Below are 56,907 nucleotides of genomic sequence, written 5' to 3'. Positions count from 1 at the left end.
GATGGCAGCCCATGACAACAGGCCTTTTCCTGACAATCATAGAAGCCATCCTGCCCATACTGGTCACGCTCGGGCTGGGGTATCTGGCAGCATGGCGGCGGGATTTTGATTCCCATCAGGCGGGTGTCCTCATCCGCCTGGTCATGCTTTATGCCCTGCCGCTGGCCCTCTTGGCCTCCATTCTCAGCACTCCACGGGAGCGGGTCCTCTCTGCGGGCCCGCTGGCTGGGCTGATCCTTGTTGCCATGCTGGGCGTGTATGTCGTCCTCTTTGCCATCCTGCGCTGGGGGCTGGGACGCCGACAGGGAGAAGCAGCCCTGATCACCATGACCGTGACAGGCCCTTCTGTTCCCTTCATCGGGATTCCTGTTCTTGGGCAGCTCTTTGGCCCAACCAGCGCCGTTCCCATTTCCGTCGCTTCGCTCATCATGAATCTCTGCCAGATTCCGCTGACACTGATCCTGATGAATCACGACCAGCAGCGCCAACAACGGCAGCAACAGGATGCCGAAACAAACCCCACATGGCAGACCACGCTACGAGAGCTGGGGGGCCATCTGCTCCATTCCTGCCGGGAACCCGTCGTCTGGGCGCCGATGCTGGCCTTCCTGATGGTTCTGGCCAATATTCACCTGCCCCTCCCCCTCAAAAGTTCACTCCAGCTGCTGGGACACGCCACGGGCGGCACGGCGCTGTTTGCCTCCGGGGTTGTCCTCTGCGCCCGGCAGGTCCGCTTCAGCCTGCCTGTAGGATTCATGGTGCTGGGCCGAAATGTCCTTATCCCTCTTGGTGTCTGCATGCTGGCTTTTGTCTGGCACCTTCCCTCTCTGACCTTGCAGGAAGGTGTCCTCGCCATGGCCATGCCCAGCGCTGCCATGAATGTCATTCTCGCCATGCGCTATCACATGATGGAGCGTGAAATCGCCTCGGTCCTTTTTTTCGGTACGATCAGCTCCATATTGACTCTGGCATTCTTCATATGGCTGACAAACGCATGACAGATTCATCCTCCTTTCCTTCATTTCTTTTTGTCTGCACCGGCAATATCTGCCGTTCTCCTCTGGCAGAGCTGGCCATGCGCCGGGAGGCGGAACAGCGCGGCCTGATGGTCGACATTGATTCCGCTGGCACGGGAAACTGGCATGAAGGCGACCGGCCTGACCCCCGTGCCCGTGCCACGGCACGGCGCCATGGTCTGGATGGCAACCAGCTCCGGGCCCGCCAGGTCAGGACCGTGGATTTTGACCGCTTCGACCATATCATCGCACTGGACCGGTCCCACCTTGCTGCCCTGAAAAAGCTTCAGCCTGCTGGTAGCAAGGCCCATGTCAGCCTTCTGCTGGACCATGTTTCCGGCCGGCGGGGGGATGATGTGGTCGACCCCTATTACGGTCCTGAAGAAGGCTTTGAAACTACGTGGCGGGATGTTGAAGCGGGCTGCAAGGCTCTGGCTGCCCGCTTTCTGGACAGACCTTCCACCTGCTAGGCAGCGGTCAGGTTGGACCTGATCCCCGCCTGCTCCCCACCTCTTGAAAGTGCGCATCATGACGGCAACACCAAAGACACAGCAGCATCTTCTCCTGCTGGAACCGCTCCCGGAACCCACACTGGCAACGCTGGGGGAACATTTCGTCATCCATCACTTCAGCACCATGGATGAGCTAGAAAAAATCGCACCGGAAATCCGGGCCATTGCCACGGGCGGGTCCTATGGTGTGGCACCGGAGGTCATGGCCGCCCTCCCCCATCTGGAGATCATCGCCGTCAATGGCGTCGGGCTGGACAGGATTGACCTTGCAGAAGCCAGGAGGCGGCATATCCGGGTTACCGTCACCACGGACATTTCCACCAATGACGTGGCCGACATGGCCATGCTCCTCCTGCTGGCCCTGAAGCGGAATCTCAGAAGCAATGAGCAGTTCCTGCTGAATGGCAGCTGGGCGGCTGGGAAACTGCCCCCTCTGGCTCATTCTCTCAATGGTCGGAAACTGGGAATCGCCGGTTTCGGTCGCATCGGTCAGGCCGTAGCCCGGCGGGCACAGGCCAGCAACATGGAGGTCGCCTACTTCAACCCCCACCCCCGTGAAGGCAGCCCTCTGACTTTTGAACCCAGCCTTGAAAAACTGGCCGCATGGGCGGATGTGCTCGTCATCACCCTTCCTGCCACTGCTGCCACAAAACATATCGTCAATGCCGACATACTGGCAGCACTTGGCAAGGATGGTGTGTTGATCAACACAGCCCGGGGCAGCGTGATTGATGAAGAAGCCCTGCTGGCCGCCCTGAAGGACAGGACGATCGCCGGGGCGGGGCTGGATGTCTTCCAGAATGAACCGACCATCAATCCGGCTTTTTCCACGCTGGACAATGTCGTGCTCCAGCCCCATCAGGCCTCCGCCACCATCGAAACACGGCTGGCCATGGGGCAGAACATCATCGACAACCTGCTGGCTCACTTCAGCGGGAAACCCCTGCTTACACCAGCCTGCTAACCCCTACGAAACATTACAGCCCGGGCCCCGTCAGACAGGTACCCGGGCTGCAAAATTCACCCTGCTGGAGCAGGCAGGCTCAGAACCATTCCTTGCGGTTCTGTACATAGATCCGATAAAAATCTTCATCAGATTTTGTCAGGTAAATCACTCCCTCGATGAAGGCGATCAACCCGATGATGACGGGAGGGAGCACCAGAATACACCCCAGAACCGACACCAGCAGCATGATCATACCTGCCCGGGTGTATCCCAGATAAAATTTGTGGATGCCCAGCCCACCCAGAAAGAGGGCCAGAATCCCGGCAGCCGTTTTGGACTTGCCACCCACCTCTTCAAAGAGATTTCCTGCTGGCGTCTGGCCAGACCCGGGCACGATGAAAATGGACAGGGCCTCATCACCCTGCACATCAAAATCGACAACTGCACCATTCTTCAGGAAGGCACCTTCAGAGCCGAAGCTGGCCCCCTTGAAAGAGTAACGTTTTTCATCGTTCCCGCTAATGATGCCCTCACCATTGCGTATATCGTAGTTCAGGATCGTCCCGCGCATCTCATGTCTCCATCTTTACTGATTGGCCAAAACATTAAAATGAATTCGATCAGACATAAAGGAACATTTCTGTCAGAATTCCTCCCCAGACAGAAAATTGCTCCACTGGTATTTAAAAAGTAATGATTTATTCAGCAAACTGTTCCGCAATGATCCGTTCGGACAGGCTGTGATCAGGATCGAAAAGAAGCGTCACCTTCTTTTCATCGTCCAGCCTGACGATGACCTCACTCACGTCACGGATCTCCTCAGGCCCGGCCACAGCCGAAGCGGGACGTTTGTCCGTGTCATAAAGCGTAAAACGGACTGTCACGCCTGCAGGCAGAAGAGCCCCCCGCCAGTGCCGGGGCTGGAACGGAGAAATGGGCGTGAGAGACAGCAGCTCCGCCCCCAGGGGAATGATGGGCCCATGGGCCGACCGGTTATACGCTGTTGAACCAGCCGGCGTAGCCAGAATGATGCCATCACAGATCAGACGGGACATCCGCACCCGGCCATCAATCTCAATGCCTATATGAACCGTCTGACGGGTCTCCCGATACAGAAACACGTCATTGAAACCAACACCTTCATGCAGCTCGCCAGACTTTGTCCGGGCCCACATGTGCAGGGGAGCAATCTCCGTATGCTGGGCATAAGCCAGCCGCTGGGGCAGGTGATCCTCCGCCGGGCTGTTCATGAGGAAACCGATTGTCCCATAATTCATGCCAAAGACAGGAATATCACTGCCACAGATATGCAGCAGCGTCTCCAGCATGAAGCCATCCCCCCCCAGACACACCAGCACCTCGGCCTGGTCCAGCGGGACATTGCCATAACGCTCAGTAAAACGCTCCAAGGCTTCCTGTGCAGCCTCGGTGGAAGCAGCAACAAAGGCAATGTTCATGGAACGGCTCAGGGAGACCCGCCACCCTGATGCTCGATCACATCATAGGCAGCTGAACCGGGGTAGGCCCCTTTGCGGACATCCAGGACCGAAGGACAGACCAGCCTGTCCTTGTCGTACAGGGCCAGTACCCAGATTTTCCGCCCATCGAGGCTGACCAGCCCGTGCACCTTCACCTCATTGGCCAGACGCACGAACGGCAACAGGGATTCCGGCATGACAACATCCCGCCCATCAGCGAACAGGACCCCATCACCCGTAATGCGACTGACCGTACCGGTGAAGACCGGAACGGGCTTCACGTCATACTGGCAGTCGGCTGCCTGAGCCACCACAGGAAGCCCGCCCAGCAGGCTCCCCATCAGGACGAAAAGAGCAGAAAATCGGGTGATCATCATGGAACCTCAATGTCTGAAGTGGCGCATCCCCGTGAAGACCATGGCAATCCCGGCAGCATCGGCTGCGTCAATCACTTCCTGGTCCCGGATGGACCCGCCGGGCTGGATGACAGCCGTGGCCCCTGCGGCAACCACACTCTCCAGCCCGTCCGCAAAGGGGAAGAACGCATCGGAAGCAGCAACGGACCCTTTTGTCAGAGCCTCGGACTCCCCGGCTGCATGCGCGGCATCCTCACTCTTGCGGGCGGCGATCCGGGCACTGTCCACACGGGACATCTGCCCGGCACCGATGCCCACCGTAGCCTGATTCTTCACATAGATCACGGCGTTGGATTTCACATGTTTGGCAACACGGAAGGAGAAGAGAAGATCCGCCATTTCCTGCGCTGTCGGCTTGCGTTTGGTCACGACCTTCAGCATGTCCTCCGTGACATGCCCGTTATCCCGGCTCTGGGCAAGGAACCCGCCAGAAACGGACCGGAAGGACAGGCCCGGAGCCTGTGCATCCGGCACACCACCGGTCAGCAGCAGGCGCAGGTTCTTCTTCTTCGCCAGAATGGTTTTCGCCCCCTCATCAGCATCAGGAGCCACGATCACCTCGGTAAAGATCGCACTGATCTGCTCCGCCGTAGCCTCATCCAGCGTGCGGTTCAGGGCCACGATTCCACCAAAGGCTGAAACCGGATCGCAGCGCAGCGCAGCCTTCCATGCCTCAACCAGCGTGGCGGCAGAAGCCACACCACACGGATTGGCATGTTTGACGATCACCACCGTCGGCTCGTCAAACTCGGCCACAGCCTCGAAGGCAGCATCCGTGTCATTCAGGTTGTTGTAGCTCAGAGCCTTGCCCTGAATCTGCTTTGCCGTGGCCAGACCGGGCCGAGCACTGCCATCCCGATAGAAGGCCGCTGCCTGATGGGGATTCTCACCATAGCGCAGCAGCTCGTCACGCTGGCCGGAGAGTGTCAGGACCGGCGGCAGGGCGACCTTGCCCTCTTCATCACCCTGGCGGGTAAACCAGGCGGAGATCATGCCATCATAGGCTGCCGTATGGGTGTAGGCCGCAGCGGCCCAGCCCCGGCGTTCGGCCAGCGTCGTGCCGCCCTGCTCCAGAGCCGCCAGAAAGCCCGCATACTGGGCCGGGCTTGTCAGGATGGCCACGGAGGCAAAATTCTTGGCGGCAGCCCGCACCATGGCCGGACCACCAATATCGATATTCTCCACGCACTGCTCTGCATCCGCACCGGATGCCACCGTGGCCGCAAAAGGATACAGATTAACGCAGACCAGATCGATCGGCGCAATGCCATGTTCCTGCATCTGCGCCTTATGCTCTTCCTTGTCCCGCCGCCCAAGGATACCGCCATGAATCCACGGTACCAGCGTCTTGACCCGGCCATCCAGAATCTCGGGGAAGCCCGTATGCTCGGAGACTTCCTTTACCGGCAGGCCAGCCTCACGCAGCGTGCGGGCCGATCCACCCGTGGAGAGGATTTCAACATTCCGGGCCACGAGGGCACGGGCCAGATCAACCAGCCCTGTCTTGTCGGAAACGGACAGAAGGGCACGACGGGGAGAAAAGCGTGTATCAGTCATGCTTGTGGCATATCCCTCACCTTCCGGCTGTGCAAGACAGATTCACATCACGACCTCGCAAAAAAGCCACGTTTCTGTCTCCCCAGCCCTACCGGACCGATCTTTCCCCGCTCCTTCCTCCAGCCTCTGCCGTCATGCGCTGCTCGGTGGCAGCCAGCACGGGCTGCCAGCCCCCACCCAGTGCCCGATAAAGACTGACAGCGGCCAGTGTCGTCTCCATCCGCAGATCCGCCAACGTCACCTGACTGGAGAGCAACATGGACTCCGCCCGGTCCACTTCCAGAAAAGGTACGGCCCCATCCTCATATTGCAGGCGGGCAGCCCGGTAAGCCTTCCGGTTCTGCGCCACAAGTTCCGTGACATGCTGATAGCGGAGCTGAATCTGGGCCAGCCTCGTGATGGCATCATCCACATCCCGCCACGCATTCAGGACCGTCTGCCGATACGCCAGAGCAGCTTCCTGCTGCTCGGCCTTCTTCAGGGACAGCGTGCCCCGCAGGCGCCCCCCCTCAAAGATCGGCACGTTCACGGTCGGGCCAAGCGTGAAATACTTGGCCGCAGGCATGAAGAAGTCCCCGGCCGAAAGGCTCTGCGTCCCCAGATTGCCCGCCAGATTGATATCCGGATAGAAGGCCGCCTTCGCTGCCCCGACCTCCGCCGTGGCCGCATGGAGGCGGGCATCCGCCACCATGATGTCCGGCCTGCGCTGCGCCAGACTGGAGGGCACATCCACCCCGACAGAAACGGGCACATCCAGCTGGGGCTGGACCGGCAGAAGGTCCTCCTCCAGCGCACGGGGCGGAAGGTCCAGCATGACCCCCATCGTGTTGATCAGGGCGGCCTGCATGTCCCGCAGGGGCGGCAGGGCACTGTCTGTCTGCTCCACCTGCCCACGGGCCTGCGCCACTTCCAGATCATTGGCCGCCCCCTCCTTCTGGCGGGCCAGCACGAGGGCCAGATCATGCCGCACGAGGGCCTGATGCCGTTCTGTCAGGCCTATCTGGGCCTGAACCGCCCGCAGGCGCAGATAGGCCTCCACGAAATCGGCCAGACGGGCCAGCGCAATGCCACGGGCATAGGCCTGCTGCTCGTCCACACGGGCCTTTCCCGCTTCCACAAGGCGACGGATGCGGCCAAACACATCCATGTCCCACGAGGCCGAGCCGATATTGGCATACTGCTCATATTGCAGGTTGGAGCCCGGAGCTGGCTGGGCGAGCGTCAGGAAGCCCTTCCGGCTCTGCTGTGTCCATGTATAGGACCCGGCCCAGTTCAGGCTGGGAACACCTTCCGCCGCCACGACCTTCAGCTGCCCCCGGGCCTGAAGCACACGGGTGGCGGCCTGCCGGATATCCAGATTCTCCCGGGAGAGCCGCTCCACAAGCCGGTTCAGGACCGGGTCATGCCATTGCTGCCACCAGCTGACATCCACCGTGGCCGGACTGGTGAAACCACGGCTCCGCCTCTCCCGCACATCCGCCGCCTTCTGCCAGGCCGCAGGCTGATCGTTCTCCTTCGGAGTATGATAGTCCGGCCCCATCCGCACACATCCACCCAGAGAGACCAGCCCCAGCATGGCCCATCTGGCCACTTTTCCCCGACCGCAGACAGACAGACCCTTCATGCTCATTTGTCCGTCACCGCCCGGTCCGTCCGGGTCTGCGCCCTGACCACGGAACTCAGCCCCGTATCCACGGTCGTCTCGACAGAGAAACCCATCCGCAGCAGGCGGGCCAGAGGCTGCCCCGGCACCAGCGTGATCTTGACGGGCAGACGCTGGACGATCTTGGTGAAGTTGCCGGTCGCATTCTCCGGGGCCAGAGGCGCAAAGGCCGCACCGGAGGCCGGAGGCACGCTGTCCACAACACCATCAAGGTCGATGTCGTACGCATCCACATGGATGTGGGCCTTCTGGCCGGGACGCATGTGCTGGAGGGCCAGCTCCCGATAGTTCGCCTCGATCCAGAGCTGGTCCATCGGCACGACCACCATCAGGGCTGCGCCATCAGGCACATAGTTGCCGCTCTGCACCGTGCGCTCCCCGACCATGCCATCAAAGGGCGCACGGATGGCCGTATAGGACAGGTTCAGCTCGGCCTGATGCACCCGTGCCCGGTCCACGTCCACCTGACGGCGGCTGGAATCCTGCCGGGCCTCCAGCACACGGAGCTGCGCCTCGGCGGCATCCCTCTGGGCCTCCGCTGCCTGAAGGGACGCCGTCAGATCATCCAGACTGGCCCGGGTCCGCTCACCCTCTTCCCGGCTGCCCGCACCATTGAGGGCCAGATGGGCATAGCGGCTGGCATTCTGCCGTGCGAACAGGAGCTGGGCGGAAAGCTGGGCCACCCGTGCCTTTGCCTCGGCAATGATGGCGGGCTGGCGGGCCACGCTGGCAGCGGCATCCATCACGAGGGCACGGTCATGGGCTTCCACCGCCCGGGCCTGATCTAGGGCCGTCTGATAGTCCCGTGGGTCCAGCTGCACCAGAATGTCCCCGGCATGGACGGTCTGGTTGTCATCCACCGGGACGGACACGACCTGCCCCGGCACACGGGGAGCAATGACGCTGTAATGGGCCGTCACGTAGGCATCATTCGTCCAGACATGCGCTGCGGGCACAAAAACAATGACCAGCACGCTGATGATGAAGGCAAGGATGATCCCCCCGGCCAGCAGGAACGGCCAGCGTCGCCGTCTTTCCCGTGCCAGAGCAGCCCCGTCACTCGGAACCGTTCTGGTGACACTGGCCTGCGGGCGGGCATCTCCGGCCTGTTTGTCTGATTTCTGCGTCATCCCCATCTCCCCCGCCTTGTCATGCCCATCATCCCGTGTCTCTGCTCTTCCCTCATGCCCTGATTGTCTCCTTGTGATGAGCTGCCGGATGGTCAGGGGATTTCCTTGCTCCACGGGGAGCGAACACGACCCATGGCGGATAGGTCCGCACGGGGACAAGCAGGATGAAAACCATCAATACCCCCAGCAGGGCGGCCAGAACGCAGAACAGGTCCGACAGGGTCAGAACGGCTGTCTGATGATGGAACTGCTCCTTGAGGTACCCCATGCTTCCCCGATAGCGGGGCCGTCCGTCCGGCAGGAGCGGTGTCGGACTCTGGATGAGCGGGCTGCTGCCCTGCACCAGCGCATAACGATACTGCCCCAGATGATCCGCCAGCCTGTCCGAATGAAGCCCGCCCCGCCAGCGGCCCACAAGCTCCATCAGCCATGTACCACCAACCATCATGAAGGCCCGTGGCATGTTCACCAGAGCCACGGCAAAGGGCGATTCTTCCGCCACCACAGCATTGGTGGACATCAGCAGAAGGGAGGACAGCACCATCACACCGCCAATCCCCTGAAGAAACTGCCAGAGATAGAATTCCGGCCTCTGCCACACGGAAGTGACCAGTGAATCTCCACAACAGGCGATGAACATGCAGACCATGCCGAAGAAGCCGACAATCCGGCAATCCACATCCCGCCGATTGAGCAGGTAACCCACCAGCGGGGCTATGGCGATCTCCACGGCGGCGACTTCCAGCGTCACGAGATAGCTCTGCTCGGGCCGGTACCCCACAACCTTCGTCAGGAACTGCAAGGGCACGGCGGAGGCCGAAAGGGACACCACCACGAACAGGCTGATCCCCCCGACCCCGTAAATGTAATTGTTCCGGCTGAGCAGCTGAAAACGGAAAAACGGCAGAGGATGCTTCCATTCATTCCAGATCAGCAGTGGCACAGCTGCCAGCCCGATGGCGCCCAGCACACAGACCAGCGGTGAATTGAACCAGTCCAGCCAGTCCCCAAGGGAGAGGACGGTCGTCAGACACCAGGCCGCCACGGCAAAGAACAGAAGGCCATACCCGTTGAAAATCTGGAGCCGATGATGCTGTGGCTCCATGACGGGCATCCCGTACCAGATGAGCAGCCCTGCCAATGCTCCCAGCGGAATGGCCTGAAGGAAGATCCACTGCCAGCTGAGCAGGTCCGTCCATAATCCGGCAAGCATTGTCCCAAGATAGGGGAAACAGGTGGAAACCAGCGTGTAGGCCACCAGGCCATAGGCCCGGAGGTTGAAGGGCAGTATCTTGAGAATGGAAAACATGAGCAGCGGGATGGCGAAACCACCGGCCAGCCCCTGCACACTCCGCAGGATGTAAAGCAGGAGCGGCGTCTGGCAGAACGCCGTGGGCACGATGCTGCACACCGCCAGTCCCAGCACGAAAAAGGCCCACCGCCGCAGGCTGAAAGTAATGGCCATCCACGGCGAAAGTCCGGCCCCGATGACCTGTGCTGACGTATAGAGACTGACAAACCAGCGGGACGGATCATGGCTCAGCCCCATCCCGCCCATGATGTCATTGAGACCCTGCGCCGAGACCTGTTCGTTCAGTGTCGTCATGATGGCCGTCAGCAGCACACCGGACAGGCCGATGATTGACGTCATATGAGCACGAACAGCCTGCAACAATCCCTCCTGACTGACTGGTCAGAGTTGTATCAGGAAACGGGATACATTTTAACTGAAAGATCACTTTTTCATGATTATCCGACCAGTCTGTTACCTGAATACAACAGGCACCCCGTCCACACTCTTTCCTGTAGCGAGATACAAAAATGGCGGGGTACAGCCATGCCGTACAGCCCGCCATCTTTCAGACCGGGGGAACTCCCCCCGGTTCATGCAGCGCCAGTCTTAGCGCAGGCCCAGAGCCTTGGTCCGCTTGGCGACTTCCTCAGGAGACGCATCGCCAGCCGTCAGCCAGGAACCACCGACACAGCCAACGGTCGGCAGGGCCAGCCAGTCCTTGTAGGTAGCCTCGGTGATGCCGCCTGTCGGGCAGAAACGCACGCCAAGGTTGCCAAACACGGCGGACAGACCCTTGAGGGCCGGGATGCCACCGTTGGTCATGGCCGGGAAGAACTTGAAGCGGCGCAGCCCCAGGTCCAGACCCATCATGATGTCGCTGGCATTGGCCGTGCCGGGCAGGAACGGAATGTCACGCTCCAGCGCACCCTTGGCCAGAGCCGGCGTGATGCCCGGGCTGACGATGAACTTCGCACCGGCCTTGATGGCCTTGTCCATCTGCTCGGTATTCAGCACCGTACCGGCACCGACCAGCGCACCCTCAACCTTGGACATCTCAGAGATGACATCCAGAGCAGCCGGTGTACGCAGTGTCACTTCCAGAGTGGAGATGCCACCAGCGACCAGAGCCTCGGCGATCGGACGGGCCTTGGCCACATCCTCAACCACCAGAACAGGCATAATCGGGCTGCGGTCCATCACCGCATCCAGTCTCTCGATGTAGCTCATACCTCGGTTCCTTTCTCAACATCGTCACCGATTTCTTCAAGTTCACGATCCATCATGAACAGCATCGGTGAAGCACCCTCTTCGGCGGACGGAGCCACCTCACGCATGAGGGCGAACAGTTCACGCCCCGTACCGGCTGTCGCACGGTGCGGCTTGGTCGGCGTGCGGGCGGCCCATTCCTTCTCATCCACCAGAGCTTCCAGCTTGCCGGTGCGGGCACAGACACGGATGACATCGCCATCACGCACCTTGGCGAGCGGTCCGCCCGCCTGGGCTTCTGGACCAACATGCACCACGGCCGGAACCTTGCCGCTGGCACCGGAGAGACGGCCATCCGTCACCAGAGCCACCTTGAAACCCTGGTCCAGCTCGACGCCGAGGGACGGGATCAGGTTGTGCAGCTCGGGCATCCCGTTGCCGCGGGGCCCCTGGCCGATGACGACCACAACGACATCACGATGCAGCTCGCCAGCCTTCTGGGCCTCCTTCACGGCGGTCTGGGACTGGAAGACACGGGCCGGAGCCTCGATGGTCAGCAGGTTGTCTGCCACGGCGCTGGACTTGTACACGCCACGGCCCAGATTGCCCTGAAGCAGCTGGATGCCCCCCACCGGGTGGAACGGCTCCTTCGCACCACGCAGGATTTCCGGATCGCTGGAAGGCTTGGCCGGCGTGTAGACGACGTTCTTGTCATTCCCCATCAGGGCACGCTTGGCGTAGTCCTCAAGGCCGTTTTCGGAGATGGTCGGAGCATCACGGTGCAGCAGACCTGCATCGGACAGCTCGGCGATGACCGTCGGCAGGCCACCAACCTCGTTGAACTTGTTCACATCGGACGGACCGCTCGGATAGACCTTGCAGAGTGTCGGCACGACGGCGGAGAGATCGGAGAAATCTTCCCAGTTCACGATGATGCCAGCAGCACGGGCCACGGCCGGGATATGGACGGTATGGTTCGTGGAACCACCTGTTGCCATCAGGCCGACAATCGCATTGACGATGGCCTTCTCATTGACAACTTCCGCCATCGGGCGGGGATCCTTGCCCTTGTTGCTGATCTCGACCAGACGATGCACACCGGCACGTGTCATGGCCTGACGCAGTGGCGTATCAACCGGAATGAAGGAGGAATCCGGCATCATCAGCCCAAGGAACTCCGCCATCATCTGGTTGGTATTGGCCGTACCATAGAAAGTACAGGTCCCTTCGCTGTGATAGGAAGCCATTTCGGCTTTCATCAGCTCATCCTTGCCGATCTTGCCCTGCACATAGAGCTGACGGACACGGACCTTTTCCTTGTTCGGCAGGCCGGAGGTCATCGGGCCGGAGGGGATCAGCATACCCGGCAGGTGGCCGAAGCGCAGCGCACCCATCAGCAGGCCCGGCACGATCTTGTCGCAGATGCCAAGCAGAGCAACACCATCATACATGGCATGGCTGAGACCGACAGCCGTGGACTGGGCGATCACATCACGGGAGAACAGGGAGAGGTCCATCCCCTCCTGCCCCTGCGTAACGCCGTCACACATGGCCGGAGCCCCACCAGCAACCTGAGCCGTGGCACCAACCTCACGCGCAAAAACCTTCATCTGCTCTGGATAACGGCCATAGGGCTCGTGTGCGGAGAGCATGTCATTATAGGTCGTAATGATCCCCAGATTGGGACGCTGCTCAAACACCAGCTCCTGCTTGTCAGCAGCGCTGGAGGCAGCGACGGCGTGAGCCAGGTTGGCACAGGTCAGTCGGGACCTGTCTGCACCTTTTTCACGATTACGCTCCATAAGAGTGAGGTAACGACGGCGGGACGTCTTGGACCGCTCAATAATTCTGGACGTTACACTCTCAACAACGGAATTCAGAGACATTGAAGCACTCGCTGTTCGGCTGGACACCCCACAGACAGACGGATAATTCCCCCTGAGAGACACGGCATCATATTATCATCGCTCGCTTTCCACTCTCATCGAGGAAAGCATGCATCGCCTTTTTTAGGGAAAGACGTCTCACCGGGCAAGCGGGCCACCCATGCACATCTCAGTCATCATCATCTCGCCTACGGCAAGTCCATTTTACGAAAAAGGGCAGTTTCCGGTGGGTTTTTAAAGAAAAACCCAGCTGGATCCTCATGCTGCCATGCATGAAACTCCAGTCTGGGCTTTGTGAAACGAACCCCTCGGCATGCCGGATCAGAGCTCAGCTGGGCGAGTCACGCCCCTGCTCCTCCTCACGGAAGCTCGGCCACTGGCCATCAGCCAGAGAAACGAGAGACGGCGTGGCCACATGGAGACGGCGGCCATATACCCAGTCATTGGTCAGAACATTGCGTACATACTGGCGCGTTTCCGGGCTGGGCAGGCACTCTATGAACATCAGCGGGTCCTGAAGACCCTTCTGGCCGCTTTCCCATCGGAGAATGGCCTGCGGTCCCGCATTGTAGGAGGCCAGCACTTTCAGCAGCGACGCCCCATCACTCTGTTCCCCCTGGGCAAGGCTGTGGGCCAGATAAAGCATATAGAGCTGCCCGACCTCCAGATTATAGCCCGGCTCCCGCAGGCGGCGCTGCATTTCCTGATTGAAATCATCACTGGAAGCCGCTGCAACCGTCTGAGGCAGGTGGTACTGCTCACTTACGAAGCTGGCCGTCGTCGGCCTCACCTGCATCATCCCGTACGCCCCGGCAGCCGATGATGCCGTGGCGTCAAAATTGGATTCCATCCGGGCCACCGCATAAACGAGCGCCGACGACAGACGGAAACCATGATGGGGCCGCAGGTCGGGCAATGGCCCCAGAGCATCCTTGAACTCTTTATGATCCAGTTTTGCCAGCGCCTGCTCCATCTGGTCAGCCAGAGCACGCATCCCGGCCTTTCTGACGACGAGCTGGAGCGAATGTGCCCGAACAGGGTCAGCCAGCGCATCCTGCCACATCTGGCGGGCCAGCATCTCGGCACGCCCCTGCTCACCGAGCTGGATCAGGGCGAAAAGATGCTCCCCCTCTCCCATGGAGGCCACGACATTAATGTCCACCTCACTCAGGGATGCCTGCTTCGCACCAGCCCGCCCGATCGTGGAAAGGGCGCCGGAAACGGCAGCGGCCTGTGATTTCTCGGAATGCAGCAGGCGCCCGGCCAGCAGGCCATAGAAACTCTCACTCTGCACGGATGTCCGGCGCAGCCATGTACGATACAGGGCTGTCTTGCCGTGCCGCTCCGCCACACGTCCGGCCCAGAAAGACGCCGCAGCCTGCACGTCACCATCTGTCTGCTCGGCATTGGCCGCCGTTTCGAACAGGCTGTAGGCCGCATCAAGCTGGCCCTCCCGCCAGGCAGCCAGGCCAGCTGCAAAAGCAGGAAGCCCAACCCGGTACTGCCCTTTCTCCAGTCCGGCAGAACCAACACGCAGCGCTGTCCGTGTATCACCCTGGCTCAGAGCCTGCATGGCAATCTCGCCATACAGCTGGGCAGCATAAGCCGGAGACATCCCCGGTGTGACACGCAGCTGGGCCAGTGCCCTGCGGACACCTTCCTCCCCGGAGGAGGCCTTGTCCATGAGGTCCCGCTCCAGAAAACCATTGCGGACCAGTGTCTGGGAAAAGGACGTCGCCCGGTCGGACTGCTGGATATCCGCAACATTCCGGTACCCGGCAGACGGGGCAGCAGCAGACACCCCCCGACGCAGCTCTTCCTGCTTCTGCCTGAGCAGCGGGGCATCAGGAAGAGCCGGATAACGACGGAGCCAGCTGTCCAGCTCGGACTCGGAAGGAGTGAAATATATACTCAGGTACCGCTCGGCCAGATAATCCGGCAGCAGGAGCTGTCCCGCCGTGCCATCCGTCCCCGGGCCATGGGTCAATTCCCCGAGACGGGCCGCATCACCTGAGCGGACTGCCGCAAAAAGCGCCCTGTAGTGTCCGGCCACCGTGGCCGGCAAAGGATGAGGCAGGGAAACCCCCACCATGGAAGAAGGTGGTGCATCGTGGCCCTCACCGTCTGAATACTCCGGCACGTGGGACGGAAAAGAAAGAGCCTGCCCCTGCGCCGGAAAAACAGTGTTTCCCGCCAGAATGGCAGCACCGAGAACGGCACCACGCCACACTGCGGGAGACCCACATGGCAATATCCATCGCATAATGCCGAGGGACGTAACCCGCTTTTATTTTTCTGGCAACCCTTGACGTCAAGCCAGACAATTCCAGTGTGCCTTTCATAGTAACGGCTCCCTAGCCAGGAATCCAGAATATTCTTCTGATTTTACACGCTGTTAGCTTTTTTTCTGTATCTGGTCAGCGATAGAATTAAGAAATTATGAAATTCACTCCCATTCCGGCCCTCAGCCTCCTGCATCAACACCTGTTCCCGACTACGAATCGGCAGCCTGCGCTGCTTCCTGTGAGAGAGTCGCATCCAGCAGGAGCATGTCAGCCCACAGCGCCTTCCGTCGTCCCGCCGTTTCCCCCAGCTGGGCCGGGTGCCAGAGAGGTAACAGAGGCACACCCCCCTCCAGCCCCGGCACATGAGCCTCATGCCAGCGCCCCCGCAACTGACTCAGCCGGGAGGTATTCTGTAAGAGCATGGCAGCGGGCGTACTGCCCATCGTCACAATCCGGCGAGGTCGTGCCAGTGCCACTGCCCTGTGCAGAATGGGCAGGCAGGCTTCCACATCACGCTGTGAGGCACGCTGCCCTCCCGGCGGGCGCCAGGGGATGGCCGGCGCCATGGAAAGCTGGGACCGCTTCAACCCTATGGAGGCCAATATCCTGTCCAACAGGGCCCCCATGGGACCAGCGAAAAGAGTTCCATGCCGGTCCTCATCCTCATTTGGCACATCCCCCACCAGCAGAAATGGGGCTCCCTCCACGATGACAGGTGCCAGATGATGCTTGGCCGTCCGCATCAGGCCAACGCCCGGCAGCTGCTGGCTGGCCTTCAGCAGGGCGGCAACATCCCGGGCCGCAGCGATATCAGCCAACACCTCGTCCCGCCCCCTGACAACACGACGGGACGCGGAAGGTTTCTCCACTGGAGCAGCAGCCTTCTGGCGGGCCCGCACACGATCCGGCAGAACAGGGCTCTCACCCCAGACATCCCACGGCATGTCCTCCATGACAGCATCCACACCCCATTCCTGATGCAGACGGAGGGCAGCAAGAGCATCCTGAGCAGAGCAGGCCGGGAAAGATGCCATGATGAGCGAGATCTCTTCTCTACAGTTCCACGGGATGAAGGGGCGGCTGCACCCCCTCATGGTCTTTGAGCTTTCAATTTGTTACATAGCCTCATCGGAAATGAACACCCCTCCCCCGGACATGGTGCCAGAGCAGATCAGTCTCCCGCCTTGCCCGGCCTCTTCTGCAAGGATGCCCTGCCATGGCGCTGCATCAGGATATGGCTCACGCCAAGATCAATCTGTTCCTCCACGTCACCGGGCGCCGTGAAGACGGATACCACCTGCTGGACAGTCTGGCTGTCTTTGCTGGAGCGGGTGACCATCTCCACCTCTCCACCGGACCACAAGGTCAGGCAGACAGCCTCACGCTACAGGGTCCTTTCGCAAAAGGGCTGGAAGCGGATGAAAACAACCTCGTCCTGAAAGCCGCCCGGGCCCTGCGCCAGACCCGGGGAGAGGAAGCAGCCAGACAGCCCGCCGCTGCCCTCACGCTGGAAAAACGGCTACCGGTGGCATCCGGCATTGGCGGGGGCTCTGCCGATGCCGCCTGCGCCCTGCGCCTGCTGACCCGTTACTGGAGCCTCCCAATGGAAGCGGCCGCCCATGTCGCCCCAACACTGGGGGCGGATGTCCCAGTCTGTCTGGCACAAAAAGCCACACGCATGGAAGGGATTGGTGACATCCTGACAGCAGCCCCGCCCCTGCCAGAGATGGGGATGCTTCTGGTCAATCCGGGGGTCGGTGTCTCCACCCCGAGCATTTTCCGACGTCTGGCAGAAACAGGCGGCATCACCCCCCGCCCGCCACTTGCCTTCCCGGAAGCAGGCTGGCCCACGCTGGACGCTCTCATCGCCTTTCTGGCGCAGACGGAAAACGACCTCCAACCCCATGCCATCGCTCAGGCGCCCGTCATTGCGACCGTACTGGAAACTCTGGCAACCCTACCGCAGGTGCGGTTCCATCGCATGAGTGGGTCAGGAGCGACCTGTTTCGCCCTGTTCGAGACAGCTGACCAAGCCATCAGGGCCGCAGACCATCTGATGGACAGGGACATAGCCCAGGCATGGTGGCACTGGGCAGGACCGGTCCTGCCCTGAACCCACCGGCATTCAGAATGCCCTGCAACAGAAAAGGCCCGCTGCGGAAGAGCGGGCCTTTTTCCATATCAGGAACAACCAGAACCAGCTTACTGTGCTGCACTCTTCAGCCGGGTGTTGCATTCGGAGTAATAACCGCCACCCTTCTGGATCCATTTCAGGCTGCCATTACGCCCGCTGCTTTTATTGGCATTATACTGTGCCAGGCAGGTCTTCATACGCGCCTTGCCCGGTGAGAGAGACGCAAACTCCGGCGAAACACGAGCCGGGAACAGGACATTCCCGCTGGCAACCGGAGCAGCTGCAGCTGGCGCAGTCGGCTTGCCTGTCTCAGCCGGGGCAGAAGCGACCGGCGTGGAGGCAGCAGGAGACTGGGACTGAGCCGCCGCAGCGCTGCCCGTGCAATGGTCCAGCTTGAAATCGGCATACTTCTGACCATTCAGCGTACCGGCCTTCTTCGCATCGCTGAAAGCCTGACGACAGGCCGCCGCAGACATCTTGCCCGCTGGAGACGGAGCAGCCAGAGCGCCCTGAACACCCAGTACGGAACAGGCCACCATGGGCAGGCACAGACGCAACAGTTTCATAGTCTCACCCCTTTTTCATCGTTCGTGATAGCGCAGCCACAGGGGCAGAACGCCACAGTCAGCCGGGCGGATAGCCCGGCCTCACCGTACTGCCTACCAGCCTTATAGGGCTGCCCTGCCTCCGGCAAGAGACAAAACAGCCCTGCCAGTGCCTCAGTTCAGTCGCTCGCCATGCTGGGTCAGGTCCAGACCCATCTGCTCTTCCTCGGCAGAGACACGCATACCGATCAGCCTGTCCACAACCCAGAAAATGAGGGCCGTCAGCACGACAGACCAGACAATCGTGACACCGACAGCCTCAGCCTGCCGGAGAAGCTGGCTCCATCCGCCGCTCACACCGGCAGGACTGGCTGCCGTCGCTGAAAGCGGCCCATAAGCAAACACACCTGTCAGAAGGGCTCCGACAATGCCACCAACACCATGCACACCAAAGGCATCCAGACTGTCATCATAGCCCAGCCTGTTCTTCAGCACGGCAGCGCTGTAGAAGCAGACGCCACCGGCTATCAGCCCGATGGCCAGAGCCCCACCGGGCAGCACATAGCCAGCAGCCGGGGTCACAGCCACAAGGCCCGCCACCGCACCAGAGATGATGCCCAGCGCCGTCGGCTTGCCATGCCGCCACCATTCCACCACCATCCAGCCAACACCACCACCAGCAGCGGCGATCTGCGTTGTCAGCATGGCCATGCCGGCACGGCCATTCGCACCGAGTGCCGACCCGGCATTGAAGCCGAACCAGCCCACCCAGAGCAGGGAAGCCCCGATGATGGCATAGGCCAGATTGTGCGGGGACATATCATCCCGCTTCAGCCCATACCGACGGCCGATCATGATGGCACAGACAAGACCAGCCACCCCGGAATTGATATGCACGACCGTTCCACCCGCAAAATCCACGGCACCAAGACCAGCCACCCAGCCCAGCGGACTCCAGACCCAATGGGCAATGGGAGAATAGACCAGCAGGGACCAGAGGATCGTGAACACGCAAAGTGCCGCAAAGCGGATTCGCCCGGCAAAAGCGCCTGTCAGCAGGGCTGGCGTGATGATGGCGAAGGTCATCTGATACATCAGATAGACACTTTCCGGGATGGTCATGGGGGTTTCAGCCGAAGTCCCGGCGCCCAGCGTGAAGGCTCCGTCCGCACCCTGATGGATATGCTCTGCCACACCCCCCAGGAAGAAACGGGACAGATCACCAATCCAGGGTGTGCCCGTCGTGAAGGCTAGACTGTAGCCCAGCACCATCCAGACAATGCTGACAATACAGCATATGCCAAAAGACTGGATCATGGTGGACAACACGTTTTTGCGCCGCACCATCCCGGCATAGAAAAGAGCCAGACCAGGAATGGTCATCAACAGGACCAGCGCCGTGCTGACCAGCATCCAGGCGGTATCACCCGTATCAATCGCACGCATCACAGAGCTCCCTCGCCGGTTTCCCCAGTACGGATACGCACCATCTGTTCCACATTGGTAACCATGATCTTCCCATCACCGATGCGGCCTGTCCGGGCCGTCTCCGTGATGGCCTGGATGATGTCTGGCACACGCTCATCCGCCACGACTGTCTCCACCCTGATCTTGGCAATGAAGCTGACCGTATATTCCGCCCCACGGTAAATTTCCGTCTGGCCTTTCTGGCGCCCAAAGCCCCGTACCTCCGTCACTGTCAGGCCATGCACGCCAAGCTCGGCAAGAGCCTCCCGCACATCGTCCAGTTTGAACGGTTTGATGATCGCCGTTACAAGTTTCATCCCTTGCGGCCCTCTCCCATGGCTCTTCTGCTGCATGAAGACAAAATCGTGCCACCTTCATAACGATTTCTGCAAGACTTTCTTTTCCGCAAGGATAGGGCTAGACACGATAGACCTGCTCCTTTGACGGAAAGTACCGCCATGACGGGAGCATCCTGCCATTCACCGGGCCGGAAGGAACATCTGCCATGGGCACGGATTACGACCTCTGCATAAATGGTGGTGGCCCCATCGGGGCGACACTGGCCTGCCTGCTTGCGCAGAAAGGGCTGCGCATCCTCCTTCTGGAGCGGGCTCCCCTCTCTCCCACCCCGGCGCAGAATCCCGATGGCCGGGCGTATGCCCTTGCTGAAGGCGTCCGCCCCCTGCTGGAAGAAGCGGGAATCTGGCAGGCCCTGCCCCTGTCTCCCCAGCCCATCACCACCATCCATGTCACCGATAGTCAGGGGCGCATTCCCTCGGCATCCCGCAGCAGCATTGCAGACGGGCTGAGCCTTACCGGTGATGATGCCCCAGAAGGCCGCCCCTTCGGCTGGATGGTGGAAGCCCACAACCTTCTGGCAGCCATCGCCCGTACCCTTATGGCCCAGCCGGGGCTGGATGTCCGGGCACCAGCAACGGGCCGCTTCACCTTCTCGCCCGACAGCGCCCGGATCACCCTGGATACGGGGGACACCGTTACGGCCTCCCTTGTCATTGCCGCAGACGGGCGACGCTCTCTCCTCCGCGAGCAGGCCGGCATCGGGCTGACCCGCATTCCCTATCACAAGGTTGCCCTGGTCAGCGTTCTGGCCCATGAGAAACCCCATCACGGCAGTGCTCTGGAAAACTTCCTGCCGCAGGGGCCTTTCGCCCGGCTCCCTCTTCCTGCCACCGAAGCCCACCCTCACCGCTCCGCCATCGTCTGGACAGACCGGCCCGAGCGCATCGACCATTTCACCCGGCTTGATGCCCGCAGCTTTGCCCGGCTGGTTCAGGACCGTCTCTGTGGGGAAGACCTTGGTGCGCTGGAGCAGGCAGGCACCCACTGGACGTACCCTCTGGCATCGCAATATGCCCATCGCTATTGCGCCACACGGCTGCTTCTGGCCGGGGATGCAGCGCACGGGCTGCACCCCGTGGCGGGTCAGGGCATGAATCTCGGCTTCCGTGATGTCCGCACCCTGAATGACCTTCTGGGAGACGCCCATGCGCAGGGACAGGATCTAGGAGACCCTGCACTGCTGCGACGCTATCAGCGTCTCAGCCGTCCGGGCAATCTCGCCATGCTGGCAGGCTGCGACATGATGGAGCGGCTCTTCAGCACCGACATGCCCCTCATCCGTCATGCTCGCCATGCGGGACTCATGGCCCTGAAGCGCCTGCCATCCCTGCGTCATGGTTTTGTCCAACGTGCCATGGGGCTATAAGAAAACAGCTATGGCCACTTTTCTCGACAGGTTTCCACACTCCTCATCAGAGCCCGGATTTCTGGAAGAATTCTGGACCACCATGCGGGCGCAGGCCTGCGGCTGTTCCGATGCTCTGATCCAGGGGCTTTTTGCAGTGAATATCTGCAACCATGCGGATTTTGCCTCTGCCCTGACATCACTGATCAGCGCCAAGCTGACAGACCGGGCCATGTCGGAAGCCGCCCTGATGCACCTTGTCGCCTCCACGCTGGAGGCCAGTCCCGACATCGTCCGGGCTGCAGCATCGGATATCGTGGCGACCTTCCAGCGGGACCCCGCCTGCCCGGACCTTGCTACGCCGTTCCTGTTCTTCAAGGGGTTTCATGCCCTGCAATCCTACCGTATTGCCCATCATCTCTGGCTGGCTGGCCGCAGACCACTGGCCTATCACTTCCAGAGCCGTGTGAACGAGAAATTCGGTATCGACATCCACCCTGCCGCCCGCATCGGCCAGCGCATCACAATCGATCACGGCACAGGTATCGTCATCGGGGAAACCACCATCATTGAGGATGACGTCTCCCTCTTTCAGGGGGTCACGCTCGGGGGAACCGGCAAAAACAGCGGGCAGCGCCATCCTGTCATCCGGCAGGGCTGCATGATTGGCGCTGGTGCCAAAATACTGGGCCATCTGGAAATCGGTGCCCATGCCCGTGTCGGAGCCGCTTCTGTCGTGCTGGGCAATGTCCCGCCCCGTTCCACCGCCGTGGGCAACCCCGCCCGTATCGTCCGTTTTGGCGACATGGACCAGGACTTCACGAATTATCAGATATGACCGGCACGCCCCGACTTATCCCCAGTTCAGGGGACAGGTTGGGGCATCATCCTGTGTGCCGGGACGGGAAGAATGTGGATGGAATCAGGCGACTCCTGAGAAAACCGCCCTCCTCTACTGTTGATGATCTGTTCCGGCCCTCTTTTCAGCTCACCACAAAGCCGGAATACCCATCAATGAAAAAGCCGGACCGATGCATGACTGCACCGGCCCGGCTCCTTTCCCAGGATTCAGCTCCTGAAAGCCTCAGCCCTTACTGGCGGGAAAAATGGAAGCTCATCCCGTAATCATAGGTCTGACCCGGCTTCAGCTCGATGCTCGGGAAGTTCGGCATGTTCGGGCTGTTCGGGAAGAATTCAGGCTCGAAAGCCAGAGATTCCCATTTGCCATAGGGGCGGCCAGACGGCCCCTGATAATTGCCATACAGATGGTTGCCGGAATAGAACTGCATCCCCGGCATGTTGGTGGCAACTTCCATCACACGGCCGGAACGGGGATCCGTCACACGGGCCACGACACGCTCCGTATTGCCCGGCTGGGATGGGCCGATGAGGACCATGCACTTGTCATAGCCACCCTGCGGAGCCATCTGCGGGTCTGCACTGCCTAGGCCTTCACCCACCGTGCGGGGCTGACGGAAATCGAACGGCGTCCCCTCAACAGAGGCCAGCTCACCCGTCGGAATGGAGTGCTCGTCTGTCCTCAGGAAACGGTCAGCATAGATCTGCACCACTTCCGGAGCAATGCTCCCGGAACCCTCGCCATTGAGGTTCCAGTAGTTGTGCGTGGACAGGTTCACGACCGTCGGAGCCTTGGTCGTCGCATTGAACTTCAGGCTCAGCGTGTCGTTGCCGCTCAGACGATAGGTAACCTGCGTCTTCAGCTCACCCGGGAAGCCCTGATCACCATCGGGGCTGACCATCTTCAGCACAACATAGGCCCCCTGGGAGTCCACGCCCTTGCGAACGATCTTCCAGAGTTTGCGGTCAAAGCTCTCAGCACCGCCATGGAGGGTGTTCGGCCCCTCATTGACGCTCGTATGATACTTCTCACCTTCCAGAGTGAAGACACCACCGGAAATACGGTTGGCCACACGCCCCAGCACGGCACCGAAGTGCGGGTCGGAGTTATGGTTTTCGTACCCGGCAATGTTCGGAAAGCCCAGAACAACGTTCCCCAGACGGCCATTGCGGTCCGGCACGTCCATCTCATGGATGATGGCGCCATAGGTCAGCACGACAACCTTCACCCCATGATCATTGGTCAGGGTGATTGCCTGCACCTTCTTGCCAGTGGAAAGACGACCCCAGTCCTTTGTCTGGACCGTTGGCGCTGCGGCAGCCATGCCAGACAGGGCCACACTGGCAACCAAAGCGCTGGCAGACAGAAGCCAGCTGCGACTCTTCAGAAAAGACATAAAATCTCTCGCACTCCACGAAATACAGGACCCGCCAGGACGACGGGCTGCGCTCCTCCCGGGAGGGGGCAGGAAGCGTCCCCTTCAGGGCTGGTGTCCATCAGAAAACCTAACGATGCAAAAATGCAATACTTCTTTTTCTTAACATGCCTGATATTCGAAAGGGGTAGGCAGCATGGAGCAAGTACCATATGCTTGAGTTCACTGGTCTTCATGACTTGCGCATGTGGAATCAGACGTATGTTACGGCCCGTTCCCGTTAAAGGTATGCCGCTGCCATCTCCTGGTGGATGACGTGGCAAGCCGCATAGCCGGGCCTTGAAGAAAGAAAAAAACAGGAGCGGCAGCAGCATGGCGTGCACAGGCAGCACAAAACAGCATCATCGAGGCAGACTCACTGCACTTTCCGCACTGGTCGGCTGCCTGGCCCTGCTGTCGCTCGGCGGGTGTGGTTCCCTCCACGCCAAGCCGCCGACCGACCCGGACGATCTGGCGGATTACAAGGCGGTCAACGACCCTTACGAGCCTTTCAACCGCAAGATGTTCAGCCTCAACATGTGGGTCTATCACAAGGCCCTGCGGCCGGTAGGACGGTTCTGGAAAAACAACATTCCCCAGCCCATCCGCACCTCTGTCGCCACGCTGAACGAGACATGGCGCCAACCCGCCGTCTTCTTCTCCGATGTGGGGGCAGGGCGCCCGCGGCGTGCGGGGGATTCCTTCATGCGTTTCCTGCTGAACATGACGACGGCTGGCTTCTATGACGTTGCCCAGCATCTTGGCTACAAGCAGCATGAGACAGACCCTGGCATGGTCATGGCGCTGTGGGGGGTCAAATCCGGGCCTTACATTTTCCTGCCCGGGCTTGGTCCTACCAATTTCCGTGATGCCGCAGGCTATGCCATCGGCCAGGGGCTGACACCCATCAACTACGTGCCCAGAGGGTATGGCCTCATCAGCTTCAACTGGGGCTACAACATTCTCGGCACCTTCAATACCTTTGCAGACAGTACAGACCAGCTGGACCAGCTGGAACACCAAAGTCTCGACCCTTATGCTTTCATGCGAAGTGCATGGCAGCAGCAGCGTCAGAGCCAGATCGATACCCTCAAGGCTGATCACCGCGCCACCACCCCCGACTGGTACTGACCATTCCGTCCCCATGAGGACAGCCTTTATTGGAAGGATCCCTAAACATGATGCTCCGTCAGCTTACACGCCGCACCATTCTGGGAGCTGCCAGCCTGTTCGCTCTCATTCCCACGCTGGCCTTCGCCACTCCCTCCAGTGATGAAGCAAAGGCGTTTGTCAATGATTTTGGCGGGAAACTGGTGGCCGTCCTGAACAGCGACACTTCGCTGGACAAAAAGCGCGAAGCCCTTCTGCCCCTCCTGCGGGCCAATGTGGACGTACCAGGAATCGGCCGCTACTGCCTGGGCCGCTACTGGCGGATCGCCACGCCGGAACAACAGAAGCTTTATCTTGAGCTGTTTCAGGACGTACTGCTGAATGCTGTCACGGCCCGCGTGGGGGAATATCAGAACATTTCCGTCCGCCTGGTGGACAGTGTGCCCTCCCCGGCAGGCCAGAAGGTGACCCTTCAGATTTCCCGTCCGCATCAGCCCCCCATCCTGATGACGGCCGTCATTGATGGCGAACCGCCCAAGGTGGTGGACCTGTATGGTGAGGGTGCCAGCATGCGCCTGACACAGCGCAGCGACTACACGACCTACCTCACCCGCCATGGCGGGCAGGTGCAGACATTGATCGACGCCCTCAAGCATCAGCTGGGTCGTCACTGATCTCTCCATTCACAACGGATCAGCAACGTGGAGGGGGCCATAAGCCCCCTTTTCGCTGACTGGCCTGTTTCTCCAACCATGTCCCCGGAATGACTGACGACCTCTCCCTCTTCGATTTCACGCTCCCTCGTGACCATATCGCCACAGAACCTGCCCGCCCCCGTGACATGGCACAGCTCCTGCATGTCGTCCCACCGGCCCTTGCAGGAACTGATGATGCAACCCTCTCCCTCCATCGCATCCGCAATCTTCCCGAACTGCTGAAGGAAGGCGACCTGCTCGTCGCCAATGATACGGAAGTCATCCGGGCAAAAATGGAGGCCCGACGGGGTGACGCAAAAATCGGCATCACGCTGGACCGCATCCTGCCGGAAGGGCAGTGGCATGCCCTCGCCCGCAATGCCCGCAAGCTCCGCCCCGGTGACCGGCTCCACTTCGAGGATGATCCCGTCACGGCGGACGTCCGGACCAATGAGGGCGATGGGGCCGTGACCCTCCGCTTCTCGGTCGAAGGCGATGAGTTCGATGACTTTCTGGAACGCCGGGCCGCCCTGGCCCTGCCGCCTTACATTGCCCGCCCCAATGGTCCGACTGAAGCCGACAACAGCGACTACCGCACCATTTTCTCCCGCTTTCGTGGGGCCGTGGCAGCACCGACAGCGGGACTGCATTTCACGGAAGAACTGCTGGAGGCCCTTGCGGCCAGAGGCATACAAAAACAGACCCTCACCCTGCATGTCGGAGCCGGGACGTTCCTGCCCGTCCGCAGCACCATTGCCGAACATAAAATGCATGCGGAATGGGGCCATATTGATGAGGAAACGGCCCGTCTCATCAACGAGACCCGTGCCAATGGCGGCCGTGTCGTCGCCGTAGGCACCACCAGCCTGCGCCTGCTGGAAAGTGCGGCGGATGAACAGGGTATCGTTCATCCATGGACAGGCGAAACCTCCATCTTCATCCGGCCGGGCTACCGCTTCCGGGCGGTGGACGCCCTGCTGACCAACTTCCACCTGCCCCGCTCCACCCTTTTCATGCTGGTCTGTGCCTTTGCCGGTACGGAGACCATGCGCCATGCCTATCATCACGCCATTGCCGAAGGGCTGCGCTTCTATTCCTACGGTGATGCCTGCCTTCTGGAACGAGCCCCATGACGACCGACTCCACCCGCCCCAACCTTACCCCATCCGACCGCATGCACTGGCAGAAAGACGCCCAGTGTGGGCGGGCCCGGGCAGGCTGGCTGCATACCCGTCATGGCAGCGTACCGACACCGACCTTCATGCCGGTCGGAACCGTCGGGACCGTCAAGGGCATCACGATGGACAATGTGCGGGCCACCGGGGCGGGCATCGTGCTGGGCAACACCTATCACCTCATGCTGCGCCCCACGGCCGAGCGGGTCCAGCGTCTCGGCGGGCTGCACCGCATGATGGACTGGCCCGGCCCCATCCTGACAGATTCCGGCGGATTCCAAGTCATGTCTCTGGGGCCGCTGCGGAAGATGGATGAGGATGGCGTCACCTTCCGTTCCCACATTGATGGCAGCTCCCACCGTCTGACGCCTGAAAGCTCGACGGACATCCAGTACAAACTGGATGCCACCATCACCATGGCCTTTGATGAATGTCCGGCCCTGCCCGCCACGAAGGACGTGCTGGAAGCCTCCATGGAGCGGTCCATGCGATGGGCCGCCCGCTCCCGTGAAGCCTTCATCGCCCGCCCCGGCTATGGGCAGTTCGGCATCGTGCAGGGCGGCACGGAGCAGGACCTGCGGGAACGCTCCGCCCTTGCCCTGCGGGAGATCGGCTTCGAGGGCTACGCCATCGGGGGGCTTGCCGTAGGCGAAGGGCAGGAGCTGATGTTCTCCACGCTGGATTACACGACTCCCATGCTGCCCGAGGACCAGCCCCGCTATCTGATGGGCGTCGGCACGCCAGATGACCTGCTGGGTGCCGTCATGCGGGGCTGCGACATGTTCGACTGCGTCATGCCGTCCCGTGCAGGCCGTACTGCCCGGGCCTATACGGAGCGGGGCACGCTGAATCTCCGCAATGCCCGCTTCGCCGAGGACACCCGCCCCATCTCCCCCGAAGATGACAGCCCGATGGCAGGCCGGTACAGCCGGGCCTATCTGCACCACCTCTTCCGGGCCAACGAGATGCTCGGGCCGATGCTCCTGACCCTCCACAATCTCGCCTATTATCAGCGGCTCATGCGCCAGATACGGGCCGCCATCGTGGCAGGAACGCTGGAACAGACCGCCACCCAGCTCCGCCGGAACTGGGCCAGGGGCGACTGGAGCGAGGATGAATGGCCCATGCTCCGCTACCAGCAGGGCTAGGTCGTTCCTTCAGGGCACCTGTCCTTCATAGCTCCCCCAATGGGTGGCCAGCTCCCGCACGATTGGGCTGGCCACCTGATAGGCCGCACTGGTGGAGGCATAAAGGCCCGGCAGGCTTTCCTCATGCGCTGCATTGGCCAGCATGGTGGCCGGTGCCACGCCGTTGGGCGGCATGTCGAAATTGCTGGTCGTCCGCAGGATGAGGAGGCGCCGGTCATCCACACGTCCTGCTCTGGCCTGCAACGCCAGTGCCTGACAGAGGCCAATGTCCTCCTCTGCCGTCGTGACCATCTCGCCCTGATGGTCCGTCCAGTAAGCGACCCAGCGTTCCGCCCACCGGTTCATGAGCGCTCCAAGCCAGTATGTCTCACCGGAGATCGTATCACCCATCATCACATGCGGCGGCTTCAGTGCCTCGGGGAAACCCTGATAGGCCCGACGATGGGCCTGAAGTTTTTCATTGTCCGGCAGAGCGATATGGCGTGTCCTTTCATAAGCCCAGCGCACAAGGGAAGGTCGCAACGTATAGGCCATGTCCCCAGCGATGGAATGGAGCGGTGGCCGTGGCTGCTCATCCGGTACATGGCCCTGCAACGGCGTAAAACCATCCGGCCAATCGGACGGAATTTCACGTGAATCAATCAGATGGGCTGCCCCGCCATTCACGACATGCAGCGCCCAGGCGGCAGACCCGATGCTGCCCTTATTGGGATTCACACCGGCAATCCCTGCCAGAACGAAATAGGCATGGCGGAGGTCAAACCGGGGGTCCAGCGCCAGAGCGGTAATGGCCGCTGCCATATGGCCCGGTCCCTCACCACTGACCAGCCCAAGCACATGGTCTTTCGCATTATAGCGAAGGACACCGTGCTCCGTCCCCGGTGCAGGCAGTGTTTGTTCCAGCGGGTACTGTTCCACCCAGTGCTGGAACTCTCCCGGCATGTCGCCACTATCCTGCCCCAGCTCGAAGGTTGTCACCACCACGACGTGTACCTCCAGCGGGACAGCCTGTGCCGGACGGGCAGACCCCACCCCCGCTGCCACCAGCCCGACCAGAAGACCAAGACCATACATCCAGCCCGCCTTCACTGCCTGTCTCATCACATGCCTTTCCTTCCCATCGTTCTCTCCGGCCTGTCTCAGGGCACGGACCGCAGCAGGGGATTCTTCATCACATCCTGCCCGAAAGCCTGAAAACGGGCCTCCAGCTGCCATTGCAGCCGTGCCTTCATATTGTCCTTCAGAAACCGTTCACAGGCTGGAGCGGCGCTTCCACCCGGCACCATGCCCGAACAGGCCGGCACAGCCTGCCCCAGATGATGCCCGGCCCAGAGGCTCTGCCCCGGCATGAACCCATATTCCAGCCCCGTACGGGACAGCTGGACAAGTGTCGGATAATCCAGATGGTAGGCCAATACGGCCCGCATGTATTCCTGCGTCAGATCGCTACGGGACACACCTTCATCATCTGTCGAGAGCGCCACGGGCACACCGGCCTGCCTGTAAAGCGAAAAAGGATGCCGCCCATCCCTGATACCCAGAATCTCATCATTGCTGGTCAGATTGATCTCCACCAGAATGGAGCGCCGTGCCATCTCTTCCAGCAGAGAGGCCGGGTCATGCTCCCACAGAACATCCACACCATGGCCGATCCGCTTGGCCCCCGCCACGTCAATCGCCGCCCGGATATGATGGTCCAGATCGCCCAGCGGCACGAGAGACGGTGTCACCTCCCCCGCATGAAGGCTCAGATTCGTCCCCGGATACAGCCGGTTCAGAGTATGGAACATCTGCATGTGCAGGTCATAGTCCCGCAGGGCCACCGGATCATCTTCCGGCGCCACGATGTTGACGCCGACCAGCCGGGTATCCTGGCGGGCACTCTCATACGCCGCCACGAGCTGTACCCAGACAAACGGTGCCGGAAATGTCCGCAGGGCGGAATACTGATAGCGCACCGTCACCCCACACCCTGCGGAAGCCTGCGCTGTGCCGCACTTCATGATGGTTCGGGCACGGGCCTCCATCTCATCAATGGCCACATGGGACAGGGCTGCCATCCGCCCCAGGGCGGGCTTCAGAGCCTCATAAGCCCGACTGAAATCAGCTTCCGTCCTCAAGGGAGGCAGGGCAGCAGCCTTCATCATCTCCCCCAATGCATCAAAGGTAATGGGAGCGATCTGCAATTCCAGATACTGCACATTGTCACGGGCAGCCCGCTCGGCAGCCTCGGCCAGCATGTCCCCCTGATGCCTTGGCTCCACCACCATGAACCGCAGAAAGGTCGCAAAGAAATGATCATGGCCGGAGCGGTCATGTTCCGTAGGAATGAAATTGCGCATGGACAACGCATTGACCATCTCATTCCAGCCGGTTTCATTCCCTGGCAGACCATCTGCCGGAACCTGCCCCTCCCCCGGCTTTGGGCAATGACTGGCCAGAATGGTCCGCTCCTTCAGCGAAACGCAGAGGCCATCCCCCGCTGCCCATTTGAGGAAACTCTCGGCATAGACCGCCCCGGAAAGATGGTTGTGCAGGTCCGCTCCCTTGGGGAAGGCCCTAAGGAACAGCTCCAGCCGGACAGGGTCGGTCTTCACCCTTTCGAACAGGGTCGCCACGGAAGGCGGGGCCGCCACCGGGTCAGCAGACACCCGACCTGTCTGGCCAGCAAGAAAGACAAAAAGGGCAAAAACAGCAGGACAAAAGAATCTCATGCCTCATGATGGCGGCCTGCGCCGGAGCTGACAAGAAAATCCCTTTCCACACACAATGCCAGCTGCCACACTTCCCCCATGCACGCTCCTCCTCCACCCCCACCACAGTTGCAGAAGCGCAGCCTCAGCCTGTACGGGCACAGAACCTCCATCGCTCTGGAAGCCGAATTCTGGCAGGTTCTGGAGACCATGGCCCGTGCCGAACAGCTTGCCCTGGCAGCCTTCATCGCCCGGCTGGACAGGCATCGCCCCCCGGAACAGACGCTGGCCTCCCTGCTTCGCCTCACGGCACTACGCTTTGCCCTGAACCAGGCCCCGTCAGCCCCCGTGTGACCCGTCTTGGAAAGACCGCATATTCCTGTTCCGCCCTCCCCTGTCCCCGTGATAGAGTTTACAACCATGTGAACAGGGAGGGCATCGATGGCTTTCTGGGGGAAAATGTTTGGTGGTATTGCCGGTTTTGCCGCCGGGGGGCCGGTCGGCGGTCTTCTCGGGGCCATTCTGGGCCATATGAGCGATACGGATAGACTGTTGACCCCGCTCTCCGGCACATGGGGCGACCGTTTCCCCGCACGGGGGCAGCCCGACCCGCATAATGCCGCCTTCTTCACCGCCGCAAAACTCTCTGCCCTGCTGGGAAAGACGGATCAGCTCTACGGCCTTGGTGTCGTCACGCTCTCCGCCAAGCTGGCCAAAATCGATGGCCCCGTGAACCGGGCCGAGATTGAAGCCTTCAAGACGGCCTTCCGGTTCCCTGAAGACAACCAGAAAGAGGTTGGCCTGCTTTTTGATCGGGCCCGGAACCGGACGGACGATTTCGAACTTTATGCCCGTGAGCTGGGGCGTGCCTTTACCGACAAGCCGGAGCCGCTGGAAACACTGCTCAGCGTCCTCTTCCGCATTGCCAAGGCAGACCTGCCTGCCGGGGCCCCGCTGCATCCGGCAGAAATGGACTATCTCCGCCGGACGCACAAAGCCTTCCGCCTTTCAGAACGGGCCTGGGAGCGGGCCGAGGACGGCCAGCCCCGGGCTGCCTCCACATCATCAACGGCAGAGTGCTATCGTGTGCTGGGCATCAGTGCAACGGCAACGGATGGCGAAGTGCGGACACGCTGGCGTGTGCTGATCCGTGAACATCACCCGGACCGTCTTGCCCAGCGCCCCATGAGCGATGCTCAACGGAAAGCAGCACAGGAGCGTGTGGCCCGCATCAATGCCGCATGGGACCAGATAAAGCGGGACCGCGGCCTGTAAGGCGGGTCTGCCCCATCACGGCTGTAGTTGCTGTCCCCCCAATGGCACAGCCACCCAGCGCAGCCCCTCACCATCCTGCACCAACAGAAGAATATCCGTCCGCTTCAGCTCACGGGCACGGTCCAGCGCAGCCTGCAGGGCCTCCGGTGTATTGACCTCCTGCTGCCCGACCTGAAGCACCAGATTTCCTTCCGTCAACCCACGGCTGGCAGCGGGGCTACCCTCATAGACACGCATCACCAGCACACCCCTCTGGCTGTCAGTCAGGCCATACTGCGTCCGGGCCGCTTCATCGACCACGCCCAGCTTCACCCCCAGTTCTTTCAGGGTCTTTACCGGATGTTCCGGCGGGTGCGTGTCGGAAGGAAGGGGATCCTTCTCATCGGGGTTGCGCCCCAGGGTCAGATCCAGCGTCTGATAGCTGCCACGCCGCCAAAAGGTGAAATGCACCGTCTCTCCCGGTTGATACCCCGCCACGAGCCGGGGCAGGGTCTGGCCTGTCACCGGCTGACCATTCAGGGCTGTCAGAATGTCCCCAACCTGCAAACCTGCCTTCCGGGCCGGCCCATCCTTGCTGACCTCGGCAACGATGGCCCCCGTTCCCCGTTCTTTTCCGGGCACATCCGCTTTCCAGAAATCAAGGTCTTCTGCCATGTTGCGGGTGACATCCTGATAGCGCACACCCAACCAGCCACGCCGGACATGGCCTGTCTGCCGCAACTGGTTGATGATGCCTCGGGCATCATCCGAAGGAATGGCAAAGCCGATACCGATGGAATCCCCACCAGACCCGCCATAAATCAACGTATTGATCCCGATGACCTCACCCTTCAGATTGAAGAGCGGGCCACCTGAATTACCGTGATTGATGGCTGCGTCCGTCTGGATGAAGTCGTCATACAAACCGTGATCGACATTCCGCTTGCGGGACGAAATGATGCCAGCTGTCACCGTGCCACTCAGACCGAACGGATTGCCGATGGCCAGCACCCAGTCTCCGATGCGGGCATCGTCACTATGCCCCAGCGGGACGGACGGCAGGGGCCGGTCTGCCTTCACCTGAAGGACGGCAAGGTCCTCCTTGCTGTCCCGCCCGACAATCCGTGCCGGATATTCCGTCCCATCCGACAGGGTCACGCTCACCTGCTGGGCATTGTCAATGACGTGATTGTTCGTCACCACCACGCCAGAAGGATCGATGATGAAGCCGGACCCCAGCGCCTGTACCTGACGGGCAGGGTGCCCATCGGCATGACGGCGGTGGAGATAATCATGGAAAAACTTCTCGAGCGGTGACCCTGGCGGGAAAGGGGATGATTGCGGCCCGGACGGTGTACTGCCATCCGGCCCGTCCGGCTGCTGTTCATCAGGGTGGATCACGCTGGAGACGGAAATATTCACCACAGCAGGCAGGAGCCGCTCCACCAGTGCCGCAAAACCGGGCATCATGGCCGCCTCATGCGCAGCACGGGTTGTCACGCTCCCCCCCTGCGGCAGCTCTTCCCCCGGCAGGGTCGGCATCGGCACAGCATCCTGCGCCCAGGCTCCACCGGACTGGCCAAGAATACCAGAAAGCACGAAACAGGACAGCCAGCGGGCCACCCTCATGCGGGAGGAAGACAGAAGAGAAGAAGACATGAATCGGCTCATGCTGTAGAATCTACTCCACGGCGGACCGGACGTCATCCTTCCAGCCTGCAAGTTTGTGTTTTTTTGCCTCATGAGGGGCGTTGCATGAGAGGTCCTGCCCCATGACAGCCACCGACATCTCTTCCCTGAAAGACCTCATCTCCGACTTTCTCACAGCAGAAGAGCCTGCACATCAGACCAGCATAGAAGCCCTGACACTGGAAAAGGGCCATCTCCACCTCATTCTGCGGACAACAGCTAAAGGTGCGGCGTTCCTCCAGGACGCTCAGACGACACTGGAGGACAGGCTCAGGCAGCACCCCGCCGTCAGCAGTCTGACCCTGTCCCTCACAGCTCATCGCCCGGCAGGCCCCGCCCCCCGCAAGGCCGGTGCAGAAAGCGGGCACCGGCCTCTGGCCCTCGGGAAGCGACCCACAGGCCGCTCCGCCCCCCCGGAAGCCTGCTTGCCCGATGTGCGGGCCGTCATTGCCGTGGCGTCCGGCAAGGGAGGCGTGGGGAAGTCCACCACAGCCGTCAATCTGGCATGCAGCCTGGCCCGACTGGACCTTCGGACCGGCCTGCTGGATGCTGACATTTACGGCCCCTCTCTTCCCCACATGCTGGGTGAAACCCAGAAACCTGTTGTCGAGAATGGCAGGCTGCGCCCACTGGAACGCTGGGGCATGGAGACGATGTCCATCGGCTATCTGGTTGACAAGGAACAGGCCATGATCTGGCGTGGTCCCATGGTCATGGGCGCCCTGACCCAGCTCATGAGTGATGTGTCCTGGGGGGCGCTGGATGTACTGGTGGTCGATCTGCCACCCGGCACCGGAGATGCCCAGCTGACCCTGACCCGCAAACTCTCGGACAAGCTGAAGGCCGGTGGGGCCGTCATCGTCTCCACCCCGCAGGACATTGCCCTGCTCGATGCCCGCCGGGGTGTCACGCTGTTTGAGAAGACCGAAACGCCCGTGCTGGGGCTGATCGAGAACATGTCCTATTTCTGCTGCCCGCACTGTCAGGAACGAACTGACCTCTTCGGCCATGGTGGGGCCCGCAAGGAAGCCGAGGCCCTCAACATTCCTTTCCTTGGGGAAATTCCCCTGCTGCGGGATATAAGATGCAGTGCTGATGAAGGAACCCCTCTTGTCCTGCGTGACCCGGATCATCCTGCATCACAGGCTTACAGAGCCATTGCCCGCACCCTGAAGGATAGACTGTTTCCCTCTTCGTGCTGACCGGCGATCCTGCCCACCTCTTTGACCAACCCACGGAAGCCCATGCCGACTTTCTGCCATCCCCGTTTCTTCCTCCTGACAGGCCTTGTGCTCTCCCTGCTCAGCATGGGGGGCTTTAACAGACCCAACCAGGCCATTGGCCATCGTGGCCTTTCTTCTGATGGCTATGGCTTTGTACAGGATGGCCCTGTCCTTGCGCCCCCAGCCCATCTCATGCAGTACCAGGAGCCCGCCACCACGGGCCGCTGACCTGCCCGGCTGTTTCCTGGCCGGGATTTTTTCCCCACTCCCCTGATTTTCCACTTGATTTCTGGAGGGAAAAATGAGATGTACGCCCCCGTTGCCGGATTAGCACAGTGGTAGTGCAGCGGTTTTGTAAACCGAAGGCCGGGAGTTCGAATCTCTCATCCGGCACCACGATTTTCCCTGAAAATAGGCCGTTCCCCAGTGCTTCATGCCTGACGCATGTAGTATGTAAGACGCTGCTTTCCGTCCCCTACCCGACACGAAACCGGGCCCCCCGCGACGCACAGGCAGACGCCCCGTCGGCATAATCATGCCAGAGGAGGCGGAAGCGTCCTGCCGCACCTACCTTTCTCCCTCCCATCAGAATGAAGTAAAAGCAGCACAACATTATCCATCCCCACATCAAAGGCATCCCCTACTCCATGAAAAACACCCTGCCCGGCTTCGTCACACTGTCCCGCCTGTTCGACATGTTTGAAGGAGCGGCCATGTTGATCCTGTCCATCTGCATCACGCTGGTGGCCTGCCTGGGGCTGCTGCATGTCGTGGTGGCAGTGGCAAAGCTCATCATCCATGCCGGCCTCAGCCCCACGGAGCCTGCCATATTGCAGGAAGTCTTCGGGCTGTTCTTCACCGTCCTGATCGCCTTGGAATTCCGCCACTCCATCCTCGTTCTTCCCGGTTCGGAATCACAGGGAATGATCCGCATGAGGTCCGTCCTGCTCATCGGCATGATGGCAGCCGTACGCAAGTTCATCGTGCTGGACCTGAATGGCGTGAATGTCCGTGAACTTCTGGCGCTTTCAGCCGCTGTTCTGTCACTCTCCGCCGCTTACTGGCTCGTCCGTGGCAAAGCCATGACCCGCACGGACCCTACGCCTCAGCCTCCTCCATCCAACCAGTAAGCCCATAAAAAAACCCCTTTCCGGCCTGTGGCTGGAAAGGGGCCCGAACCTCCTGCTTCCCCTTTGCATCGGGAAGCAGGAAGCGTCATCAGAAGAGCTGAATGTGGGACTTGAAGCCCAGCATGGCGGCGTCCTTCAGGACACGCTGCATCCCCGGATGGAAGTAATACTGGAAATCCGGCGCAAAGGTCACACCCCGCATGACATGGATGCGGTAGGTGGCCTCCAGCGTGCTGCCCCAGCGCTGCACACCATAAGACCCCCACAGGAGCGGCGCCCCGCCACTCGCATAATAGGCGGTCGCCCCCTCTGGAGCCATCCCATGATCCACCTGGAACCGCTGCGCAGCACGGGTATAGCTGCTGGAACCGGTATAGGAGAAGGAAACACCCACCGTATCCAGCGGGCGGGCTGGCCAGAAGCCCGTATCCACAAGACCGAATGCATACAGCTTGCCACGCATGGCTGTGGCTGGCTTGTTCCAGTATGCATCAAAGAAGGCCACCAGTCCCCCTTCTGGCGTGTCCTGTGTCTTGTTCTTCATGATCATCTGGTCCGCGAGGAACCACATGCTCCAGTTGAAATTACGACGGATACCCGTACCGGGAACCTCATCGCCCACCCCCTGACAGGTCGGGCAGTTGGGAATGGTCATCCGGGTCCGCCATGCATTGCGCCGATTGGGAGGACTATACACACCAAGATAATGGTCGGACGTATCCGGGGAGAACCCAAATTTGTAGTGACCCGGCAGCTGCTGTTTACCAAACTCAGGCTCCCAGCCAACCTCGATCGGGGTCACGACCCCGCTGATGGTCCCGCCATTGAACTTGAACCCGCTGCGATTCTGCTGCACGCCATAAATACCGCGCTCGGGGAAATAGACACCGACCTGGATGTAGGTACTGTCTGTAGGACGGCCACGAATACGGGCCCCCCAGCTTGACCCCGGATAGGATGACCGTGTGTACGTATCCGTAACGGCCTTGGGGTTTCCGCAGAAAGCGTTGTTCATGAAGTTACAGTAGATCGGGCTGATGGCGAAGTCCGAATCCATGGACATGCGGCCTGCCGCGATATTCAGCCGTCCACCCCAGAGAGTCTCTTCCCCGTAGAAATAGACGAGATGGAACGCCACGTTACCACCACCACCATAGATTTCCTGGCTGGGGTTCACATTGTCGCCAAACATCCTGCTGGCTGGAATACCGTAACGGCCTACACCGATGACATGGGTCTGGAACCCGGGGATCCCGGCCAGCTTGTACCAGTCAATGTCATTCTCGAAACCATACTGCCCCGTATTGGAGGACCCCTGCCTCAACCCCAGCCCTTTCCTCGGAGAGGTGATGGCACCAGCAAATTCGTTGGTGTTGTCCAGCAGGACGACCACACCACGGTCCCGCAGCCACTCATTCCAACGCATTTTCTGGAAGAGTGCTTCTGGCCGGGGCAGCGGCGGCCCATCATTATTGGTCGGATCCCCTTCATGCAAAGGAATGTTCACGCGCTCGAGCAGCTCACGCCCGTTCTCACCGAACACACCGAATTCTTCCGTCGGATAATTGGAATATGGCCGACGCCGCAACCCCATGTCATGGATATAATGGGCCGCCGTCTTCTCGGCATCCACTACCTTCGGTTTCTGCACCACGGATACCTGCTGGACAGGTTTTCCGTCCCGTGTAAGGATGACCTGTCGCTCTGGTGCTTTCTCTGTCTGCTTTACGACGGCAGGTGTCTGCATGGCATGAGACAGGGCACCCTGGGCCGAATAGAGCAGAGGCTGACCTGCCCGGCTGCCATCAGCGGCCATCGAAGGCGAAGCCCCAAAAGACATTGCCGCCACGGATGGCAGCAGAACAGAGCAGGCCCCCACACGGGACCTGTTTAAAAAAATACGCAGAATAGTCAGCATGGAAAACGCTGCCATATTCCCACTTCTCCCCAACAACTGGCCCGATTGCACAAAACACACCGCAAAAGTGGCCCCGTCACTTCTTATAGGGAAAATCTGACGAAAAAAAGTAGCTCATACAGCCTGCTTGCTCTGAAAGAAATCAAGTGACCTGCTGAGCACATCACGGCACACCCGCTCGGGACAGCCGGCTGTCTTGAGGATATGTTCCTCCGGACAGAAGGCAAGCATGCGCGCCACCCTGCCCATCATGCCAGGGTACAGCCCCATATAGGCCTCCACCAGACATTTCTTTGGCAGAACCGCCGTACTGCTACAGGCCGGGGCTGAAGGGCCAAGCTTCAGCAGTGCCAGATTTTCCATGACGATGCCACAGATGGCCAGACGCATCTTCTGCAACGCCCGGGCTGACAGGACGTCCATTCCGTACAGCCACGTCACCAGAACATTGACCCAGACACCCAGGGAAAGCGCTTTGACATCCAGCTTCGTCAGCTCATAAAAGCCGCTGCTGGTCTGGCCGGGCAAGGTATCCACAAACCATGAAGCAAGGTCAAAACAGGCTGCCAGCCGCCCGATGTTCAACGCTTCTCCTATGGAACAACGCTGGAACATGCTGGCAGGGATGAAAGAAATGACAATCTCATCCACCTCCCGCACCAGGGGAGGGTGATGACGCAGGATCGAATCATAGACACTGTCATTGCCGCTGCCATCTCCCTGGCCGACAAGACACCGTTTCTCCTGCCCCAGCCCGCCCGTGCCGGGAAATGGCCATTGCCCCTCGAGAAGGACAGGGAGCATCTGTACACCCATCCCCACAAGCCCTGCGGATTCATGATACCCGGCCAGAAAACGTCTGGCCGGCCCCGCAACGTGGCCATGCGGCTGAAAAACGGCACCCCGGGCGGTTTCGGCAATGACGCCAATAAGATTCGCCCCCTGTTCCCTCCCTGCCATCAGCTCTCTCCAGATGCTCCGATGCGGCCAGCCACAGCTTGCGGTACCACACCGGATAACCTTGCCCTACTTGGCACATAGAACATAGGTCAGGGTCAGAACAAGGTAAAATTGCCCCTGTCTTCTTTCAGGTCCGCCGTCTGGCCATACCGCAGCATATCCCTTATCTGCGAAAGCTTTACACCCGCCAGAACGGTACCCATCCCATAACGGGGATTGCCGATCTCCGGAGCCGCCTGTTCCACCTGCTCCAGCACGGTACGGACGGCTTCAACCTCCTGTGTCAGGGCATCAAGACTCTGGAGCCGTTCCATCTGCCCGGCATCCAGCTCTCCCGTGCCGACATAATCTGAAACGACATCCTGAACATCCGAGAGCCGACCACAGACATCATCCAGAATGGCCCCCAGCCTCTTCATCAGCACCGAGGCCCTTATGCTGTCTGCCTCCCCGACAGGCTGGGTTCCTGTATCTTTGGGCATCATCTTTCTCTCTCCATACCGGCCTCTCCCATCATCACGACCGGTCGCCGGTCAGCACAGGTTCTGAAGAACTTTTCCTGTCGTTGGCCAGAAACGGATACGCCGCACCTGGTTGCCACCAAAACTGTAAGACACACAGCGGATCTCCTCCCGCCGGAAATAATCCAGAAGAAAACCGACATTCTCCTGACCAATGTCACTGGCAATGGACAGCACGGCCGCTCCACCAAACGCCTTGCACTGGAAACGCTCCCGCACGCCCCCTGCCTTCATGAGCCCGGTTTCCAGCCCTTTCATGGCGTTTACCCCATACAGATAGGCAGCTGCATCCATGCTCCCCATGCAGTCCTCTCCGGGCAGAAGGAAATGGTTCATACCCCCTACCCCTGCCTGAAGATCATACATGCAGACTGAAATGCACGACCCCAGCAACGTGCCGAACACCACGCCGGGGTCATCCGAAATGGCGATTTCGCCCTGGATAACAGTCGTGATCTTCAGCAGGTCCGTCACCTGATAGGCCCGAAAACTTTCTCCAGGGTTTCCTTCAGCTTGGCGACCGTATAGGGCTTGGCCAGAAAATTGTTGACCCCCGCCGCAACGGCCTTCTGCACCAGCCCGGCATTTGCCTCACCTGTCAGAATGATGAACGCCAGTTTGGCCGTCTTCGGGTTGGAGCGCACGGCCTCCAGCAGGGCCAGCCCATCCATGCCCGGCATGTTGAAATCTGAAATCACGAGATGGATGGAGTTGGCCTCCAGATATTCCAGAGCCTCCTTTCCATCCTTACGCTGCACGACCCCTTTGAAGCCGAGCGCCGCCATGTGGCTGGCCAGAACCTGCCGGATGGAGGCCTGATCATCTACAATTAAAGCGCGAATCTGAGATGCGGACGGCATTTATGAACCTTTCTGCCTTCTGATAATCACTCTTTGTCAGGATGGCCTGACATCAGGAACGCCACGTCAGGCGTTCATCTTTCCTAGTGCAGGCCCATGGCCAGGCCGGGAATGTCCATCAGGGAGCCAACCTTTTCCACGGCTCCCAGCTCGGCAGCGACACGAGGCATACCATAGACGACCGAGGAGGCTCTGTCCTGCCCTATGGTCCGTGCCCCGGCCCGCCGCATGGCCAGCAACCCTTCTGCACCATCCTGCCCCATGCCTGTCAGGATGATCCCCAGTGAGGTCCTGCCTGCCGTCTGGGCAATGGAATGGAAGAGCCTGTCCACCGATGGCCGATGACCACCAACAGGCTCCCCAGACCGCAACCTTGTGAAAAGCCGTGGGGCATGTCCCTCCAGCACGAGATGGGCCTCCCCACCGGGAGCAATACGGACCATGCCGGGAGCCAGCATCTCCCCATCCTGCGCCTCGGCAACGGAAAGCTGCGGGATCAGGCTATCCAGACGGGCAGCAAAACTGGACGTATAAAGCGAAGGCATATGCTGGCATATGACGATGGGCGGACTCTTGGCCGGGAAGTCTTTTATCACCTCTTCAACAGCTTCCACCCCACCGGTGGAAGAGCCAATCCCCACCACATCGAACGGTGTCCGCCACGACGCCGTACCGCTGCCTGCGACAGGCTCTGTCCGTACAGGCCGGGGGCCCGGGGTCGCCTGCCGGTGGCCGGGCTGATAGCGGGCGGCTTCCAGCACGATCTGCCCCAACCCGGCAAAGGCTTCCCCGGCCCCGCCCTGCTTGGGAAAACATTCAAAAGCTCCCATCTGGAGAGCCGTGATGGCCGTATTGGCCCCCCGTGTGGTCATGCTGGACACCATCACCACCGGGATCGGCCGCAGCCGCATGATCTTTTCCAGAAACTGGAGCCCGTTCATGCCCGGCATCTCGATATCCAGCGTGATGACATCAGGCTGGTCGGCGATGATGAGGTCCCGTGCCTCGATGGGGTTCGATGCCATGCCAATGACATCAATCTCGGGATATTTGAGAAAAGAGCGCCTTATCAGCTCTCTGGCGGTTCTTGAATCATCCACTACAAGAACCTTGACCCGTTCTTTCATGGCCTCAACCCTTTTTCATGTAGATTGTCGGCGCCACAGCCTCGAGATGGCACTCCCTGATGCAGTCCACCCGCTCGGAATGACCCACATAGAGAAATCCGCCCGGCACCAGCCGTTCGGCAAGCCGCTTCCACAAGGCATTGCGGGTTTCGTCATCGAAATAGATCACGACATTCCGGCAGAAAATGACATCAAACTGACCTTTGAAAGGCCAGTCCCGATTCAGGTTGAGCTGCCGGAACGTGACAAGGCGCCGTATCTCCCGTGCCATGCTGAACTGCGCCATCTCCACGGGTTCCATGTAGGCATCCCGCCAGCGCTGCGGCACACTCTGCACCTCCTCGCCGGGGTACTGGCCAATGCGCCCTGTCTCCACCACTGCGTGGTTGATGTCCGTTGCCAGAATCTTGAGATCCATCCGCAAGGCATCCGGCAGCTCCGCCATTATGGACATGGCCATGCTCCATGGCTCCTGCCCTGTCGAACAGGCTGCCGACCAGAAACGCCCCCGCCCTCCGGCACGCAGTTTCTGCCCCAGCTGGGGCAGGACATGCGTCTCCAGATGTTCAAAATGACTTTTCTCCCGGAAGAACTGCGTCACATTGGTTGTCAGAACACAGATGAGCTCCTTCAGCTCCTCCTGCCCCTCCCTCATGCTGACGTAATCCAGATAATCACGGAAGGACGCCCGCCCGGTAGCACGGATGCGCCGGGACACACGGGAAAACACGAGACTGCGCTTGGAGATGGGCAGACTAATTCCTGCTTCCTGCCGGGCGATCTCCTGCACACGCCGGAAATCAGCCTCCGAGTAGGAGAAACCGCCCTGTGGCTCCATGTTCATCATCGGCCTGCCCTCATCCTGCGGCCGTACCGACGGCCCCATCTCCCAGCAGGCGGGTCAGAACAGTATCCAGCCGCAGGATGCGGATGACACGCTCCCCAATGCTGACAAGACCACTCAGCTCAGCTGCACCACCATCAACGGAAATGGGCTGTATCTCATCCAGGGCAATCTCCGTGATGCCGATCACACTATCCACAAGCAGCCCGCATGTAGCACGGTTCTGGCCATCCTCAATGATGATGACCACACGCCGCTCATTGTCGGCCTCCGGCACGGCCCCCAGATAGTTGGCAAGATTGACGACCGTTACGATATTGCCGCGGATATTGATGGCCCCTTCCACATAGGCAGGGCAATGCGGCAGGTAGGTCGGGTCTTCGAACTCCCTGATTTCCTTGATGCTCAGGATGGGAATGCAGTATCGCTGGTCCCCCACGGTGAAGATGATCATCTGCTCCCGTCCCCCGGAGGGAAGGGCCGAAGCCCCGTTCACCTGTCCGTCTGTCTGTTTCTTTTCTTCCAGAGACATAAGATCCATGACTTTCTTTCCTGACCTGCCTGTTATGCTGCCCGCTCTGCGATGGCTTCCAGCGCGCGGGTATCAACACGTTTCGTTGCGGAAACAATCAGTGTTGAAACATCAAGAATGAGAGACACGCTGCCATCCCCAAGAATGGTTGCAGCCGAAACACCCTTGATCTGGCGGTAATTCTTCTCGATGCTTTTGATGACAACCTGAGCCTGGTCGCGGACACCATCCACCACCAGCGCTGCCCGGGCACCAGCCTCGTTCTCCACGACAAGGACAATCAGCTGCCCCTCTTCCCCGGCGCGACCCATGTGATGGGTCTCTTCCTGCACACTCTCAACCTCCGGGAGGGTCAGCTCGTCTCCCAGATAGATCAGCGGGATGCAGCGCCCCCGCACGGAAACGACATGACTGCCATCCGGAATGGTGTACACATCATCCTTCAGCTGCACCGTGACAAGTTCCACAACGGATGATACCGGCACAACCATGGTGGACCCACGGCACTCGATGAGCATCCCATCCAGCACGGCGAGGGTCAGCGGCAGGCTGAGGGTGAAGAGTGTCCCCTTGCCCTGCGTGCTCTTGATGTTCACACGCCCACCAAGATTCTGGATGGCCTGCTTGACCACATCCATCCCGACACCCCGCCCCGAAAGGTCGGATACGGTTTCAGCGGTGGAAAAGCCCGGAGCGAAGATCAGCTCGTTGATCTCATTTTCCCCGAGCGATGCCCCGGAGGGGACAATCCCCCGTTTGATGGCTGTCTGAAGGACACGCTGGGTATTGATCCCACCGCCATCATCCCTGATCTCGATGAGAATGCGCCCGGAACGGTGACGGGCGGAGAGCCATATCGTACCCTGAGCCGGTTTCCCTGCCGCAAGACGGGCCTGCGGGGTCTCAATCCCGTGGTCCACCGCATTGCGCAGCATATGGGTCAGCGGATCCGTCAGGTTTTCGATAAGGGTCCGGTCAACCTCTGTCTCCTCCCCTTCCAGCACGAGCGCCACATCCTTGTCCGCCAGGCTGCTGGCCTCCCGCACTACACGCTGCATCCGCTGGAACACGTTGCGGACAGGCTGTGCACGGATCGCCATGACGGCTTCCTGAATATCCCGTGTCAGTGTCTTGATGACAGCCAGCCGCTTGAGCAGTTCCGGGTCATACAAGGCTCCCTCCCGTGTCAGGGCTGATTCAAGAGAGGCCTGGCCAATGACCATCTCCCCGACCATGTCCATCAACATGCCGATCCGCCCGATATCAACACGGATGGAAGCGTTCTGCTCCCGCTTGCGCCCCGATTTTGCCGGAGCAGCAGGAGCGGCGGCCTGTGCCTCACTTTCCACGGTCTCGGCAGGCACGGGAACCGCCGGAGCCATCTCCTGGACAGCCGGACTTTCCACAGCATCCGCCTCGACCGTATCGTCAGTCTGCTCCTCACGGGCAATCTGAAAATCGCAGACATCACCAACCCAGTCGAAGACGGCCTGGATATCATCCTCGGCCGTGCCGCCCGGGGGTTCCGGCAGACGGACCGTCCAGCCCAGGCAAGCCTCCTCAGGCGCCAGCTCTGACAGCACGGGCAGGTCCTGCGTGTTGCAGGTTACATCCATGGCCCCGGCATCTTCGGCCGGCAGCAGCTCCTTCAGCCCCAGCAGAAGATTCCGGGCGTCATCGCCACGGCTGTACAGTTCAGCCTGTGGCCGGAAGGTCACGACCAGCTTCGGCCGGGAAGATTCACCGCCCTCTTCGGCTGGCTCATCAAAATCGAAGCCACCCAGATCTACCGTCACGGGGGTAAAATCTTCCGGAACAGGGGTTTCCCCCACGTCAGAAGCAGCGGGGGCATCCCCCCCTTGACCGATGATCGCCTCCAGCTTGCGGACAGTCTCGTCTATCCGCCCGCCATCAACCTCATCCCCGGCCTGTTTCGCCTCGGCCACCAGATCACTGAGAAGGTCCATCGCCAGAAAGAACGTCTTGATGATGGCCGGGTCCGGTTCCACCTGACCGGACCGCAGACCATCCAACGCACTTTCATAGACATGGGCAAAGCGGACGAGACGGTCCAGACCGAAGGACGCCGCTCCACCCTTGATGGAATGTACCGCCCGGAAAATGGCATTGATGGTTTCCTGACTGGACTCCTCTGCAGAAAGTTCACCCAGCCCGCTTTCCAGCTCGGGGAGCAGCTCATCACATTCCTCAAAGAATATCTTGAGAATATCATCCATGACGTCGCCCATATCCACGCTCCCTTACGCTGTAACCCGCCGGATGGCCCATACGAGCTTCTCGGCATTGAAGGGCTTGGCTATCCACCCCGTAGCCCCGAGGGATCTGGCCCGGTTCTTCTTCTCCTCATCCGTTTCGGTCGTCAGGCAGATGATGGGAATACTGGAGAAAGCCTCCAGTTTCCGCACCGCCTCGATGAACTGGAAACCGTCCATCCGGGGCATGTTGATGTCCGTGATGATGGCCTGCGGCATGGGGTCCGCCTGCTGCAGCACCTCCAGCCCTTCAACACCATCACCCCCCTGGATGACATCATAACCGGCCTCACTGAGGGCCTTGCGCAGGACACCCTGCATGGTGCGGGAGTCATCAACCGTCAGGACTCTCACCTTCGGTTCATCCGTCATGGCGGCTCTCCTTCTCATCCATCGATTCCAGAAGCTGCTGCTGGACACCAAACAGCGTGAAGGCTTCCGCTGCCTTGTCAGAACACGGGCCAACTTTCAGCCCGCTGGCCAGAAGGAGCTGAAGGCACAGCCCCCCGACATAATCGACCCCGGAAGCATCCAGCAGTGGCGTCGTCCCTTCTGCCGCTCCGATCTCCTCCAGCAGAAGAGCCTTCAGCCCTGCCGCCGCACCGGTATCCAGACGCTGCGGCAGAGAAATGAGGGGGGTTCCCTCCTGTACTGCCGCCGCCATCAGAAATGATCCCAGCCTGCTTCATCATCAGAGTGGGTCGGCAATATCTTGCCATCCTGCTGGATCTCACCACGCTGGCTGCTCAGCATTGGCGTGCTGCTCTTCGGCTGTGTCTGGGCAGCTGTCTCATTGGGAAGGGCCGGACGCTCATGAGAAAGCTTCAGGCTCTGGCTGGAACCAATGGTGAAAGTTGCCAGTGTCTGACGCAGCTTGACGGTCTGGGTGGTCAGGTTATGGCTGGCTGCCGTGGATTCTTCGACCATCGCCGCATTCTGCTGGGTCATGCCATCCATGCTGCTCACAGCATCGGAGACTTCTGCCAGGCTGCGGGCCTGTTCCTCAGTCGCCTTGGAGACAACCTCCACCCGATCCGCCAGAGCTTCCGTCCCTTCTTCCACATCCTTGAGCAGACCGCTGGTCCGGGCCACAAGGCGGACACCCTCCTGCACATGGGCTGTGGCGGTTTCCAGCACGTCACGGATCATGTCAGCCGCCTTGGCGGACTGCTCTGCCAGGGACTGGACCTCCTTGGCGACCACGGCAAAACCACGTCCGGCTTCACCGGCACGGGCCGCCTCCACACTGGCATTGAGTGCCAGCACGTTGGTCTTGAACGCAATGTCACTGACAGAGCGTGTGATCTGCACGATATCATCAGACGAGGTCTTGATGGAGTTCATCGCCACGCTGGTCTGTTCCATCCCGTTAGAGGCCGTCTTGACCTTTTCCAGCGTTGCCTTGGTCTCGCTGCTGGCATGGGAACAGTTGCTGGCCGTGACCTTGAAGCCGGAAGCGATCGATTTGACAGAAGCCGTTACCTGGCCAAGGCTTGCGGCCTGACGCTCCGTACGCTTTGCCAGATCATCTGATGCCGTGGAGATTTCACTGGCCCCGTTGGCGATCATGTTGGAGCTTTCCGCCACGACGGACAAAGCGCCGCCAAGGCCTGTCAGGGATTCATTGAAAGCCTCCCGCACGGGACCGAATTCACCATCAAACAGGGCACTGGTAATGCGGATGGACAGATTGCCCTGTGCCAGAAGCTGCATGACACGGTTCAGCTCTTCCACGACGGCATGTGTGCGGGCCTCACGCTCCTTGAGCTTTTCCGTCGTTTCCAGCGCCTTGTTCACAGCCTCGCTGTGCGCCTTTTCTGCTGCCTTCTGCTCCTGGAGGCTCAGGGCGAAAGAGGCCAGCATCCGGCCAACGCGTCCAACACAGTTTGTCCTGTTCTCATACAGGCTGAGATCAGGACTTTCACCACGGCTCAGGCCCATACCCATTGCCGTCAGCTTTTCAATGGGTTCGGTCAGGGCCTTGGTAAGGAAAAACCATACGGTCCAGACAAGCACCATCCCAAAGAGAAGTGTTGCCATATTGATGATGGAAACACGGCTGAAGATGCCACTCTGAACATAACCGACACCCTCCACGAGAAGCTGCACGGCGAGATAGAGCTCGATGGCCAGCATTGCCACCCGTACCTGCACGCGGAACGGGGCTGACTTATACAACCAGTTGAACATGAAAACGTCCCATCCCTCTAGAAATTTCATTCCTTCCGTCAACATGACCAAAGGCTTGGCTGATGACAGAGACTCAAGACATGAATTCTAAAAAAGACCATGCAAATGCATGGTTTAGACTTGATTATGCCCAAAACATGATGAAATTTTTAACGGAATAAAAGACATTTTTTTGAAAACAATGAATAAACTATCAAAACTTAACCTGTTTTAAGGGTAAATCTGTATTTTATTTACTATCGACAGCTGTAAGATCACATGACTCCGGTCATGATCCCACAGCTTCAGATTGCTGAATTGGCACACCTCCCCGAGGAACTGTAAAATCGTGCGGACGTATTTTCTGCAGAACACCATCACAACTGCTTTATGACCTGATGTTGTTCAGAATTTTACGATATGGGATCAGCCTTTCACCAATCCATCTTTTGAGACCAGCATGAAAAAACAGAAAAAGTGCCTCCCCAAACCCCTCTGCACCATTCTGGCCCTTGCGCTGCTGCTCCTGCCCGGCGCAGGCCGTGCAGGGTCCACAATTCAGGATGTCCGTGATACGGTCCGGGTCATTCCCATAAAGCTGGACACGGAAGCGCAGGTTCCCATCCAGAAAGGGGAAGTCCTGAAACTTCTCAAGCTCTATCACGACAATGCCAATGCGTGGTCATGGAACGAATATCTCGCCTTTGAACCCTGCCCCCGCGAAGCAGCCCTTCTCTGTGCCGTGCCTTTCCGGGACACGCAGGGAAAGGAGTACAGCCTGAGAGATGCACCACATGACGGTGAAGATGCCCTGACCACCGTTGGTTTCTACACAGTGCAGAGCGCACAGGGACGATGGAACCTGTTCATGATCCGCATGGAACGGCCTCTGGGGGATTCAACCTACGCAAAAACGGAAACAACAGCCCATGTCAGCCTCTTCAGGCTGGCTCCCCATGACACAGACGGGGCCACGCCGGAAAATAACTACTTCGAGGAAATTGCTACCCTGCCCATGGGCGGATACTGCAACAGCACGGTAGCTCTGGCCTCCTTCCTCAAACAGCCTCTCCCCCCCGGCACAGCACCCGATGGCTGCATGCAGGGCCAGTAAGACACATCACAGCTCCCTCCCAATGATCACGGAGGGAGCGAACCTCACGGTGCGATGTTGGAATCGATCGGACTGTTCATACGGTTGATCGTATCGGGACTGAGCTTGCGGATGCCCGCCAGATACTGGGAAAGAATATTGGCACGGTCGGGCTGCATGTTGCCAATAACATCCGAAATCCGGCGGGGAATCATGTGCTGGGCCACAGGGACCAGCACCCGCATATCCAGAATATTGAACATGGCCGCCGCATCACGTGGAGGCATCTGCTCATAGATATGGGCCAGCCGAGCAATGCTCTGCTCGACATCCTGCCGGCGCTGCTCCTGCTGGGCAGAAAGTTCGGAAGCATTCCGGCCCAGTGCCTGTAATTTTTCGTCCAGCTCCTTCTGCTCCTGCTCGAGAGCCTTCTGCTGGTGCTGGAAACGTTCCGCCTCTCCCTGCATGGCCTGCCGATGCGAGGCAAGGTCGTCATTCAGCCCCCGTTCAGCCAGACGGACACGGGAATCAGGCTGTTCCTCATCAACCTGCCCGGTGGCAGGATCATCATCCGCAAGACCATTGGCTGGCGTCCAGCCCTGGAGGTGGTTCAGAAACAGGCGCTGCCTGCTGGGCCGCACTGTCTCTGGCGCTTTCACACCCGCAGGCGGCGGTGCAGGCACCGCCTTTGCAGCCTTGCCCTGCGGGGCGGCCTCCCCCGACTTTCCATGAGCTGTCTCGGTCTGGGCAGAAGAACTGCTGATCTGTGCCGCAAGGGAATGAAGATTCAACGCCAGCAGCACCGTCATCAGGCAGGAGGCAAGATTGGTGATCCTGCTCAGGGAGAATCCCTTTTTTCTCATGGATCTGACATTCCCTCTCATGGCGTTCTTCCTCAATCCTTCATCAGATTGATGGCCCGTGCCAGCATGGACCGGGTCACCTGCATCGTATTGAGATTGGCCTCGTAAGAGTGCTGGGCATCGTGACTGTCCATGATCTCCACGATGGAGCTGACATTTGGCATCTTCACATAGCCCTGTTCATTGGCCGCCGGATGGGCCGGGTCATACCGCATCTGGAAGTCGGACTGATCCTCCCCGACAGAGCGGATCGACACACTGGAAACACCACTCGCACGGTCCAGTGCTTCCCGGAATGTCACTGTCTTGCGGCGATACGGGTCAGCCCCGGGCGATGCGCCCGTCGTCTCCGCATTGGCAAGATTCTCGGCAGCAACCCGCAGGCGGGCTGTCTGTGCTCTCATCCCGGCCGCTGAAACACCAATCGTGTCGGAAAAATCCATCCTCTCCTCCTCTCTCCTTTACCGCACCACGACTTACTGGCCACTACCGCCAAGGGCCATGCCGTAAAGCCCCATGTACCGGCCATATACGGTAGTGGCGAAACGCTGCTGATCACTCGTCTGGGCGATTTTCCCCAGCTCGTCCTCCAGCACCACACGGTTGCCATCCAGCGAGGCCCGACCGCCCTGCCTGCGGGCATGTGTTTCCCCCGCAGGCCCCAGCATGTGCCCCGGCTGTGTACGCGTCAGCGCCACGGCATGGGCAGTCTCCAGAACACCCTGAAACGGCGAAACATCCTTCGGGCTGTAATGAGGCGTGTTGGCATTGGCGACGTTGCCCGCCAGCACGGATTCACGATTCTGGAGCCAGCTCATCCGCCGCTCGGCCAGGTTCAGAAGGTCCGTCCCGCCCGTATGTGTCACACTCATCCCACGTCACTCCTTCCTCATGCGCTCACTGTGCCTGCTGGGCCGATACAAGAAGACGGAACATCCGTCCGGCATCACCCTCAAAAGGCCGATCCCCCACACGATTGCGTATCCACTCCAGCGCACCTGCATCTCCGGCCCGGGAAGCATCCGATGCCAGCCGCAGGGCAAGAAGCTGCTGGGACACCGTCATGTCTCCCTGCGGTGGCAGAAGCTGCATCACCATGCTGCGCAGATCCGCCACGGCAGGAGACCATTCTTCCCGATTCTCATGGATATGGGCCCGTATGTCCGCTGCCTGCGGGTCCTGATCCGCTCCCAGAAGATACAGGGCGACCTCCGGCTTGCCCGAGGCAGCCGCCATGCTGGCCATGAGACGGGTCCGGCGTGCCGTTTCCTGTGGGGGCAGGGACGCCCCACCCGTATCCGCCAATGTGGCCGAGGCCTTGTCCAGCTGCCCCCGTCTGATCTCATTCTCGGCCAAGGCATCCCCGGCAGCAGCCCGGTCCTGCGGGTCTGTCATCATGGGAATGGCCGTGTTCATGGCATTCCCGGCCTGTTCCTCCAGCCCCAGCCGGCCAAGCAGCCGCCCATAGGCCAACAGCAGGTTGCCCTTCTTTGCGCTGGCCGGGAGATCCTGCATGTGCGCCTTCAACAGGGCGGCTTCATGCAGCAGGGTGGCCTCATTCTGCGACCCACCACCATCAGGCCCGGGCAGCCCCTGAACAACGCCCGACAGCGCTGCGGACAGCAGGGCCTGCATCCTTGCTTCATCATGAGGCGGTGCGGCCTGACGGGCCTGATCCAGCGCCTGAAGAGCAGCTTCCCACTGATGGGCCCGTATATCGGCCCCAGCCCGCAGCATGTTGACAATCCCATCACGACCAGACAGCCGGGCATCTGGCAAAAGCGACGCATATTGCCGGGCCGCTTTTTCTGCCGGGAGGTGCCCGTCCCGCAGGCTCAGGGCCACACCCTCTTCCATCGCCTTCTCGGCAATGACAGGGTCATGATCCACAGAGAGGGCCTCCAGCAGGCTGGTGGCCTTCTTCTCATCCCCATCCCGCAGAGCACGCACGGCCTGAATGAAACGGAATTCACTGCCCTCTGGCAGGGAATCCAGCGCCTTGCGATCCGCTGGCGTGCCACGGCGGGCAATGAGTTCCGCCGCCATGGGCAGCAGAGACGCCCGCAACGGCTCCGGATAATTCAGCAGACGTGGCATGTCCCGGGCCAGCAGCCGGGCCGCCTCGGCGTCATTCCCCCCGGCGGCAGCCTCATACAGGCCCTGCCACAGTTTTGTGGCCCGCATGGCCTGCTCCGGCCATTCCTGCATCAGCTGGGCCGCACCTTTCATCCGGCCCGCCAGCAGGTCAGTCGCCGCCAGAAAAAATCTTACATCCGGCCGGAAAGCTTCTTCCGGGTCATCTTCCAGAGCGACATCCATGATGGCCCGTGCATCGGGGAAGGCACCAACACCCAGAGCAGCACGGGCTGCGTCCAGCCGTTTGCCAAAACGTTCACCAGGAGATGAATCCGCTGCCGCCACAAGAGCCTGACGATAACGCTCCTGCGCCTGTGGAGCGGCAAGATGTTTCAGGCCAAGCCAGTTCAGGTCCACATCACTGGCGTAAACGGCCCGGTCCATATCAGCCAGAGGGCGGTCATCAGCCCGCTGGAGCAGGTCTCCCTGCATGATGGCCCGCATGACCACCTGCGGCGGCTCATGCTGGGCAATCACCACGCCTTCCATGGAAGGCCAGACATCATAATCCCTGCCCTTGCGCAGGGAGAGCAGGCCGCCATCATCCAGTGTCGTGGTCCCCACGACCAGAGACGTGCCTGATGCCGGGTCCTTGATGGAAAAGACACGTCCCGGCCGCCGCATGGGGAACAGGAGGCCATCCCCCCGTAACCGGGGCGTGATCTCCGGCCTGTCCGTATAATCCATGCCCGGCGGTGGCTGATCCCCTAGCACCCATCCATCACTCTGCTGGGAAAGGTAAAGCTGGCGCGTATCAGGCACTGGCAGGCTGATCATTGTCAGGTCAGGCAGGGTTGTCACACCCAGGCGACTGAACATGCCATCCCCACGCAGGGCAGAGACATCCATGGGCTGACGGGCATCCACCAGAATGATGAAGCGGTCTCCACTCTGATAAGCCGCAATGCCCATCTGCCCGGGCACGGGAATCAGAATCCTGTTGCGGGACGGCGCAGATACAGCCGGTTCGTTTCCCGCTGGCTGGGAAGGCACAGCCAGCCCCGGTTTTGCAGCATCTGCCTCACGCCCCTCCGCCTGTAAAAATTGATGAAGGGACTGATCCCTGTGCTCCGCCCTGTGATCAGCTGAAAGCGCCTCTGGAGGTGTTTTCTGCGGGGGCGCCCCACCCTGGGCAGCGCCAACACCAAGCACATGCGCCCCCCACCCCGCAGGAACCCCCTGCAAAAGCGGATCGCCTGCTTTCACATGGTCCTGCACCTGCAGGGGCGGCGGCACGGCAGGGCGCCCCCGCACCTGATGATGCGGAGAAACGGGACGGGGATGGCCATGATGGGGATTCGCCTGGGACTGCCTGTGCTCCGATGCTGGCTGAGAGTGTGACGGACCAGCTCCAGCCGAGGCCTCATCCATGAAGGGTGAAGACGTCCTGGCGGGCCCCTGCGCAGCCAGCGCCGTACCCGACAGCCACATCTGGCTGCCCACCACAGGCCCACCCAGCATGATGAGACCGGCAACACCACAGCCGGCCCTGCGCCAGATTCCATCGCCTGCCATGGCTTTAGAGACAGCCTTATGAACAGCGCATAGCATGGTGCTGCACCCCTTCATGCTCCTTGATCCGTTCCCGCATCCCCTATTTTCACGCAGAGCGGAGACCTCCCCGCATGACATGACCGGCCATCAGGCCAGAAGATTGACGAAGCTGGCCGTGGCAGAGTTTTTACGGACTCCTTTGGCACTGGGCACGACCTGACCCGTAGCATCGAACTGCATGGAGGCCTCCGCCCCATTGCTGCGCTGGGAAGAAACCTGCACACGGCCTGCCTTCTCCGACATGGCAGCTTTACGCATCTCATTGGCCTGCTGGGCTGTCTTGACCCGCATGGCTGAAGCGATTTCGGAAGCCACTGATGCGTCTGACATGATTCTTTTCTCCCTGATATTTCATTCTGCAACACTCAGATGGCCATTCTGATACCGAATACAGAAGGAAAAACAAAGCCATTTGCAGACGTATATATGAAAATAACCTTACATAAACCTTCTGTTAAAAGAAAAAACATGGCGTTATGCCGAAATGGCTATTACAAACAGGCCACCATCATACCCATGACGGAAAGGAGGCCATAACCAGCCCATGTCCCTATCCAGCATTGCCAGTTCCGCAGCACAGAGCTTCGATGCCGGGCAGGCCTATGGCCGGGCACAGCAGCTCAGCCAGACCAGCAGCCCCGCCAGCGCAGGCCCTGCCGACGAAACAGAAAGCACCGATGCCGTTTCCAGCTTCAGCCACGTGCTGGACAACGCCATCCGGGGTGCCATCAACACAGGCAAGGTCGCCGAGAGCCAGACCGCCCAGGCACTTTCCGGCAAAGGCAACATGTCCGATGTCGTCGCCTCTGTCGAAGAAGCCAAACTGACACTCCAGACGGTCACCACCCTGCGGGACCGCTTTGTCAGCGCCTATCAGGATGTCATGCGGATGTCCGTCTGACCGGCACGGCAGGAAACAGGAGGACACCCATGGGTCACGCTGTTGATGTTCAGGAGATCCTGCGTCAGACACTGCTGGTTGCTGTCAAGCTGGGAGCTCCTTCTCTTCTGGCGTCCCTCCTGGCCGGGCTCTGTGTTTCACTGTTCCAGGCCATGACACAGGTCAGTGAGGCCACGCTGTCCTTCGTGCCGAAATTCATCGCCGCCATGGCCACGCTGATCCTGACAGCTTCCTTCATGCATGCCACCATCCATGCCTATGCGGAAATGATCTTCGACCAGCTCATCAAGGCCGGGGGAGTGTGAATGCTGTCCCTCTCCGACTTTTTCGGCTCGCCTGACCTCGCTGCCCCTCACGGATCGCTGGCCGTACTGACGGGCATGTTTGCCATCATTCTCTGCCGTGTCAGTGCGGTTGTCATGCTGGCACCAGGGCTGGGTGAAAGCGGAGCACCAGCACGGGTACGGGCCGGCCTCTGCCTGGTAATCACGCTGGCGCTTCTGCCCGTCCTCCAGCAGCGCCTGGTAGCCGTGTCAGGGGAGGCCCTGCGGATGCCCGCCATGGCTCTCCGACTGATTGCCGGGGAGCTCCTCTGTGGCTTCTTCCTCGGGATGCTGGCCCGGCTGCTGACCATGTCGCTTGCCATTGCCGGGCAGATCATTGCCGTCTTCACCGGCATGGCCAGTGTCATCCAGACAGACAGCCAGCTTGGGGCCTCCAGCACAGCCGTCAGCCACATGACAAGCGCTCTGGCACCCATCATTCTCTTTTCCACCGGTCTGTACGCCCTGCCCCTGCTGGCGCTGTCCGGTTCCTACACGCTTTTCCCGGCGGGGCATGTCACAGCCATGATCGTCGGAGACATGGCCACCGACATGACACGGGCTGTCAGCACCAGCTTTCTCATTGCCATGCAGCTGGCAGCCCCCTATCTGCTGTTGGGCACCCTCTGGCCAGCCATGCTGGGCGTGCTGAACCGCCTCATGCCCTCCATACAGGTCTATTCCCTGGCCATTCCGGCCCAGATTCTGGGAGGCATCCTGCTCCTGGCCCTGCTGATCCAGATTCTGACAGGCACATGGGCCGAAAAGATGCAGCTCCACCTCTCCACCCTGCCAGGTCTCATCGCTCCCGCCAGTCCTCCGGTCTGACCTCCCATGGCGGAAGAGAATGGCAGTGGCGGTGGTGAAAAGTCACAAGCCCCAACAGAAAAGCGCCTCCAGAAAGCCCGTGAGGAAGGCAATGTTGCCCAGTCCAAGGAACTGCTGATCCTTGTGGCCCTGGGGACGTTTCTCCTCGTATTCGCCCTGAGCATTCCGGCCTCGGCACGCCAGTTCATGCATGAGATGAACGGCCTTCTTCTCAATTTCGGCCTTGTCCCCAACGACCCGGCTGCCCTGTATGGTTTCACCCTCCACGCCATCATGGCGGGCCTGCACCTCATCGCCCCGCTCATGGGCACAGGGGCCTGCGCCATCCTGATGGGCGGCGTGCTCCAGACAGGGTTCCTCTTCCGCCCCGCCGCCCTGAAGCCGGATATCAGCCGTCTTTCTCCCCTGAAAGGCATCAAGCGGATTGTCGGCCTCAATAATCTGATCGAGCTGCTCAAGACCATTGCCAAGATCACCGTATTCAGCCTGATTCTCTACAAGGTTGCCCTTCAGACCGTGTCTCTGGCCCCACAGACAGAACGATGGACAACCTGGCAGCTCGTCAACGCCATGAAGTCATGGTTCATCTACGCAGGTTTCATGGTGCTGGCCATACAGTGCATCATCACCGGGCTGGATGAGGTCTGGTCCCGCTATCACCGCTTTTCCAAACTGCGGATGAGCCTTCAGGACATCAAGGATGAGATGAAGCAGAGCGAGGGTGACCCGCAGATGAAAGCCCGCCTCCGGCAGCTCCGGCTGAGCCGCTCCCGCCGCCACATGAAAAAAGCCGTGCAGGAAGCCACGGTCATCGTGGTCAACCCGACCCATTATGCAGTTGCCATACGCTATGACCAGCATGACGGGACGGCTCCGCAGATCGTTGCCAAGGGAACGGACGAACTGGCGTTCCGCATCCGTGACATCGCCCGGGAGGCGAAGATTCCTGTCATGTCCAACCCGCCACTGGCACGGGCCCTGCATGCCTTGCCGCTGGACAGTGAAATCCCCGAAGAATTCTGGAAACCTGTCGCCACCATCATTGCCTACGTCGTACGGCTCAAAACCCCTGGTGCCCGTGCAGCACGCCCTGCAGAAGCAGGTCCTTCCTGGCTTTAACAGCCTGTTCATGAAATAAGCAGGTTATATTTGCTTTTATAAAAAGCGTTTTCTAGGGTTTGCCTACAAATAGCCTTAATCATCAGGTCACAGACAAGGATAGAATCATGTCCGGTGTGTTCAATGCACTTACGACGGCTGTCAGCGGCATCAATGCCCAGTCAGACGCCTTTACCAACCTGAGCAACAACATCGCCAACAGCCAGACCGTCGGCTACAAGGCCGACACGACATCCTTTGCCGACTTCGTGGCCGGCAACATCACCGGCAATTCCGCCTCGCAGGCGGAATCCAACACTGTCCAGGCCATTACTGTCCAGCATGTCGACAATTCCGGCACAGCCACCAGCAGCACCAATGGTCTGGCCATGGACATTTCCGGCAGTGGGATGTTCGTCACCTCCAAGCCGACAGGCGCCGGGACGGCCAATGCCGGTGTCACCAACTTCTCCGAACAGAAATTCTACACGAGGAATGGCGACTTCCAGCAGGACAAGAAAGGCTATCTGGTCAACACATCAGGCTATTACCTTGATGGCTACATGGCAGATTCCACCGGTACGCTGAACAATACCCTCACACCCATCAATGTCAGCAACATCGGCTTCAAGCCCACGGCCACAACAACCATGACACTGAATGCGGCCGTCGGGAAGCTGCCGGCCGATTCCACAAACTACACGCCGCAGAGCTATACCACCGCTCCCACCACGACATACGACTCCAGCTCCAATCCACACAAGATCGCCGTGCAGTGGCAGGAGAGCGACACCAATCCGCTCATCTGGACCGTCTCTGCCTATGATGCTGATGGCAACGGGACCGTCTCTCCGAACAGCTACCAGGTCGCTTTCGACCATTCCGGCTCCCTGGCCTCCATCACCGACATGCAGACAGGCAAGGCCGTTGGCTCCACCACGGCGGGATCCGCTGCGGAAATCCCCGTCACCGCCCATTACGCCAACAATGAAGAGCAGACCATGACGCTCTCTCTCGGCACGATTGGCGGAACCAGCGGTACGACCATGGTGACATCCAACAATTCGGCTGCAACCAACCAGGCCAACCCCCTCACCCTTTCCGGCACGAAACTCACCATGCCGGCCACCACGCTCGGCACCACCACCGACAGCCGACAGAGCTACATGAGCTCCCCCCTGACGGTAAGCAGCACGGACAAGAACGGCACGGCCACCAACACGCCTGTTGCCGTGAAATGGACACAGACAGCCGCCTCCCCGCCCACATGGTCCGTG

At 60.2% G+C, this 56,907-nt stretch carries 56 protein-coding genes and 1 tRNA gene (1 of these 57 running past the window's edge); 22 read left to right on the top strand and 35 right to left on the bottom strand.

Features of this window, described 5'->3' with window-relative positions; translation table 11 throughout:
• The first annotated feature begins 11 nt into the window (after positions 1-11).
• The 3 genes from DTJ15_RS06555 to DTJ15_RS06545 are packed head-to-tail and all read left to right on the top strand — an operon-like array spanning position 12 to position 2,492.
• Positions 12-998, top strand: a complete 987-nt coding sequence (locus DTJ15_RS06555; protein WP_249109688.1) for an AEC family transporter — start codon at positions 12-14, stop codon at positions 996-998.
• Complete coding sequence (locus tag DTJ15_RS06550; protein WP_043558581.1) at positions 995-1,486, top strand: low molecular weight protein-tyrosine-phosphatase; 492 nt, start codon at positions 995-997, stop codon at positions 1,484-1,486. Before DTJ15_RS06555 ends, DTJ15_RS06550 begins: the two co-directional genes overlap by 4 nt.
• A gap of 58 nt (positions 1,487-1,544) precedes the next feature.
• A complete protein-coding gene (locus DTJ15_RS06545) occupies positions 1,545-2,492 on the top strand; it encodes a 2-hydroxyacid dehydrogenase (protein ID WP_249109687.1) in 948 nt (315 codons plus the stop codon).
• 79 nt (positions 2,493-2,571) lie between these two features.
• Here DTJ15_RS06545 and DTJ15_RS06540 read toward each other — a convergent pair whose 3' ends face one another.
• The 11 genes from DTJ15_RS06540 to DTJ15_RS06490 form a co-directional block, all read right to left on the bottom strand.
• Positions 2,572-3,045, bottom strand: coding sequence for a TM2 domain-containing protein (locus DTJ15_RS06540; protein ID WP_249109686.1), 474 nt, complete (start codon positions 3,043-3,045; stop codon positions 2,572-2,574).
• Between the two features lie 127 nt (positions 3,046-3,172).
• Positions 3,173-3,931, bottom strand: coding sequence for an NAD kinase (locus tag DTJ15_RS06535; RefSeq protein ID WP_043558284.1), 759 nt, complete (start codon positions 3,929-3,931; stop codon positions 3,173-3,175).
• An 8-nt stretch (positions 3,932-3,939) separates the two neighbouring features.
• A complete protein-coding gene (locus DTJ15_RS06530) occupies positions 3,940-4,329 on the bottom strand; it encodes a hypothetical protein (RefSeq protein WP_081562697.1) in 390 nt (129 codons plus the stop codon).
• A 6-nt stretch (positions 4,330-4,335) separates the two neighbouring features.
• The gene (purH, locus tag DTJ15_RS06525; RefSeq protein ID WP_249109685.1) at positions 4,336-5,925 is read right to left on the bottom strand and encodes a bifunctional phosphoribosylaminoimidazolecarboxamide formyltransferase/IMP cyclohydrolase; all 1,590 of its coding nucleotides are present in this window, start codon (positions 5,923-5,925) and stop codon (positions 4,336-4,338) included.
• Between the two features lie 88 nt (positions 5,926-6,013).
• Positions 6,014-7,549, bottom strand: a complete 1,536-nt coding sequence (locus tag DTJ15_RS06520) for an efflux transporter outer membrane subunit (RefSeq protein WP_227449677.1) — start codon at positions 7,547-7,549, stop codon at positions 6,014-6,016.
• Positions 7,550-7,551: 2 nt separating this feature from the next.
• A complete protein-coding gene (locus DTJ15_RS06515) occupies positions 7,552-8,718 on the bottom strand; it encodes an HlyD family secretion protein (protein WP_081562703.1) in 1,167 nt (388 codons plus the stop codon).
• A gap of 52 nt (positions 8,719-8,770) precedes the next feature.
• The gene (locus tag DTJ15_RS06510) at positions 8,771-10,369 is read right to left on the bottom strand and encodes an MFS transporter (RefSeq protein WP_081562705.1); all 1,599 of its coding nucleotides are present in this window, start codon (positions 10,367-10,369) and stop codon (positions 8,771-8,773) included.
• Positions 10,370-10,618: 249 nt separating this feature from the next.
• Complete coding sequence (eda, locus tag DTJ15_RS06505) at positions 10,619-11,239, bottom strand: bifunctional 4-hydroxy-2-oxoglutarate aldolase/2-dehydro-3-deoxy-phosphogluconate aldolase (protein ID WP_043558277.1); 621 nt, start codon at positions 11,237-11,239, stop codon at positions 10,619-10,621.
• Positions 11,236-13,104 (bottom strand): phosphogluconate dehydratase, encoded by a 1,869-nt coding sequence (gene edd / locus DTJ15_RS06500; protein ID WP_249109684.1) that lies wholly within the window; start codon positions 13,102-13,104, stop codon positions 11,236-11,238. The genes eda and edd overlap by 4 nt, the downstream gene beginning before the upstream one ends.
• A 328-nt stretch (positions 13,105-13,432) precedes the next feature.
• Positions 13,433-15,196, bottom strand: a complete 1,764-nt coding sequence (locus DTJ15_RS06495) for a transglycosylase SLT domain-containing protein (protein ID WP_249109683.1) — start codon at positions 15,194-15,196, stop codon at positions 13,433-13,435.
• 402 nt (positions 15,197-15,598) lie between these two features.
• Positions 15,599-16,423: a uracil-DNA glycosylase gene (locus DTJ15_RS06490; RefSeq protein ID WP_181005177.1), complete on the bottom strand. Its 825-nt coding sequence runs from the start codon at positions 16,421-16,423 to the stop codon at positions 15,599-15,601.
• Positions 16,424-16,605: 182 nt separating this feature from the next.
• Here DTJ15_RS06490 and DTJ15_RS06485 point away from each other — a divergent pair, with 182 nt between their 5' ends.
• Positions 16,606-17,502 carry a 4-(cytidine 5'-diphospho)-2-C-methyl-D-erythritol kinase gene (locus DTJ15_RS06485; protein ID WP_043558269.1) on the top strand — a complete coding sequence of 299 codons (897 nt, stop codon included), beginning with the start codon at positions 16,606-16,608 and terminating at the stop codon, positions 17,500-17,502.
• A gap of 89 nt (positions 17,503-17,591) precedes the next feature.
• Here DTJ15_RS06485 and DTJ15_RS06480 read toward each other — a convergent pair whose 3' ends face one another.
• From DTJ15_RS06480 to DTJ15_RS06470, 3 genes are all read right to left on the bottom strand, one after another.
• Positions 17,592-18,089 carry a hypothetical protein gene (locus DTJ15_RS06480; RefSeq protein WP_249109682.1) on the bottom strand — a complete coding sequence of 166 codons (498 nt, stop codon included), beginning with the start codon at positions 18,087-18,089 and terminating at the stop codon, positions 17,592-17,594.
• A gap of 153 nt (positions 18,090-18,242) precedes the next feature.
• Complete coding sequence (locus tag DTJ15_RS06475; RefSeq protein WP_043558267.1) at positions 18,243-19,514, bottom strand: ammonium transporter; 1,272 nt, start codon at positions 19,512-19,514, stop codon at positions 18,243-18,245.
• On the bottom strand, positions 19,514-19,852 hold the full coding sequence (locus DTJ15_RS06470) for a P-II family nitrogen regulator (RefSeq protein ID WP_043558265.1): 339 nt from the start codon (positions 19,850-19,852) through the stop codon (positions 19,514-19,516). The genes DTJ15_RS06475 and DTJ15_RS06470 overlap by 1 nt, the downstream gene beginning before the upstream one ends.
• A 188-nt stretch (positions 19,853-20,040) precedes the next feature.
• On the opposite strand from DTJ15_RS06470, the gene DTJ15_RS06465 reads away from it, so the two are divergent.
• Together DTJ15_RS06465 and cysE are read left to right on the top strand one after the other, a co-directional pair.
• Positions 20,041-21,261: an FAD-dependent monooxygenase gene (locus tag DTJ15_RS06465; protein WP_043558262.1), complete on the top strand. Its 1,221-nt coding sequence runs from the start codon at positions 20,041-20,043 to the stop codon at positions 21,259-21,261.
• Positions 21,262-21,343: 82 nt separating this feature from the next.
• Complete coding sequence (gene cysE / locus DTJ15_RS06460; RefSeq protein ID WP_227449693.1) at positions 21,344-22,078, top strand: serine O-acetyltransferase; 735 nt, start codon at positions 21,344-21,346, stop codon at positions 22,076-22,078.
• Positions 22,079-22,331: 253 nt separating this feature from the next.
• Here the strand turns inward: cysE and DTJ15_RS06455 are convergent, their stop codons facing one another.
• Positions 22,332-23,495 (bottom strand): aldose epimerase family protein, encoded by a 1,164-nt coding sequence (locus DTJ15_RS06455; RefSeq protein WP_043558260.1) that lies wholly within the window; start codon positions 23,493-23,495, stop codon positions 22,332-22,334.
• Between the two features lie 351 nt (positions 23,496-23,846).
• Between DTJ15_RS06455 and DTJ15_RS06450 the strand changes: the two genes are divergently transcribed.
• From DTJ15_RS06450 to tgt, 4 genes are all read left to right on the top strand, one after another.
• Positions 23,847-24,644, top strand: a complete 798-nt coding sequence (locus DTJ15_RS06450; RefSeq protein WP_081563399.1) for a VacJ family lipoprotein — start codon at positions 23,847-23,849, stop codon at positions 24,642-24,644.
• A gap of 47 nt (positions 24,645-24,691) precedes the next feature.
• Complete coding sequence (locus DTJ15_RS06445; RefSeq protein ID WP_227449678.1) at positions 24,692-25,297, top strand: phospholipid-binding protein MlaC; 606 nt, start codon at positions 24,692-24,694, stop codon at positions 25,295-25,297.
• 89 nt (positions 25,298-25,386) lie between these two features.
• Complete coding sequence (queA, locus tag DTJ15_RS06440) at positions 25,387-26,451, top strand: tRNA preQ1(34) S-adenosylmethionine ribosyltransferase-isomerase QueA (RefSeq protein ID WP_249109680.1); 1,065 nt, start codon at positions 25,387-25,389, stop codon at positions 26,449-26,451.
• 41 nt (positions 26,452-26,492) lie between these two features.
• Positions 26,493-27,641 carry a tRNA guanosine(34) transglycosylase Tgt gene (tgt, locus tag DTJ15_RS06435; protein ID WP_249109728.1) on the top strand — a complete coding sequence of 383 codons (1,149 nt, stop codon included), beginning with the start codon at positions 26,493-26,495 and terminating at the stop codon, positions 27,639-27,641.
• A 9-nt stretch (positions 27,642-27,650) separates the two neighbouring features.
• Here tgt and DTJ15_RS06430 read toward each other — a convergent pair whose 3' ends face one another.
• Positions 27,651-28,742, bottom strand: a complete 1,092-nt coding sequence (locus DTJ15_RS06430) for a purine nucleoside permease (protein WP_408902173.1) — start codon at positions 28,740-28,742, stop codon at positions 27,651-27,653.
• A gap of 38 nt (positions 28,743-28,780) precedes the next feature.
• Positions 28,781-30,355, bottom strand: a complete 1,575-nt coding sequence (locus DTJ15_RS06425; protein WP_249109678.1) for an adenosine deaminase — start codon at positions 30,353-30,355, stop codon at positions 28,781-28,783.
• 78 nt (positions 30,356-30,433) lie between these two features.
• On the opposite strand from DTJ15_RS06425, the gene DTJ15_RS06420 reads away from it, so the two are divergent.
• Positions 30,434-30,688 (top strand): ribbon-helix-helix domain-containing protein, encoded by a 255-nt coding sequence (locus tag DTJ15_RS06420; protein ID WP_043558252.1) that lies wholly within the window; start codon positions 30,434-30,436, stop codon positions 30,686-30,688.
• A gap of 87 nt (positions 30,689-30,775) precedes the next feature.
• A complete protein-coding gene (locus DTJ15_RS06415; RefSeq protein WP_249109676.1) occupies positions 30,776-31,609 on the top strand; it encodes a TerB family tellurite resistance protein in 834 nt (277 codons plus the stop codon).
• Between the two features lie 15 nt (positions 31,610-31,624).
• On the opposite strand, the gene DTJ15_RS06410 is transcribed toward DTJ15_RS06415, so the two are convergent.
• Positions 31,625-33,217 (bottom strand): Do family serine endopeptidase, encoded by a 1,593-nt coding sequence (locus DTJ15_RS06410; RefSeq protein WP_408902174.1) that lies wholly within the window; start codon positions 33,215-33,217, stop codon positions 31,625-31,627.
• Positions 33,218-33,360: 143 nt separating this feature from the next.
• On the opposite strand from DTJ15_RS06410, the gene DTJ15_RS06405 reads away from it, so the two are divergent.
• The 4 genes from DTJ15_RS06405 (at position 33,361) to DTJ15_RS06390 (ending at position 35,630) form a co-directional block, all read left to right on the top strand.
• Positions 33,361-34,479 carry an Mrp/NBP35 family ATP-binding protein gene (locus tag DTJ15_RS06405; protein WP_249109672.1) on the top strand — a complete coding sequence of 373 codons (1,119 nt, stop codon included), beginning with the start codon at positions 33,361-33,363 and terminating at the stop codon, positions 34,477-34,479.
• A gap of 42 nt (positions 34,480-34,521) precedes the next feature.
• Positions 34,522-34,728, top strand: a complete 207-nt coding sequence (locus DTJ15_RS06400) for a hypothetical protein (protein WP_249109670.1) — start codon at positions 34,522-34,524, stop codon at positions 34,726-34,728.
• Between the two features lie 93 nt (positions 34,729-34,821).
• Positions 34,822-34,896 (top strand) — tRNA-Thr (locus tag DTJ15_RS06395).
• A 251-nt stretch (positions 34,897-35,147) separates the two neighbouring features.
• Positions 35,148-35,630: a phosphate-starvation-inducible PsiE family protein gene (locus DTJ15_RS06390; protein ID WP_249109669.1), complete on the top strand. Its 483-nt coding sequence runs from the start codon at positions 35,148-35,150 to the stop codon at positions 35,628-35,630.
• An 88-nt stretch (positions 35,631-35,718) separates the two neighbouring features.
• On the opposite strand, the gene DTJ15_RS06385 is transcribed toward DTJ15_RS06390, so the two are convergent.
• The 12 genes from DTJ15_RS06385 to DTJ15_RS06330 all read right to left on the bottom strand — a co-directional run bounded on the left by DTJ15_RS06385 (position 35,719) and on the right by DTJ15_RS06330 (position 46,855).
• Positions 35,719-37,563: a carbohydrate porin gene (locus DTJ15_RS06385; protein ID WP_249109668.1), complete on the bottom strand. Its 1,845-nt coding sequence runs from the start codon at positions 37,561-37,563 to the stop codon at positions 35,719-35,721.
• Positions 37,564-37,662: 99 nt separating this feature from the next.
• Entirely contained in the window at positions 37,663-38,508 is an 846-nt protein-coding gene (locus tag DTJ15_RS06380; RefSeq protein ID WP_043558241.1) for a hypothetical protein, read from the bottom strand.
• Between the two features lie 95 nt (positions 38,509-38,603).
• On the bottom strand, positions 38,604-38,993 hold the full coding sequence (locus tag DTJ15_RS06375) for a hypothetical protein (RefSeq protein ID WP_043558238.1): 390 nt from the start codon (positions 38,991-38,993) through the stop codon (positions 38,604-38,606).
• Between the two features lie 48 nt (positions 38,994-39,041).
• On the bottom strand, positions 39,042-39,503 hold the full coding sequence (locus DTJ15_RS06370) for a chemotaxis protein CheD (protein WP_043558235.1): 462 nt from the start codon (positions 39,501-39,503) through the stop codon (positions 39,042-39,044).
• A complete protein-coding gene (locus tag DTJ15_RS06365) occupies positions 39,500-39,889 on the bottom strand; it encodes a response regulator (RefSeq protein WP_249109667.1) in 390 nt (129 codons plus the stop codon). The genes DTJ15_RS06370 and DTJ15_RS06365 overlap by 4 nt, the downstream gene beginning before the upstream one ends.
• A gap of 83 nt (positions 39,890-39,972) precedes the next feature.
• Positions 39,973-41,016 (bottom strand): chemotaxis response regulator protein-glutamate methylesterase, encoded by a 1,044-nt coding sequence (locus tag DTJ15_RS06360; protein ID WP_043558228.1) that lies wholly within the window; start codon positions 41,014-41,016, stop codon positions 39,973-39,975.
• 4 nt (positions 41,017-41,020) lie between these two features.
• A complete protein-coding gene (locus DTJ15_RS06355) occupies positions 41,021-41,863 on the bottom strand; it encodes a protein-glutamate O-methyltransferase CheR (protein WP_043558227.1) in 843 nt (280 codons plus the stop codon).
• A 10-nt stretch (positions 41,864-41,873) separates the two neighbouring features.
• Entirely contained in the window at positions 41,874-42,401 is a 528-nt protein-coding gene (locus DTJ15_RS06350) for a chemotaxis protein CheW (protein ID WP_227431512.1), read from the bottom strand.
• 23 nt (positions 42,402-42,424) lie between these two features.
• Positions 42,425-44,641 (bottom strand): chemotaxis protein CheA, encoded by a 2,217-nt coding sequence (locus DTJ15_RS06345; protein ID WP_081562773.1) that lies wholly within the window; start codon positions 44,639-44,641, stop codon positions 42,425-42,427.
• 12 nt (positions 44,642-44,653) lie between these two features.
• Positions 44,654-45,037: a response regulator gene (locus tag DTJ15_RS06340; protein ID WP_043558224.1), complete on the bottom strand. Its 384-nt coding sequence runs from the start codon at positions 45,035-45,037 to the stop codon at positions 44,654-44,656.
• The gene (locus DTJ15_RS06335; RefSeq protein WP_192848422.1) at positions 45,027-45,329 is read right to left on the bottom strand and encodes a hypothetical protein; all 303 of its coding nucleotides are present in this window, start codon (positions 45,327-45,329) and stop codon (positions 45,027-45,029) included. The genes DTJ15_RS06340 and DTJ15_RS06335 overlap by 11 nt, the downstream gene beginning before the upstream one ends.
• Complete coding sequence (locus tag DTJ15_RS06330; protein WP_043558218.1) at positions 45,329-46,855, bottom strand: methyl-accepting chemotaxis protein; 1,527 nt, start codon at positions 46,853-46,855, stop codon at positions 45,329-45,331. Before DTJ15_RS06330 ends, DTJ15_RS06335 begins: the two co-directional genes overlap by 1 nt.
• Positions 46,856-47,294: 439 nt before the next feature.
• On the opposite strand from DTJ15_RS06330, the gene DTJ15_RS06325 reads away from it, so the two are divergent.
• Positions 47,295-47,948 carry a hypothetical protein gene (locus DTJ15_RS06325; RefSeq protein ID WP_154981160.1) on the top strand — a complete coding sequence of 218 codons (654 nt, stop codon included), beginning with the start codon at positions 47,295-47,297 and terminating at the stop codon, positions 47,946-47,948.
• A gap of 44 nt (positions 47,949-47,992) precedes the next feature.
• On the opposite strand, the gene DTJ15_RS06320 is transcribed toward DTJ15_RS06325, so the two are convergent.
• The 5 genes from DTJ15_RS06320 to DTJ15_RS06300 form a co-directional block, all read right to left on the bottom strand.
• Positions 47,993-48,790 (bottom strand): MotE family protein, encoded by a 798-nt coding sequence (locus DTJ15_RS06320; protein WP_081562775.1) that lies wholly within the window; start codon positions 48,788-48,790, stop codon positions 47,993-47,995.
• Positions 48,791-48,822: 32 nt separating this feature from the next.
• Positions 48,823-49,233, bottom strand: coding sequence for a flagellar basal body rod protein FlgC (gene flgC / locus DTJ15_RS06315; protein ID WP_043558212.1), 411 nt, complete (start codon positions 49,231-49,233; stop codon positions 48,823-48,825).
• A gap of 33 nt (positions 49,234-49,266) precedes the next feature.
• Complete coding sequence (locus tag DTJ15_RS06310; protein WP_043558209.1) at positions 49,267-49,662, bottom strand: flagellar basal body protein; 396 nt, start codon at positions 49,660-49,662, stop codon at positions 49,267-49,269.
• Positions 49,663-49,687: 25 nt separating this feature from the next.
• The gene (locus DTJ15_RS06305) at positions 49,688-52,441 is read right to left on the bottom strand and encodes a hypothetical protein (RefSeq protein ID WP_249089583.1); all 2,754 of its coding nucleotides are present in this window, start codon (positions 52,439-52,441) and stop codon (positions 49,688-49,690) included.
• Between the two features lie 126 nt (positions 52,442-52,567).
• Positions 52,568-52,810: a hypothetical protein gene (locus DTJ15_RS06300; protein WP_081562777.1), complete on the bottom strand. Its 243-nt coding sequence runs from the start codon at positions 52,808-52,810 to the stop codon at positions 52,568-52,570.
• A gap of 214 nt (positions 52,811-53,024) precedes the next feature.
• On the opposite strand from DTJ15_RS06300, the gene fliE reads away from it, so the two are divergent.
• The 5 genes from fliE to DTJ15_RS06275 form a co-directional block, all read left to right on the top strand.
• Positions 53,025-53,381 (top strand): flagellar hook-basal body complex protein FliE, encoded by a 357-nt coding sequence (fliE, locus tag DTJ15_RS06295; RefSeq protein WP_043558205.1) that lies wholly within the window; start codon positions 53,025-53,027, stop codon positions 53,379-53,381.
• A gap of 29 nt (positions 53,382-53,410) precedes the next feature.
• A complete protein-coding gene (locus DTJ15_RS06290) occupies positions 53,411-53,686 on the top strand; it encodes an EscS/YscS/HrcS family type III secretion system export apparatus protein (RefSeq protein WP_043558202.1) in 276 nt (91 codons plus the stop codon).
• Positions 53,687-54,532, top strand: coding sequence for a flagellar biosynthetic protein FliR (locus DTJ15_RS06285; RefSeq protein ID WP_227449682.1), 846 nt, complete (start codon positions 53,687-53,689; stop codon positions 54,530-54,532).
• Positions 54,533-54,538: 6 nt separating this feature from the next.
• Positions 54,539-55,651 carry a flagellar biosynthesis protein FlhB gene (locus DTJ15_RS06280; protein ID WP_249109666.1) on the top strand — a complete coding sequence of 371 codons (1,113 nt, stop codon included), beginning with the start codon at positions 54,539-54,541 and terminating at the stop codon, positions 55,649-55,651.
• A 107-nt stretch (positions 55,652-55,758) separates the two neighbouring features.
• Positions 55,759-56,907: the 5' portion of a flagellar hook-basal body complex protein gene (locus tag DTJ15_RS06275; RefSeq protein ID WP_043558197.1), read on the top strand. 609 nt of this gene lie beyond the right edge of the window; the window shows 1,149 of its 1,758 coding nt (coding positions 1-1,149); it begins with the start codon at positions 55,759-55,761; the stop codon falls past the right edge of the window.

The organism is Parasaccharibacter sp. TMW 2.1891 (genome assembly GCF_023337675.1).
Lineage (GTDB): Bacteria > Pseudomonadota > Alphaproteobacteria > Acetobacterales > Acetobacteraceae > Bombella > Bombella apis.
The sequence above is the reverse complement of the archived record's forward strand: the minus strand, read 5'-3'. Positions and strand labels throughout refer to the sequence as shown.

Coding starts and splice junctions, on each gene's coding strand:
- DTJ15_RS06555 (WP_249109688.1), top strand. CDS start 12: ATGACAACAGGCCTTTTCCTGACAATCATAGAAGCCATCCTGCCCATA.
- DTJ15_RS06550 (WP_043558581.1), top strand. CDS start 995: ATGACAGATTCATCCTCCTTTCCTTCATTTCTTTTTGTCTGCACCGGC.
- DTJ15_RS06545 (WP_249109687.1), top strand. CDS start 1,545: ATGACGGCAACACCAAAGACACAGCAGCATCTTCTCCTGCTGGAACCG.
- DTJ15_RS06540 (WP_249109686.1), bottom strand. CDS start 3,045: ATGCGCGGGACGATCCTGAACTACGATATACGCAATGGTGAGGGCATC.
- DTJ15_RS06535 (WP_043558284.1), bottom strand. CDS start 3,931: ATGAACATTGCCTTTGTTGCTGCTTCCACCGAGGCTGCACAGGAAGCC.
- DTJ15_RS06530 (WP_081562697.1), bottom strand. CDS start 4,329: ATGATGATCACCCGATTTTCTGCTCTTTTCGTCCTGATGGGGAGCCTG.
- purH (WP_249109685.1), bottom strand. CDS start 5,925: ATGACTGATACACGCTTTTCTCCCCGTCGTGCCCTTCTGTCCGTTTCC.
- DTJ15_RS06520 (WP_227449677.1), bottom strand. CDS start 7,549: ATGAAGGGTCTGTCTGTCTGCGGTCGGGGAAAAGTGGCCAGATGGGCC.
- DTJ15_RS06515 (WP_081562703.1), bottom strand. CDS start 8,718: ATGACGCAGAAATCAGACAAACAGGCCGGAGATGCCCGCCCGCAGGCC.
- DTJ15_RS06510 (WP_081562705.1), bottom strand. CDS start 10,369: ATGACGTCAATCATCGGCCTGTCCGGTGTGCTGCTGACGGCCATCATG.
- eda (WP_043558277.1), bottom strand. CDS start 11,239: ATGAGCTACATCGAGAGACTGGATGCGGTGATGGACCGCAGCCCGATT.
- edd (WP_249109684.1), bottom strand. CDS start 13,104: ATGTCTCTGAATTCCGTTGTTGAGAGTGTAACGTCCAGAATTATTGAG.
- DTJ15_RS06495 (WP_249109683.1), bottom strand. CDS start 15,196: ATGGTGGGGGTTTCCCTGCCTCATCCTTTGCCGGCCACGGTGGCCGGA.
- DTJ15_RS06490 (WP_181005177.1), bottom strand. CDS start 16,423: ATGGCATCTTTCCCGGCCTGCTCTGCTCAGGATGCTCTTGCTGCCCTC.
- DTJ15_RS06485 (WP_043558269.1), top strand. CDS start 16,606: ATGGCGCTGCATCAGGATATGGCTCACGCCAAGATCAATCTGTTCCTC.
- DTJ15_RS06480 (WP_249109682.1), bottom strand. CDS start 18,089: ATGAAACTGTTGCGTCTGTGCCTGCCCATGGTGGCCTGTTCCGTACTG.
- DTJ15_RS06475 (WP_043558267.1), bottom strand. CDS start 19,514: ATGCGTGCGATTGATACGGGTGATACCGCCTGGATGCTGGTCAGCACG.
- DTJ15_RS06470 (WP_043558265.1), bottom strand. CDS start 19,852: ATGAAACTTGTAACGGCGATCATCAAACCGTTCAAACTGGACGATGTG.
- DTJ15_RS06465 (WP_043558262.1), top strand. CDS start 20,041: ATGGGCACGGATTACGACCTCTGCATAAATGGTGGTGGCCCCATCGGG.
- cysE (WP_227449693.1), top strand. CDS start 21,344: ATGCGGGCGCAGGCCTGCGGCTGTTCCGATGCTCTGATCCAGGGGCTT.
- DTJ15_RS06455 (WP_043558260.1), bottom strand. CDS start 23,495: ATGTCTTTTCTGAAGAGTCGCAGCTGGCTTCTGTCTGCCAGCGCTTTG.
- DTJ15_RS06450 (WP_081563399.1), top strand. CDS start 23,847: ATGGCGTGCACAGGCAGCACAAAACAGCATCATCGAGGCAGACTCACT.
- DTJ15_RS06445 (WP_227449678.1), top strand. CDS start 24,692: ATGATGCTCCGTCAGCTTACACGCCGCACCATTCTGGGAGCTGCCAGC.
- queA (WP_249109680.1), top strand. CDS start 25,387: ATGACTGACGACCTCTCCCTCTTCGATTTCACGCTCCCTCGTGACCAT.
- tgt (WP_249109728.1), top strand. CDS start 26,493: ATGCACTGGCAGAAAGACGCCCAGTGTGGGCGGGCCCGGGCAGGCTGG.
- DTJ15_RS06430 (WP_408902173.1), bottom strand. CDS start 28,742: ATGAGACAGGCAGTGAAGGCGGGCTGGATGTATGGTCTTGGTCTTCTG.
- DTJ15_RS06425 (WP_249109678.1), bottom strand. CDS start 30,355: ATGAGATTCTTTTGTCCTGCTGTTTTTGCCCTTTTTGTCTTTCTTGCT.
- DTJ15_RS06420 (WP_043558252.1), top strand. CDS start 30,434: ATGCACGCTCCTCCTCCACCCCCACCACAGTTGCAGAAGCGCAGCCTC.
- DTJ15_RS06415 (WP_249109676.1), top strand. CDS start 30,776: ATGGCTTTCTGGGGGAAAATGTTTGGTGGTATTGCCGGTTTTGCCGCC.
- DTJ15_RS06410 (WP_408902174.1), bottom strand. CDS start 33,217: ATGAGGGTGGCCCGCTGGCTGTCCTGTTTCGTGCTTTCTGGTATTCTT.
- DTJ15_RS06405 (WP_249109672.1), top strand. CDS start 33,361: ATGACAGCCACCGACATCTCTTCCCTGAAAGACCTCATCTCCGACTTT.
- DTJ15_RS06400 (WP_249109670.1), top strand. CDS start 34,522: ATGCCGACTTTCTGCCATCCCCGTTTCTTCCTCCTGACAGGCCTTGTG.
- DTJ15_RS06390 (WP_249109669.1), top strand. CDS start 35,148: ATGAAAAACACCCTGCCCGGCTTCGTCACACTGTCCCGCCTGTTCGAC.
- DTJ15_RS06385 (WP_249109668.1), bottom strand. CDS start 37,563: ATGGCAGCGTTTTCCATGCTGACTATTCTGCGTATTTTTTTAAACAGG.
- DTJ15_RS06380 (WP_043558241.1), bottom strand. CDS start 38,508: ATGGCAGGGAGGGAACAGGGGGCGAATCTTATTGGCGTCATTGCCGAA.
- DTJ15_RS06375 (WP_043558238.1), bottom strand. CDS start 38,993: ATGATGCCCAAAGATACAGGAACCCAGCCTGTCGGGGAGGCAGACAGC.
- DTJ15_RS06365 (WP_249109667.1), bottom strand. CDS start 39,889: ATGCCGTCCGCATCTCAGATTCGCGCTTTAATTGTAGATGATCAGGCC.
- DTJ15_RS06360 (WP_043558228.1), bottom strand. CDS start 41,016: ATGAAAGAACGGGTCAAGGTTCTTGTAGTGGATGATTCAAGAACCGCC.
- DTJ15_RS06355 (WP_043558227.1), bottom strand. CDS start 41,863: ATGATGAACATGGAGCCACAGGGCGGTTTCTCCTACTCGGAGGCTGAT.
- DTJ15_RS06350 (WP_227431512.1), bottom strand. CDS start 42,401: ATGGATCTTATGTCTCTGGAAGAAAAGAAACAGACAGACGGACAGGTG.
- DTJ15_RS06345 (WP_081562773.1), bottom strand. CDS start 44,641: ATGGGCGACGTCATGGATGATATTCTCAAGATATTCTTTGAGGAATGT.
- DTJ15_RS06340 (WP_043558224.1), bottom strand. CDS start 45,037: ATGACGGATGAACCGAAGGTGAGAGTCCTGACGGTTGATGACTCCCGC.
- DTJ15_RS06335 (WP_192848422.1), bottom strand. CDS start 45,329: ATGGCGGCGGCAGTACAGGAGGGAACCCCCCTCATTTCTCTGCCGCAG.
- DTJ15_RS06330 (WP_043558218.1), bottom strand. CDS start 46,855: ATGTTCAACTGGTTGTATAAGTCAGCCCCGTTCCGCGTGCAGGTACGG.
- DTJ15_RS06325 (WP_154981160.1), top strand. CDS start 47,295: ATGAAAAAACAGAAAAAGTGCCTCCCCAAACCCCTCTGCACCATTCTG.
- DTJ15_RS06320 (WP_081562775.1), bottom strand. CDS start 48,790: ATGAGAAAAAAGGGATTCTCCCTGAGCAGGATCACCAATCTTGCCTCC.
- flgC (WP_043558212.1), bottom strand. CDS start 49,233: ATGGATTTTTCCGACACGATTGGTGTTTCAGCGGCCGGGATGAGAGCA.
- DTJ15_RS06310 (WP_043558209.1), bottom strand. CDS start 49,662: ATGAGTGTGACACATACGGGCGGGACGGACCTTCTGAACCTGGCCGAG.
- DTJ15_RS06305 (WP_249089583.1), bottom strand. CDS start 52,441: ATGGCAGGCGATGGAATCTGGCGCAGGGCCGGCTGTGGTGTTGCCGGT.
- DTJ15_RS06300 (WP_081562777.1), bottom strand. CDS start 52,810: ATGTCAGACGCATCAGTGGCTTCCGAAATCGCTTCAGCCATGCGGGTC.
- fliE (WP_043558205.1), top strand. CDS start 53,025: ATGTCCCTATCCAGCATTGCCAGTTCCGCAGCACAGAGCTTCGATGCC.
- DTJ15_RS06290 (WP_043558202.1), top strand. CDS start 53,411: ATGGGTCACGCTGTTGATGTTCAGGAGATCCTGCGTCAGACACTGCTG.
- DTJ15_RS06285 (WP_227449682.1), top strand. CDS start 53,687: ATGCTGTCCCTCTCCGACTTTTTCGGCTCGCCTGACCTCGCTGCCCCT.
- DTJ15_RS06280 (WP_249109666.1), top strand. CDS start 54,539: ATGGCGGAAGAGAATGGCAGTGGCGGTGGTGAAAAGTCACAAGCCCCA.